This window comes from Parasphingomonas halimpatiens (assembly GCF_036663795.1).
Classification (GTDB): Bacteria; Pseudomonadota; Alphaproteobacteria; order Sphingomonadales; family Sphingomonadaceae; genus Sphingomonas.
Window position 1 is genome coordinate 1 of sequence record NZ_JAXOJP010000002.1, and the last position, 57,671, is coordinate 57,671.

Sequence of the window (57,671 nt, forward strand, 5' to 3'; positions counted from 1 at the left end):
GACTGGGAACGATCCATCGAAAGCTCGACCGCATGGGCAACCATCGCCAGCATCCGCATGATCACCCGCAGAATCGCAAGAGTCTCAATCAGTTGAGAAACTTTTGAATCAGGCTCTAAGCGCGATCGACGGCGCAGCGCTTGCCGCCCTCGTCCGTGGGGTGCCGAAGTAAGCAGGATCATGTTCTCGATGGCAAAGGAGCTATCCACATCGACATAATCGGGTGGGGCGTTTCAAAACTAGAGGACTCACACATCCCGCGCGCAATGTCTGCTTGATATTCCGCCGTCGCACACCCGCGCCGGCGCTCGTCATCACAACAGCGGGGTCAATGTTGGGCTCTGACGCAGTTTTGATGATCGCCGTCATGTCGCTCCGATCAGCCGAGCCTGAAGAAGGTCTAGTTTTCCGCGGCCGATTTCATCAAAATTGAGTCAGAGCTGCGCTATCTCAGTCCGCAAGTCACCTAAGGTGTCGGTTGGTGCTTCTTGGCGTTAAAGCTGATCCCTGACGGCAACATCATATCGCTGGCGGCGGAGGAGCGAGTTCGCACCGGGTGCCAGCAGCGTTGCAGTCGGGCAAAAAAAGGCCACCCACCGGGGCTACGCTGGCTTAGCAAACCGCCATCGAGAGGACGATGTGCCTCAGTCGCCGGCGAAAATCCGCTCGCGCAATTTGTCGCTTGGTCGGAAGGTCAGCACCCGGCGTGGCGAAATGGGTACTTCCACGCCGGTCTTCGGATTTCGACCGATACGCCCAACCTTGTCGCGGAGCAAAAAGGTACCGGATCCTGGAAATCTTTACGTTCTCGCCTTTGGCCAGGGCTTCGCGGATTCGGTCGAGTATCTGTCCGACCAATTTTGCGCTCTCTGCATTTGACAGCCCGATTTGGCGATTCAGCGCCGTCGCAAGGTCGGCTCTCGTCAATGTTTGCTCGTCCACCAGCGATTCCCCCCAATTCCCGGAGGTAACCTCATAAAAGCGGATGAGCTATACGGCCAGCGTCACTCGAGCGGCGCTGAAGCGACGCACGTTGCGTCGCGATCATCTCGGGGCGGGCGGTGATCCATGTCCGCGTTCAAGACACCATTCGCTGGTCGTAGCTCACGCTCGCAAGAATCAGCGTCAATGACGAAGTAGCGCTTTCCGTTGAGTAGCAGCGGCGTATGTTCACGCCACCATGCAGCGGCATCCGGGCGATGATCGGCCAGATGGTCGACGGCCGTTTTCGCGTTTACCAGATAGCCCTCAATCTTTGACGCCTTGACCGGATCCCAGAGTTGAGAAAGCCAGTGGCGCGGGCCGCTCAACACGCCAACGCCCCTCCAGCGACGCTTCCGTTTGACGGCCAGAGGCAATGATAATCCGATCCATGCGTCCCTGACCCAGTCAGGTGCGTCGCCGACAGGCCGCCGCACGATCTTGATATCCATCACGCGATACTGACGGGAGAATCAGCCGGCTGCAACCAAACAGAGCTCATCTGATCACGAACGACCGGAATCCGTTCGGCTCCTGTGCGGCAGCATTTAATCCCCGTCTAGCCCAGACGCTTTCAGGCGACTCGAGCGCTTCGCTCGCCCGCACTGGAGGGGTTCGACCATATCGCGGCGCCGGGCCTGGAGCAGGTTGCCGGTACCGTCGGGCGCCGCGCTACTTCATGCACCAACCATGGCTGACAATGATCGATTGCCCGGTCAGCGCGTTTGACGGGAACGCCGCAAGGAAAACCGCGGTCTCGGCGACGTCCTGCACGGTCGTGAATTCGCCGTCGACGGTTTCCTTGAGCATGACGTTCTTGATGACGTCCGCCTCGGAAATGCCGAGCGCTTTGGCCTGTTCGGGAATCTGCTTGTCGACCAGCGGCGTGCGGACAAAGCCGGGGCAAATGACATTGGCGCGGATGCCGTGCTCGGCGCCTTCCTTGGCCACCACCTTGGCCAGTCCGATCAGGCCGTGTTTGGCGGTCACGTACGGCGCCTTCAACGGCGACGCCTCGTGACTGTGCACCGATCCCATATAGAGGATGACGCCGCCGCGCTTGCCGGCGATCATCGCGCGCATCGCCGCGCGGGTCGTGAGAAAGGCGCCATCGGCATGGATTGCCATGAGCTTCTGCCAGTCGGCATAGGGGAAATCGACGATCGGATGGACGATCTGTATGCCGGCGTTGCTGATCAGGATATCGAGTCCGCCATAGGCGGCGACCGCGTCGGCGACGCCTTGATCGACTTGTGCCTCATCGGTGACGTTCATCGCGACGGCCATCGCCGTACCACCAGCGGCGGCAATCTCGTCGGCCGCGGCAGTTGCTGCCTCCAGATTGAGGTCAGCGATGACGATCCTCGCGCCCTGCCGTGCATATTCGATCGCGATTTCCTTGCCGATCCCGCTCGCAGCACCCGTAATCAGTGCAACCTTGCCTAGTAATGCCATCGGTCTGTCCTCGTTCAGGAGAGATAGTCATGCGCGACGTGGCCGAGCGGCAACGTCAGGTCGGCAATGATATGTACGGTCGAGAGCACTTCGAGCACGGGCAGGTCGAAAACCGGTGCGAGCGCGTGATCGACCAGGGTGAGCGCGCCGGGGCCGGTCCACGCGCCCTTCAGCGTGATTTCCGTCATGCTGTACCGCACCAGCTCGCAGATCCGCGGCGTCCCGTCGACATGGGGGATGATCTTGAGCAGGTAGTTGGGGCCGGCGAGTGATGCGATGACCGGGTCGGGAGCGAGCGGCTTGTGCTTGAAGCCCATCGTGCCCGTGGCAACGCGCACGGTGCCATAATCCAGCGTGCCGACCAGTGTATCCTTGTCGACCTGCAGGCGAGGGTTGCCGAGCTTCTTGGGAAATCCCCACAGTTCTCGCCCGCCGGCGATCGGCGGATGATCGTCGAGATACATCGAGTGGACATAGCTGCCGGGCTCGCCCTCGAACGTCACTGGAATGACCTGGCCGGACTCGCAATAATGTCCGAAACCCGTCGAATCGGGCATGTTGATGAATTCGTATTTGACCACCGGCTCGGCCATCCTGAGCGGCGCCGGGATGACCCGTTCCAGCATCGCCGGATCCGTGCGGTAGGTGATGATGAGATATTCGCGGTCCACGAAGCGATAGGGGCCCGGCGGATAGGCCGGGTTGTAGATCGGCATGGCGAAGGCATCCCGGCGAATCTCTTCTTCGTTCATCAGGCGTTCCTAACGCTGTTCAAGCTCATGGATGACAAGGCCCGCATGGGGCGGGACGGGTTTGAGCCAGGCCTTGTGCCGCAAGGCTCGGGCGATGTCGGCCTTGCCTGCGGCCCAGCGGGCATCGACCGTCGTGCGCGTAAAGTCGACGTCGCGGAATTGATCGTCGCCCTCGATCGCCTCCATGATCAGGCGCACGACGTTCACGGTGCGGTCGGTTCCCTTGGCGGCAAGCTGCGCGATCTGCGGGTCGTCGCGCTGTGCGGCCGGCAATGCCTCGGACAGCAGGCGAATGGCCTTTTGCAGGTCCTCGATTCGCTTCCTGACCTGGATCTGCGCCGTCGTGCGGCCGGTATACTGGATCGACTTCATGCGATCCATTACGCCCGACATCGAACTGGGCAGCAATTCGGTCGGATCCCAGAGATCGACCATGAACACCAGCGCGTCGCGATTGCGCTCCTCGTTGAGCAGCACCTCGAGCGGTGTGTTCGAATAGATTCCGCCGTCCCAATAAGCGCGGCCATCGATCAGGATCGGCGGGAACGCGGGCGGCAGGGCGCCGCTGGCCATGATATGCTCAGGGCCAATCGGACCATGCGCCTTGTCCGCCGTATCGAACACCCGGAATTCGGCGGTCTCGATGTCGACAGCACAGACGCTGAGCCGTACCGGACCATCATTGAGATAGTCGAAATCGACATGATCGAGCAGCGTGCGACGCAGCGGTGCGGTATCGTAGAAGCCGGCCTGTTCGAGCGGCACGCGTGCTGCGGGATCGAAGCTCGCGCTCGGCCGGGGTTGGAAAAAGCCGTCGATTCCCTGGGTCATCGCCGAGATGATCGCCTGGTTTTTCGAGATCGACGCAAGCATCGGCGCGAAGGGATTGAGCATTCCTGCCCAGCCCTGCGGACCCCACGCGTCGAGCAAGGACGGCGCGGGCGCCATCGATTGCCAGAAAGCCATCAGTCGTTCGACGCGACGCTCCGGAATATTGCCGGCGACGATCGCACCGTTGATCGCGCCGATCGACGTTCCGATGATCCAGTCAGGAACGATGCCGTGCGTCGCAAGGTTTTCGAACACGCCGGCCTGGTAGGCCCCCAGCGCCCCGCCGCCCTGCAAGATGATCGCGATCAGCTGGTCGGTCATGGCTGGCCTTTTGGGCAGTACCCGCGCGGCGGGTGGCGCAGGAATTGCGGTATCACGCATTGTATCAGCTATTTGCTGCACCGCAACAAGCGACGACCCACCGGCCCTCCGCACATGACAGCGCCGCGACGGGCTGGGTGATTGGCGAAGGACCTGCGAGACAGGCATTGCTTTGCGCCCACGACCTGGCCTGGCCTGGCGCACCGGTGCCGGGGATTCGGCGCCCGTAACAATGCAATTTGCCGACGACCATATTGGTCGGCACGCTGCGGGCGGGCGGGGTAAAAGCCATCTGACCATCTCCCCGTCATGGACCTGATGCGGGGCAATAGGCTTGCTGCGATGAAGAGCATCCTTTTCGGCTTATTGATGCTCGGCGCCAACGCTGCGCGTTGGCCTTCCCCGCCTACGGGCGACGAGGGCGCGAGCGACGGTGCCGACGGCGATGGGGAGAGAGGCGGTGCAACAGCCACACGAGCGACGCCCACGCAATGCCGATCGCCACGAAGAACAGTGGCACGGTCATTCGGGGTCCTCGAGACTGAACTGGTCGCTGTCCTCGTCATAGGCGAAGATCTCCGAATAACGTCCCCAGAGCGTCACCGTGCGCAGCGTCTCCTCGGCATAGTCTGGCGACATTTGGTCCTCAAGCTCGTCGCGGAACCGGCGAGCGGGTGCGGTGTGGCTGGCACGCTCGTCGAGGATGCGGCGTATGTGCTGGACGAGCGGAACATGTGCGACAAGCGCCTGGGCGAACAGCGCCTTGCGCTGGTCGACATCGGCCTGCGCATAATGGCGCGCGGCGGCAGTGAGCACCAGATCGGCACCCTGTAAGTCGGCAAAGTGCAGGAGCTGCAAGGTCTCGGCGACCGGAAAAAGGTCGTCGATCTCAAGCTGGAGCGAATCCGCCAGCTCCGCCATGCTCGCGCGTCCGTCGAACGGTGTACCGTCCACCTCCTCGATCAGCCCGGCAAGGGTGTTGGTCGAGACGCGAGGCAGCACCATCGAGATGCCGATGCCCGGGAAGTGCCCGTCGCGCGTTGGCGTGACGGGTGCGCGCGCCGTCATCCGCGCATAGATATCGTCGACGAGTGCGCGGAACGGCGGGTCGAGCCGGTCGCGGGGCTGCGGGAGATCGACCTTGATCTCGGCCGCGACGCGTCCGGGATTGGACGAGAAGACGAGGATGCGATCGCACATCAGCACCGCCTCCTCGATATTGTGAGTGACGATCAGGATCGACTTGATCGGCATCCGTCCTTCAGACCAGAGGTCGAGCAGGTCGGTGCGCAAGGTCTCGGCAGTCAGCACATCGAGCGCTGAGAAGGGTTCGTCCATGAGCAGCAACGAGGGATTGACGACCAACGCCCGCGCCAGACCGACACGCTGACGCATACCGCCGGAGAGCTCTTTGGGATAGGCGTTCTCGAATCCGTCGAGGCCGATCAGGTCGATCGCAGCCAGCGCACGGGTGCGGCGCTCGTCGGCAGGCACTCGCTGGGCCTCGAGCCCCAGCTCGACATTCTGGAGGACGGTGAGCCAAGGAAACAGCGCGAAGGTCTGGAAGACCATGCTGACGGTGGGTGCGCGGCCCTCTTCGTCAGGCTGGAACCGCACCACGCCCTCGCGCGGACGGATAAGCCCTGCGATCGAGCGCAGCAGCGTCGACTTGCCCGAGCCCGAACGGCCGAGCAGGCCGACGATCTCGTTCTCGACCAGCGTCAGGTTGACGTCGTCGAGTACCAAATGGCCGCCTGGCGCAGCGCCATAATAGTGGCAGAGCGCATCGACCTCGACAAGCGGACGGGGGGAAACGATGGTGGCCATTGTCAGGCACTCCTGTACGTGGATGGTTCAGGCGAGGCGCAGGCGACGTTCGGCGAAAGCGTACATCGGCCGCCACACCAGCCGGTTGAAACTGAGCACGAAAAGCGACATCACCGCGATGCCGAGCGCGACGCGCGGATAGTCCCCAGCTGCGGTGGCCTTGGCGATGTAGGTGCCAAGGCCGTGTGCCTCGAGATGCCGGCTTCCCCACGAGACCGCCTCGGCAACGATCGACGCGTTCCACGAACCTCCGCTCGCGGTGAGCGCGCCGGTGACGTAAAAGGGGAAGATCCCGGGCAAGGCAACCTGACGCCACCATTGCCAGCCCCGCACCCCGAACATGCCCGCCGCTTCGCGCAAATCATTGGGAATCGCACTCGCGCCGGCGATGACGTTGAACAATATGTACCACTGCGTGCCGAGGATCATCAGCGGCGACAGCCAGATGTCCGGGCTCAGATTCCAGCGAACGATCACGATCACGGCGAACGGGAACAGGACATTGGCTGGAAAGGCCGCCAGGAATTGCGCCACCGGCTGGAGCCGCTCGGCCCAGACAGGATTGAGTCCGATCCACACGCCGATCGGCACCCACACCAGGCTGGCGAGCGCAATCAGCACGATCACGCGCAGCATCGTCAGGCAGGCCAGCCCGAAGGCCTCACCGATATCCCTTATGCCGAGCGTGGCGAGAACATAATGCGCCGACCACCAGAAGGCCGCGCCGACCGCCAGCAATATGACGACCTGCCATAGCCGCTCGACGAGCGCGTTCGGCTGCCGCTCGCAGGTGGGCAGCGTGGCCGTCCGCCCCGGATCTAGAGCAAGCAGCAGCCGGCCGATCGCGGCGATCGGCGCCAACACCAGCGGCAGGAGCCGGGTGCGGCGCAGCAGGTCATAGACCCAGGAACCGGGACGCTCGTTGCTCGCGGTCTGCTCGAAACGGAAACGGTCGGCCCAGGCCACGATAGGTCGAAAGAAGAGCTGGTCGTAAAGCAGGATGATCAATCCCATCATCGCGACGGCCTCGCCGATCGCCCGGAAATCCTGCCGCTCGATCGCGAGTGCCAGCCACGAACCGATGCCGGGCAGCGTCACCGTGGTATTGCCCACCGTGATCGCTTCCGACGCCACCACGAAGAACCAGCCGCCCGACATCGACATCATCGCATTCCACACCAAAGCGGGAGTTGCGAAGGGCAGATCGAGCCGAAGGAAGCGGCGGATCGGCGACAGTGCGAAACCCTGACTAACCTCCTCCAGGTCGGTCGGGACCGAGCGCAGCGACTGATAGAAGCTGAACGCCATGTTCCACGCTTGGCTGGTGAAGATCGCGAACACTGCCGCCAGCTCGACCCCGAGGATGTTGCCGGGAAACAGGCCCATGAAGAAGGTGACGGTGAAGGTCAGGAACCCCAGAATTGGTACCGATTGGAGGATGTCGAGCGCGGGTACGATGATCTGTCCCGCCCGACGGCTGCGGGCAGCCAGCGTCGCGACCACCAGAGTGAAGACGGTCGAGGCGGCGAGCGCCGCGAACATCCGGATCACGGTGCGCAGCGCATAATAAGGCAAAAAGACGGGATCGAGCGTCACCGGTTCGAGATGGAGTTTCGCCAGCGGCTCCACCGCACCCTCCGCCCCGCGGAACACCAGCAATGCCAGGGCGGCGAGCATGACGAACGCGATTGCGTCGGCCCGATTGGGCTGCGTCAACCGCAGCATCCGCGAGAAGGGCGGCAAGGCACGCAGGGGCTGCTTCTCGGGGCTCATGTCTCACCTCGGTGGCATTGGCTGCTGGCCATGGCATAGCTTCGTGACGGTCCGGACATCGGTGCTGCGCTTGGTTCGTGGCGGTGACGATCCACGTCGCGCCGTTCACCCCCCGATGACGGGCAAGGTGATCGGGGATCGCGTCGAGGGGCGCGGGGCTCATACTGGTTGGCGCAAGCACCGCGGCCAAACCGACCAAGCTCTCGCCGTCCGATAGCGTTTGCCGTTGCCGTCATCGCCATTTGCCTCCCCAAAAGCGCCACGAACGGAAGCCGGCGCGCGAGAGCCGCGACAACAACCGCACGGCATCGAATGTTACCGCCGGCCATCGAAGTCCGGTCCGAAGCCAAAGTCTGGTGGAGCCCCGCGCGCTGCGGGCGGCGAGCAGCCAGAGGCTCGCGGGTAGGAGCCTCCGACCAGACCGCGCGTCGACGCCGAACCATCAGCCAGCCATCTCAAAGGGACCCATGAAGCCGCAGCGCCAGCACATTGGCGGGGCCGCGGTCGCGATTGTAGGCGGGATTGGCGATGAACTGATAATCGAGTGTTAGGTCGATACCGCGCGCCGGCTGCCAGTCGTAATAAGCCTCAGCGATTATTTCCGCGCCGGGATGCGGGAGTTGGCCGTCGCCCACCAGCACGCCGATGCCACCGGCGTTCAGATAGCGCTCATGGGCCGTTGAGATCGTGTCGACCACCGCGGCGAAACCCACCGTATCTTCAGCGCGGCCCCAGCTCTTGCCCTTGAGCGCCCCGCCGACCGCCGCGGTACGGTCGATGTCGGTGAAGTCATAGGGTTCAATCGCGCCATCGGTGAGGCCGGCGCGCGCGAACAGGCCGAAGGTCTCTGTCACCTCCTGCTCGATATTGATGTCGCCACCCAGCCGGGACATCCGGCGCCGGGTAAGGCTGGGGTCGACCGGCACTCCGGTCGCCTGCGCCACCGCCACCGCATCGTCGAACCGGCTGAAATTGCCCCGGTTGCGAAACAGCGTCACGCGCACCGCACCCGGATGGCCGGCGATGCTGTGGCGATGCTCGATCTCGCCGGCGAGTTGGGACTGGCTGAAATCGCTTTCCAGGGTCTCGCCATTGGGCACCTTGGAGAGGTTGAACGCGCCGAGCCGAAGCGTCCACGGCCCCTGATACCATTCCGCCGCGACCCCATAGCTGTAGCCCCAGGCATCGGCGGCATAGTCGAAGCTGCCGGCATCGACGACCGACCAGTTGAGGAAGTCACCGCGCGGATCATGCGCGTAGCGATTGGTGTCGAACACATCGCCGACGCCGAGCTTCCCCACGGTCAGCACAAGCCGGTTGGCGGTCTGCGTGCCGGCGAGTTGATTGGCGGCACCCCCGACCGCCTTAGCCTCGCCGCCCAGGTCGATCGTCTGGCGGAAGAACAGCCGCTGCAGGCGAACATAGGGGCTCGATTTGCCGACCTTATAGGCTTCGGCACTCGGGAATCCCGCCACGCCCAGCGTATTCGACAGACCGAATCCCTGGTCGATTTCCGGGTTGATCCACAGCTCCGCGCCACTCCACGGGCGCACGCCGGCATAGAGCGTTGCGTCGAACGTCTCCTTGACCTGGCGTGGAGCCAGGCTGTTTGGCCCGTCATAAGGGGAGCGAAAGCCAAGCACGCCCTGCGTGACGATAGTCGACTGAACGTGCAGCGCCCAATCCTGCGTCTCGGTCCTCTGCTGTGCGGCATCCTGCGCCGTCGCCCGTGCAGGATAGAAATTCCCCAGCATCAGACAGAGTGCCATCGCGCCCGAATATGTCCGAACGGTCATCAGTCGGTCCCCCATGGCACCCACCTAGCGGCACTCTGCGGCGATCGATGTGACGAGGCGCGCCAGCGCGCCAGCGCCCGCGGGAGACGGGGATCTGCAACCTGTTGGCAAACGACAGGCAGGATCAGGGTCATGGCAGTTTCCTTTTTTGGGGACGCGCTGTGCCGAGTCGCGAAAAAGGCGCCGCCCCGGTCGTCAGCCCTTGGGCAGACCCTCGAACAACGGCCTTTTCCGGATCCTGTCGTAATCAGCAATGGCAAGCGTCGAGATATGGCCTCGACTTTCGCCATCGCCGGGCGGAGAACTGGATCGGTTGTTCATTGCCTTCCTGTATTCGCGTTGCGGCGTCGCTCGATGCGGCCCCACGGGCCGGCGCCTCGACATGGGGCTTGCTATACCCTAGGGGGGTATATTATCAAGGGGGTCGGAAAGCCGAACGATGGGTCACGTCGCGAAGGAGAAACAAAAGCTGCTCAACCGGCTGAAACGGTTGCGCGGCCAGCTCGAAGCGATCGAACGCGCGGTGGAGGCCGATACCGAATGCGCGCGTGTCCTTCAGCAGGCGACCGCCTGCCGCGGTGCGCTCGACGGGTTCATCGCCGAGGTGATCGAAGACCATATCCGCGAACACATGGTCGATCCGGATGCGTCGCGCGACGATCCCCGCAGCCAGGCGGCCGAGGAATTGGTCTCGATCGTCCACGCCTATCTGACCTGAACGACCCCCGTTCCTTCCTCAACAGGCGCTACTGACTTTGGCCGTGCCGAACCTGAACTTTCCCGGCGAGGCCAATCTTTCCGGCTAAGACGTCCGTTCATCGAGGGAACGCGATCGTCTCTGACCGTCGGCCGGCAGGCGTACGGGCAAAATCCCAGGTCCGAACCTTGTCCGCCGGGCGGGACGATGCCGCGCCATGAACTGAAGACGCGCCGGCGCGTTGGAGATCGGCTGCGAGTTCTGCGGCAAGGAGAATAACGATGCGTCGGATCATAGTTGTAATGGCGGCTGGAGCACTGGCAATGACGGCCTCTCCGGTGTTGGCCAAGGGCTGCCTGAAGGGTGCTGCAGTGGGCGGCGTTGGCGGACATTTTGTCGGCAAGGGTCATGCCAAGATGGGCGCCGCGATCGGCTGTGCCGTCGGGCATCATCGCGCCCATAAGGCGGCGAAAAAGCATTGACCTTCAATCCGGGCGGCGCGGGAGCGCTGCCCGGTGGCGAGTGGCCGCAGAACCGGTACCGTCATGAAAGTGGTGACAACGCGGAATGCTTATCCGCCCTTTGCCGTGCTGGTGATAAACTCGAAAAAGAAATGTGGCCCGCGACGGGGTTGTTCTTCGGCGCGAGGCGACGATCGCGTGATGGGGGTGGTGTTTTTCCTGCCGCGAAAGACATCCGGCCTCGACCGGTCCCGCCTGCCATTCTAAGCACGATCATAGGCTATGATGGTTTCGTTGGGGAAAGATATGGGGGTTCGCGCGTACCTCTACGATGCGGGGGGCCACGACCGAGAAATCGGGTTAGAAGATATCGACATTCATGCCGTAAGTAACGACGCCCTGCTCTGGATCGATCTGGAAGGCGATGAGGCTGGTGCAAAAGCTCGGGTCGCCGGCGCGCTGTCGCTTCAGAGTCCGGTGGCGGTGTGGGATGGAGACAGGGAGAGGACACCGGTCGCCAATCATGGCGACTTTCTTTGCTTTCGCATTGTCCTACCCGCTTACAATGAGCCGGGCGCCGCAAGCGTCGCCGGTGGCCTGGCGTCGGCGGACATTCTCTTTGCCATCGGCAAGAACTGGGTACTGACTAGCCATAGCGGACCTGCCACTCTTCTCAAAGAATTCCAAGAGAATGATGACGCCGAAACACTTATCGGAGCGCTTAGTACAGCGTCTTTCGTCGCCGCGCTCGTCGACCGTCATCTCGGCCTTTACTTCGAGGCTGCCTCCCGGATCTCGGAAGAGGTGGAGGCGCTTGATGAACGCGTCCTCCGTGACAAGGCGAACAAGACGCTTCTCGGCAGGATCGTAATGCTTCGGCGAAAGTGCGCCCGGCTCCGCGCCCTGCTGGTCGCCAATCGATCAGCTTTGTATGCGCTTGCCCGACCGGATTGCATGCTCATCATCGACAGCGGTGCGGGGGAGCAGTATTTCAGTCTGACCACGCGATTTGAGCGGGCGCTTGACGAAATTGAGCGCGCCCGTGATCTGGTCAACGGCAGCTTCGACTTGTTTGCTTCACGTTCCGGACTCCAGACCAATAACCTTGTCAAAGCCCTCACGATCGTCACAGCGGTCTTTGGCTATTTCGGCGCTGTGGCCGGCCTGTTGGGAATGAACTTGAGATCGACAATATTCAATGGTGGCGACGGTACGTTTGCGCTTGTTGTTGGAACGCTTACGATTACCAGTGCCATTGCTATTTTCGTTGCGCGGGTGCGCAAGTGGATCTGATGGTGGAACGTACGCTTCAACGTCAATTAACGCGTGTTTGTGCCGCGTCGGACCGCACGCCGCAGCCGCCTGCATCACCGTCAGCTCGGTTTGGAAATTGTCATTGAGCCATATGCACGCGTCCTGAGCCTCGCCACGCGCCATCACGACTGGGTCCCGCAAAGCTCCTCGATCACGTAGGATAGCCATCACTTGTGGCTGGGGCCCTCCGCAAACTTGGCCCAGGCGGGCATCAATCTTGCCCGCCTCACGATCAAGCGCCGCCATGTGTCGATGATCCATTGCCACGCCCGTTTTTGCGAACAGGAACGCCGCCGACCTCACGGCGCGCTTCACGTTGCCAGCCTCCACGGCGCGATTGATACGATGGGGACGGCACGAGGCGGACGGCGCGACCGATGATATCCCCCGGTCAGGCCATCCTCCTGACGGGGCAAAAGATTGTACCCGTGACTGAAACCCGGACTAAGTTCGCCCCAACGCAACGCGTGGGGTCGGGCTGCCCGAGTCGATGTGATCGGAGTGGATGGAATGAAACACACCCGCCCGGGAAATCAGCGACAGGCCAACGCTGGACTCGATGGCTTGGCGACCGCCAATGAGGAGGAGCTTTTCCGGCAACTGGACACGTCGCCTGCCGGTCTGGAAGAGACGGTAGCCCAAGCCAGGCTGCTTTCGCACGGGCCGAACCGGATAGCCGAGGAAAAGCGCCTATCAGTTGTGCGGGAAATTTGGCGTCGTTTCCGGACGCCGCTGAACGGCCTGCTTCTGGCCCTGGCCATTACCTCGTGGATTCTGTCCGACTTCCGCTCCGCGATCGTAATTGCAGTCATGGTCGTGCTCAGCGTCAGCCTCGGGTTTGTCCAGGAGCACCGGTCTAGCCTGGCAGCCGCCCGTCTGAAACGCATGGTACAGGTACATGCCTCCGTGAAGCGGCGAGGAAGGGCCAGCGGAGACCCAGACGATTTTGTAGAAGTCCCGCTTGAAGAGGTCGTGCCCGGCGACATTGTCCGGCTTGCGGCCGGTGACCTCATTCCCGCCGACTTGCGGCTGCTCGCCGCCAAAGATCTCCACGTCAACCAGTCCTCGCTGACCGGGGAGGCAATGCCGGTCGAAAAGCAGGCCGAGGTGAAGCCGGATGCGGACGATCCTTTCGAAATGCCCAACCTGTGCTTCATGGGTTCCAGCGTGATCAGCGGCTTTGCCACCGGCATCGTTCTGCAGACCGGCCGCGCAACCTTCTTTGGTGAAATTGCCGAGGAGATAGTCGATACCCAGACCACGACGAGTTTTGAAAAGGGCCTGAACCGGTTCGTCTGGCTGATGCTGCGGTTCATGTTCGTGCTTGTTCCACTTGTCTTCATCATCAACGGTCTTACCAAACATAATTGGCTTGAAGCGCTATTCTTCGCGGTGGCGGTCGCCGTGGGGCTAGCACCCGAAATGCTGCCAATGGTGGTCACGATGAATCTGGCGCGCGGGGCGATCGCGATGTCCCGCAAGAGCGCGATCGTAAAGCGGCTGAACGCCATCCAGAACTTCGGCGCCATGGATGTGCTCTGCACCGACAAGACGGGCACGCTGACGCAGGACCGGGTAATCCTGAAGCTGCATCTCGATGTTGAAGGCAACGATTACGACCAGGTGCTGGCCTATGCCTATCTCAACAGCCACTTCGAGAGTGGTCTGAAGAATGTGATGGATAAGGCGATCCAGCAGCACGCGGAGGAGACCATCCCGCCGATCGCAGCGGGCGATTTTGTCAAACTTGACGAAATGCCCTTCGACTTCACCCGGCGTCGGGTATCGGTGGTTGTACGCAAAGTTGCGGAAAATCCCCTGCTGATCTGCAAGGGCGCTGTTGAGGAAGTGTTCGGCGCCTGCACCAAATTCCGGTCGGGGAATGAAGTGCTGCCTTTGGAGGCGAAGCGGGCCGCCGCCATCCATGGCGTGGCCGAACGGCTGAACCGAGGCGGATTCCGGGTACTCGCCATCGCTTACCGGGAATTTTCAGAGGATCGCACGAGCTTCTCCACCGGCGATGAAGCTGAACTGGTCTTGCTGGGCTTCGCTGCTTTCCTCGATCCAACTAAGGAAACCGCAGGTCCGGCAATCAGCAACCTCCAGCAATCAGGCATAGCTGTAAAGATCCTGACGGGCGACAACGATCTCGTCACGCTCAAGATTTGTCGTGACGTCGGGTTACAGGTCGATCAACTGCTGCTCGGTCGTCAGATCGACGACATGGATGATCGCGAACTGGCAGCGCAGGCCGAAAAGACGCAGGTCTTCGCCAAGGTTTCTCCAGCCCAGAAGGCCCGCGTGATCATGGCGCTGCAGGGCAGCGGTCATGTCGTGGGCTTCCTCGGCGACGGGATTAATGACGGTCCGGCGCTCAAGGCGGCGGATGTCGGCATTTCAGTGGACACCGCTGTCGATATCGCCAAGGAATCCGCCGACATCATCCTGCTGGAAAAGAGCCTGAGCGTGCTCGGCGATGGCGTAATCGAAGGCCGCAAGGTCTTCGCGAACATCGTCAAGTATATCCGCATGGGTGCCAGCTCGAATTTCGGCAATATGTTCAGCGTACTCGGCGCCTCGATCATCTTGCCGTTCCTGCCGATGGCGCCGCTGCAGGTGCTCGCGAACAATCTGCTCTACGATTTCTCCCAAACCACGATACCGACGGACAACGTCGATCCAGAATATCTGCTTGCGCCGCGCAAATGGGAGATCGGTAACATCGCACGGTTCATGCTGTTCATCGGACCGATGAGTTCAATCTTCGACTATGCGACCTATTTTACCATGCTGTATGTCTTCCACGCCTGGCACAATCAAGCGTTGTTCCAGACTGGCTGGTTCGTCGAATCCCTCCTCACTCAAACGCTGATCATCCACATTATCCGCACGGCGCGAATCCCTTTCATTCAGAGCCGGGCAAGCACTCCACTCATTGCCACCACGGTAATAATTTGCGCCATCGGGGCCGCGCTGCCCTTCACGCCAATAGGAGCGGCGTTGGGTTTCACTCCACTACCGACGCTCTATTGGCCGATCATCCTGGCCTTCTTGCTCAGCTATGGTGTCCTTACCCACTTCGTGAAAGTTTGGTTCTTCCGGCGGTGGGGGAGTTGAACGGGCCAGGCCCATCGAGCAACGCCCTGTCGCAGCTAACCTGACCTGTGAATCGGAGCCCAAAGCGGGGCCCAAGCCGACTTGGCGGTAAGCGTCGGAAAATTTGACGAAAATGCTAGCGGCTGGGATCCCACGCGGCGTTGATTTTCACGAGAGCGCGCGTTCGCAAATCGAACTGCATCAAGGGCTTGGCGAAATTTGATCGAGTGCTTTGGGCGCGGATTTACAGCCAAGCCGCCGCTCATTCGAAAACCAGAAGAAATCCGCCGTCACAACGCTTCCTCGACAGGAGACGTTGAGTCATAATCCGAACCGCGCGGGAATCCCGTTGTTGGTCCGGACCCTATAGCAGCGGATGATCCGGGGAAATGCGTGGAGCAACGAATGGCAGCGAGAGCAGCTATTATCGTTACGGCAGGCGCCGCGATTGGGGCCGTGGTCGGAGCGGCGTTGCGCAGTCCGACAATCGGGATTCTGCTAGGCGCGATCGACGGCGCAGCGCTTGCCGCCCTCGTCCGCAGGGTGCCGAAGTAAGCAGGACTATGTCCTCGATGGCAAAGGAGCTATCCACATCGACCTAATCGGGTTGTGGGCCAGTTTCAAAACTAGCGGATCTCACAAATCCCGTGCGCAATGTCTGCTTGATATTCCGCTGTCGTATGGCCGGGGCGTTGCACGTTGCACGCGCAAAGGGTCAATGACCTGCGCGCATACCCCAGGTCGCCCATTGAGCCGGATTCCAGAGCCTGACCCATCTGGGCGCGGGGCCGCAAAAGCGACGACGGTTCGTACGCCGTAAGGCCGGTGTAAGCTGACGCGGGTAGCGAGCGGCAACCGTTAGAAAGGAAGTTGTGCTACCCGCAGCCACCGTGCGATCGAAGCGATCGGTGCCAATCGCGGCGCTCGCGGCGCTGAGCCTCGGCAGTTGCGCACCCGTTGGCGCGGTTGATCAAAGGATCGGTAAACCGCCAACGGCAATTCTCTTTTCCTGGCATCGGCAGGGTCCGCGGAGTGGAGCGATCAGCACGGTCTTCGCAGATGGCCGGCGGTACGACGGATCCTTCTATCAGATCACCAGCAAGACACGTCTCAGCGAAATTCGCCCCTTGCGCCTGTTCTGGGGAATTGGGTCCGTAAAAAACTTCGGGGGGCTGGGAGACTGGAACGACGGGGTAGAATTGCTGACGCGCTTCGCGGGTCGCATGCTGGCGATCCTTCGTGGCCCGGACGGACTGATGCGCTGCAGCTTCAGCTATAGCAATCCATCGCTCGGCATGGCCGGGGGAGGAACTGGCTGGTGCCAGTTATCGCGCGGCGGCGGCATCGAAGCAGCCTTTCCGCCCGGCCCCAGCGATCCCGGCCCTTAGCCACCAGCCATCGTAGAGGTACGGAATATTCGCCGATTGCACGGTGAGACCGGCCTTGTCGTACGCGGCATGCTTATTTTGCCTCTGTTCGAAGCTGAACTTCCCGATGGGGTGAGATCAAGCGGACGACATGCGGCGCTCGCTACCCCTCGGCAAATTGCCAACCTCAGCGCCGGCTAGGCTAGGTTCGTCCGCGCTGGTCCGGCGACGGCGTGATCACGCCGGAGACACAAACCCGGCCGATGTATCGGGAAGACGACAGGGAGCCGCATTCTGACCATCCAGCCTTGCAGCGAAGTGACGGCAGCACCTTACAGCCACGCGACGGATGCCAGAGCTATGCCCAACGCCGCCGCGATGCCGGCCGCGCCGAAGAGCCAGCGTCGCCGCGTTAGCGCGGTGATCGATGCCAATGCGATGGCTATCTGCAGCAGCGTCATCGCGACGGCGAGCTTGAGGTGCGGCTTCATGGCGTGGCGCGACTCTTCGTCTGCCGCTTCCGACTGTCGGTCGAGACCCTCCGCCTTTGATCGCAGCTGTTTGCTCTTGGCCGCATAATCCGAGATGCGCTTGGACAGAGCCGCCGTCGGGCTGTCGCCAGCCGATACCTCGTACAAGTGACGCTTGATCTCTTCGGCCTGGTAGTAGGACCAGCTATCCGACGCCCGTGCCTTCATCAGCACAGCCTCGTTCTTGTAGTAGAGCGCGTCATTCTCCGTGTGGCCTCCAAGCAGACTGACCACCGCCCCCAACGTCGCCAGGATCGCCGAAAACAGCGCAATGCGCTGCGCGAGCGGCTCTCGGTGTTCGGCGTGATGTTCTACCGCTGCTTCATGTGCGCCGCGCACTTCAAATTCTTCAGACATGGTACTTTCCCATCACATTCATTCCTGCGAGCAACGCCGCCAAAAGCCTGCGGTGTCAGGCACCTTCGGGGCAGACAGCCGCATCAGACGTCGACCCAGATTCGGTCATGCGCAAGATCGAGGATCACGCGCCTGCCGGCGAATACGCCGAGACCGACCCTCGACCTGCCCGCACCCGCTTGGCGGATGGCGACGCCCGGAAGTCGCGCCTGGCCAAGCGTCACCGCGGCTGTCGAAGAGGACACGGCACCGCCGGCATCGGCACCGAGAATGATCGCATCCGGGCTGGTCAAGTCGAGCAAGGCGTCGATGGCGGCCCCGCCTGGGAAAGTAAGTTCGACGCGCCATTGCCCAGGGCCTTCGCGCGTCAATGTCACGGCATGGTCGCGGCGTGTCCGCGCGCTGAACTCACCCGGGAGCAAGGAGGCAAGTTCGTGCCTGCGAAAGTCGAGCTCGATCGGATGATCGGCGAGAAGGTCCTGGCCGATGACGATATCTGCCTTTGGCGGCGTTTCATCGTCCGCCGCCGCGATCGGCGCATAGAAATATTCGCCGCGAATGCCAATCTTCACCGGCAGGTCCGGCAGGCCATGGCGGTGCACCTGGCGAGCGAGCCGCGCGCTGAGTTTCGATACGGGCGCGCCGGGCACGATCGCGGCCGATACCGGGTCACCATCGACACGTGCGTGAAACAGCAGCATCGCTGCCACCATGACGAATTTCCCGCTCGTCGCGCCTACCATGATGCTCATGCCATTCTCCTATTCGATCCCGCCACCGACCGCCTGAAACAGCGCCACGGAGTCGGTGAGCCGGGCGGCGCGTGCCTGCACGGCCTGGGCATGAGCCTGGGCATCGGCGGCGGTCGCGTTGAGAAGGGTCAGCGTGCCGACATCGCCGAGCGCGAGCTGCCGGCGAACGAAGCCGAGCGCGCGATCGGCAGCGGTTTCGGCGCGGGTTGCCGCATCAAGCGCGTCGGCGTCACTGTGCAGACCCGTCAGCGCATCGGACACGTCGACGAACGCTTGCAGCGCGGCTGCGCGATATTGCGCCTTGGCACCGTCGAGCGCGGCCTCGGCCGCATGCTGCTGATGACGCAGTGCCCCGGCATGGAAGATTGGCTGCGTGACACCGCCGATCACCGCCCAGAACGGGTTGCCCTGGGCGAACATCTGCGCGAAATTCTGCGCGGTACCGCCGAGATTGGCGGTAAGCTGCAGCTGCGGCAGCCGCGCGGCGATCGCGGTGCCGACATCGGCGGCGGCGCCGCGCAGTTGCGCTCCGGCCGCCAGAATATCCGGGCGGCGTCGCACCAGATCCGCCGGCAGGGCGAGTGGCAGCGTTGCCGGGAGGGTAAGATCGGACAGCCCGGGCAGACGGGGGAGCGGGATGCCGGGAGCGCGGCCGAGCAACACCGCGATGACGGCGCGCTGATGCGCCTCGGCGCGGACCAGCGGCGGCAAGGTGCCTTCGGCTGCCGCAAGCGCGGTCTGCTGGGTGGCGACGTCTGCGGCGCCTACTGCGCCGATCGCCTGGCGGCGCTGCAGCAGCTCGAGGATGTCACGGTTGACCGCGATCGCATGGCGTGCCGCCGCGATCTGGTCGGCGAGCGAGGCCCGCTGGATCACCGCGTTGACGAGGTTGGCGACGACGGTCTGGCGCGCAGCCAGCAGGCGGCAGCGCTGCACCTCGGCGGCGGCGTGCGCCGAGGCGACATGCGACCGCACCGCACCGAACAGATCGATCGGATAGGTCACGGTAAGCTGCGCGGTACTGAGCGAATAGAGCAGCTGGTTGGCGTCGGTCACCGGCGGTGCGAGACTCGCCGAGGTTTGCGCCCGTTGTGCCTGGAACGACGCGTCGACCTGCGGAAGCCGCGCTGCGCCCGCGGCCGCAGCGCTCGCGCGGGCCTGGCGCAAGGCTGCGTCGGCGACGCGGATATCCTCGTTCGCCGTCAGTGCGGCGACAACCAGCGCGTCGAGATCCGCGCTGGCGAATTCGTGCCACCAGTCGGACGGTGCGGCGACACCGAGCGCGAACTGCTGCGGCTGGCCGGTTGCCGGGACGATCGCGTCGGCCGAACCGGCGGCGGCGGGTGTCGGCGGCTGGCTTGGATGCACGTCGCCGATGTCGGGTGCAAAGGTGCAACCGCTGGCGAGCAGCAGCAAGGCGAGCGGCAACAGGCGCTTCATAGGGACTGTCCGTGATGGCCGACGTCGCGGCCGTGGGCGCCCCGGTCCTCGCGCGAGACGTGACGCGAGAAGCGGTCGATCAGCGCCGGCAGCACCAGCAGCATGAGCAGCGGCGCGAGCGTCATGCCGCCGACCACCACCAGCGCCAGCGGCTTCTGCACCTGGCTCCCGATGCCGCTCGAGATCGCCGACGGCAAGAGGCCGATCGCCGCCACGAGGCAGGTCATCAGGACGGGGCGGAAGCTGTAGCGTACGGTCTGGGCGAGCGCCGCGCGCCGGCTCAGATGTTCGTCCACCGCCTGGTTGAAGGTGGTGACGATCAGGATGCCGTCCATCACGGCGATGCCGAACAGCGCGATGAAGCCGATCGCCGCCGAGATGCTGAACGCGGTGCCGGTAACCGCCAGCGCCAGCACGCCGCCGACCACTGCCATCGGGATCGCGGCAACCGCCAGCAAGCTGTCGCGTACCGAACTGAAATTGGCATAGAGCAGGATCAGGATCAGCAGCAGGCTTATCGGCACCACGATTTCGAGCCGCGCGACGGCATTATTCAGACTGTCGAGTTCACCCGCCCATTCGAGATGATAGCCCGAGGGCAAGTGAACGTTGCGCGCGATGCGCGCGCGCGCCTCATCAACTGCGCTACCGAGATCACGCTCGCGCACGCTGAACTTGATCGGCACGTAGCGCTCCTGATGTTCGCGATAGATGAAGGAAGCGCCCGAGGTCAGCTGAACGTTGGCGACCTCCGATAGGGGGACCTGGATCAGCCCGGTCCCGGACGGTGCAACCGCGCCGATCGTGATGCGCCGGATTGCCTCGACCGTGTCACGCTGTTCGGCGCGCAGCCGAACGACGATCGGAAAATGCCGGTCGGTGCCGCGTTCGAAGAGCTGGACCGGCGCTTGGCCGCCGATCGCTGCGGCGACGGTCTGGTTGATGTCGTCAGGGGTCAGTCCGTAGCGCGAGGCGCGCGCGCGATCGACGTCGATCCGCACGGTCGGCTGGCCGAGCGACTGGAACACGCCGAGATCGGTGATCCCGCGCACCTTCGACATCTCGCCCTTGACCTGGTCAGCGAGCCGTTCGAGCGTCGCCAGATCGGGGCCGAAGAGTTTGATCGAATTGGCGCCTTTGACGCCCGAGGCGGCCTCCTCGACATTGTCTTCGATATATTGCGAGAAGGAGAAATCGACGCCCGGGTAGCGGGCCTGGAGCCGTTGCGAAAGCTCCGCCGTCAGGCTTTCCTTGGTGACGCCGGCGGGCCAGTCGCTCGTCGGCCGCAGCGGCACGAAATATTCGGCGTTGAAGAAGCCGGTCGAATCCGTGCCGTCGTCAGGCCGGCCGTGTGCGGACAACACGGCCTCGACCTCCGGATAGGCCATGATCGTGCGTCGCACGCTATTGACCACCGGCTGCCCCTCCTCGAGGCTGATCGAGGGTGGCAGCGAGGCGCGAATATAGAGATTGCCTTCTTCGAGATGCGGCAGGAACTCGGTGCCGAGCGTGCGCGCGCCGATGCCGGCGACGAGGACGAGCAGCAGCGCCCCCCCGAAGGTCAGCACGCGATTGGCCAGCGCGAACGCGACGGCTGGCTCATAGAGCCGGCGCAGGCGGGCGACGACCCGCGTCTCGACCTCCGACAGCTTGTCGGGCAGCAGCAGCGCGGACAGCACCGGGGCGACGGTGAAGGTCGCGATGAGCCCGCCGGTGATGGCATAGGCATAGGTCTTCGCCATTGGCCCGAAGATGTGGCCCTCGACGCCCGTCAGGGTGAAGAGCGGCACAAAGCTGGCGATGATGATCGCTGCAGCGAAGAAGATCCCGCGATTGACCTCGAAGCTGGCATGCAGGATCGCCGACAGCCGATTGGCGCGGTAATAGTGCCCGTGGCCGCGCTCCACCCCGGTCGAGCGCTCGACCATGTGGCGGAAGATGTTCTCGACCATGATGACGCTCGCATCGACGACGAGACCGAAATCGAGTGCGCCGACCGACAGCAGATTGGCGCTCTCCCCTTGGGCCACGAGCAGCAGGACGGCGAACGCCAGCGCGAACGGGATGGTGGCGGCGACGATCAGCGCACTGCGCAGGTTGCCGAGGAACAGCCATTGCAGCACGAAGATCAACAGGATGCCGGCAACGAGATTTTCCAGCACGGTATGGGTGGTCAACTGGATCAGGTCGGAGCGATCGTAGATGCGTTCGAGCTGCACGCCCGGCGGCAGGACTCCCGAGGCGTTGATGTCGGCAACTTCCTTCTGCACCGCGGCGATGGTCGGCATCGACTTGGCGCCGCGCTGCATCAGCACGATGCCCTGGACGATATCGTCTTCGCCGTCATAGCCGGCGATACCGAGACGCGGCGCATTGCCGATCTCGACATGGGCGACGTCCTTCAGCAACACCGGTTGGCCGCCGGTCGTCCCTACCAGGACATTCTCGATGCCCGAGACCGACTGGATCAGCCCGACGCCGCGCACGATCGCTGATTGCGCACCGAAATTGATCGTCTGGCCGCCGACATTGGCATCGCTCCTGCCGAGCGCCGCGATGACCTGGGGGATCGTAACGCCGTGCGCGGCGAGCCGGTCGTCGTCGATCACCGCGTCATAGGTCCGCAGCTTGCCGCCCCAGCCGGTGACGTCGACCACGCCGGGGATGCGCTTGAAGCGGCGTTGCAGCACCCAGTCCTGCAGCGTCTTGAGATCCATCACCGAATAGCCCGACGGGGCGACGATGCGGTAGCGATAGATCTCACCGATCGGGCTGGTCGGCGAGATCGAAGGCTGCGCGCCGCCGGCAAGCGGCGGCAACTGCGACAGGCGGTTGATGACCTGCTGCTGCGCCTGTTCGAAGCCGAGGTCGTAGCTGAACTGAACCTTCACGTCCGACAGGCCGAACAGCGATATCGCGCGAACCGCGGAGATATGCGGAATCCCGGCCATCTGCACTTCGATCGGGATGGTGACGTTGCGCTCCATCTCCTCGGCCGACAGGCCCTGAGACTGGGTGACGATCTCGACCATCGGGGGCACCGGGTCGGGATAGGCCTCGATATTGAGCGCAATGAATCCTGCGACGCCGGCGACCAGCATCGCGACGAAGATGGCCAAGACCAGCAGACGCTGGCGCAGCGCGAACTCGACGATACGGTTCACTCGCCGAGGCCCGCCTCATTCACGAATAAGGCGCCTGACGTGACGATGCGCTCGCCCACCGCCAGGCCCGACAGGATGCGCACCTGTCCCCCATCTTCCTCGCCGACGCGGACCGTACGCGCAACGAGCAGCCCCTCGGCGCTCAGCACCCAGACGCGGGCGGCATCGCCCTCATGGATCACCGCAGCGGCGGGGACGTGAATGACCGCACCCTGGCGGGGCCTCGTGATCGCGAAGCTGGCGAACATCTGCGGTTTCAGCGCTCCATCGGGATTGGCGATCGCCGCACGCACCGGCAGGCGGTGCGTCGCCGGATCCAGCCCCGCACCGACGGTATCGATCACGGCCCTGAACACCTGCCCGGGAAAGGCCGGGGTCGTCACGTCGACAGCGTCGCCGACGTGCACGGCGGCCGCATCGCTTTCCGCCACCTGCGCGATGAGCCAGACCCGCCCCGGATCGGTGATCGTCATCACCGGCTTGTCCCCGCCGGCGCCGACATATTGCCCTGGCGACACGTTGCGTTCGGCGACAAGTCCGCTGATCGGCGCGTGCAGCGTGGTTTCGGCATGGATACCGGCCACCTCGCCGGCATTCTCGAGCCGGGCGATTTCTGCGGGCGACTTGCCGAGGATCGCGAGCTTGTCACGGGCAGCACCGAGTGCAGCCTCCGCGGTACGGGCGGCCGACTGCGCGGCGACCAGATCGGCGCCGGCCTGTTGGTAATCCTTGAGCGCGCCGCCTGCGCTTTCGTAGATCTGGCGCTGGCGCTCCGCGTTGCGTTGCGCACTCGCCAACTGTGCGCGCGCCGTCAATAGGGTCGAACGCGCCGTAAACAGCGTGTTGCGCGCATCCACAAAGTCGCCGGTCCTGACGAGCAACAGCGGCTGCCCGCGCACGACATGCTGCCCTGCATCGACAAGCACCCGGACAACCTGACCTGCGAAAGGCAGCAGCACCGGCGTGCTATGATCACCGTCCGCGCTGATCGTCCCGGTGGCACTTGTCCGACTGTCGAGATCGCCCCGCCCTACCACCTGCACGGTCAGCGCGGCGCGTTGCTCGGCGGTGGGCCGAAAGGATCCCGGCGGATCGCGCGGCTCGGGGACCGGCCCCAAGGCCGCGATCCAGTGGGCGATCAGCACCAGAAGCAGGACGCCGAGCAGTCCAGCGCCGGCGATAGCGAGCGCGCGAAGCTGGCTGCGCCTGCTCATGGCCGTGACGGAGGGCAGATCGCCAATCGGGGCGAAGTCGTGCATCGGGCGCCTTTGCAAAATGAATGGCCGCGCTAGACACGCACCCTTACGTGAGGCTTACGGGGTGGTCAGGAACGGTGGTTCGATGCGCGTGCTGATTGTCGAGGATGATCGCGCACTGGCAGCGGCACTGGCCGACGCGTTGCGCGGCCGCGCCGTCGCTGCCGATCTCGTCCATGACGCCGCCTCGGCGGAGGATAGCCTCGCCGTGGCTGACTATACCGCCATCCTGCTCGATCTCGGCCTGCCCGACGAGGACGGCCTGGCATTGTTGCGACGGATCCGGGCGCGCGGCGATCATCGCGCGGTCATCGTCCTGACCGCGCGGGGCGAGATTCGCGCGCGGATCGCGGGGCTCGATGCCGGCGCTGACGACTATCTGACCAAGCCGTTCGATGTCGACGAGCTCCACGCGCGGCTCACGGCAGTGCTGCGGCGGCAGGGCGGCTATCTCGGACGCGAGCTTGCGTGCGCCAATCTGCGCGTCGATGCCGGCAGCCACGCGGCCTTCGTCGGCGACGAGCCGCTCGTCCTGTCGCAGCGCGAGATGGAATTGCTCGAGCTGTTGCTGCGACGCAGCGGCCGGGTCATCACGCGGCGACTTGCCGAAGACCAGCTGTTCGGGCTGGACGGCGGCGTCGAGTCCAACGCGGTCGAGGTCTATGTCCACCGCCTGCGGCGACGCTTGGAAAAGGCGAACGCGAGGGTCGCGATCCAGACAATTCGCGGGGTCGGCTACATGCTGGTGGCAATGCCATGAGACTGCGCTTGCCACGCTCGCTGCTCGGCCAGGTCATGCTCCTGCACGTCGCAATCGCGGCGGTCGCCGCTGTCATCCTTCCCTTCGCCGTGTCGGTCATGCTGCACCGAACGGCAGCGCATTATGAGGACGGGATCCTGGCGGGGACCGCCGCCGCGATCGGCGATCTGCTCCTGCCATCGGGAAGGACGACCGCATGTGGCGCGGGGTTGCCGGACGCATCTAGCGAGATCCGGGGCAAGGATGGCGTCGCCTATGCGGTCGTCACCGCCACCGGCCACGTCATCCAGCAGGGGGGGAAAATGCGCGGCGAACTGATAGCAACTGCACCGCGCGCCTCGGCACCGCGCTTCTTTCAGCGCGGGGCGGTGGAGGCGCTGAGCATGCCGCTCGGAAGCGGGGACTGCGCATGGCTCGTCGTCACGCAGGATACCCGCGCGCCGCAATTCGTCTCGGACGATATCGTTCGCACCTTTCTCGAACAGTTCGCGCTGCTGGTCGTGCCGTTGATCCTGCTCGTGCCGGCGATCGGCGCGATACTGATGTGGCGGATGACCCGGCGCCTCAAGGCGGTTTCCGCGACCGCCGCCGCGATCGGCCCTCGCTCCCCCGACATACGCCTGCCGGTCGCCGGGTTGCCGCGTGAAGTCGAGCCGCTCGCGCTTGCCACCAACCACGCGCTCGACCGGCTCGCGGCGGGCTTGCGCGCACAGGGCGAATTTGCCGCCAATGTCGCGCACGAACTGCGCACGCCGCTCGCCGCGTTGCGTCTGCGCATCCAGTCCTTGCCGGCGGCGGCAGAGCGCGACGCACTGCTCGCCGCCGTCGACCGGGCGACACGCGTCGTCACGCAGTTGATGGCACTGGTCGATCTGGAACGACCGCTCGACGGCGGCGCCGACTTCATCGCGCGAGCGATCCTCGAAGGCGTTGTGATCGAGCGGGCGCCGGGCGTCTTTGCCGGTGGTCGGACTATCGCCCTTGCAGAGGGCGGCACGCAGGTCGCGCGGCATGGCCATCCAAGCCTGCTCGCGCTGGCGATCGACAATCTGATCGACAATGCGGTGCGCCACACGCCAACGGGTACCAATATCACGGTCGGAGTCGACGAGCGCGGCAGCGTGTGGGTCGAAGACGACGGTCCGGGCATTCCCGTCGGAGACATCCGACTGCTGACGCAACGCCGCTGGCGCGCCGACAGCAATCGGGGCGATGGAGCGGGCATCGGCCTGTCGATCGTGGCCCGCATCGCCGACGCCAGCGGATTGAGGCTGGATATTGCGTCGGGAACAGACGGCCGCGGTGTCCGCTTCACACTGACTCCCGAAGATGCAGCGCCGATCAGGATGGCGGCGGCAATATATCCCCCGCCTGTGGACCGCAAAGCCCCGACCTGTTGAGGAGTTCGGCCAGCTCGCGCACCGCTTTCGTCAGGTACAGCACCTCGGTCTCGCGAAGCTTGTCGAGTTTCTGATGGAGCAGCTCGATCTCTAGCTCGGCCTTGATGTTGATCTGATGGTCGGTTTCTGCGGCGACGCGATCGATATCCTGCTGGCGGTTCTGACTCATCATGATGAAGGGAGCAGCGTAGGCCGCCTGAAACGACAGCGCGAGATTGAGCAAAATGAAGGGATAGGGATCCCATTGCTTTATATAGGCGGTCACGTTCAGCACGATCCACAGTAGCAGGATCGTCGACTGGATGATGATGAAGCGCCACGACCCCATCGTTGCGGCGACTGCATCGGCAATGCGTTGGCCCGGGGTCAGGACTGGCGACGGCAGCGCGGATGCATCGGGGTCGGTCCGAGCGATCTTGCGCAACCGACGGAGTTCGGCGAGCAAGGCTTCCTCTGCCTCATGGATCTGCGTACCCAATCCTCTGCTGTCCATCGCGCCTGCCCCTGTCTGACGCGCCCCTGAGGTGTGACTAGGGACGAAGCGATGGCAGGTCGTCTGAATTAAAGTTCATCTCCCGAGCAGCGCGCGACTTCCGGGCACCGCATCTGTACCTCGTGCTCGAAGCGCCGGCCGCTGGCCGAGCTGCCGACGGCCTAACACATGATGGCCGCCACGCCGCATCTCCCGCAAAAGCTCACCGTCAGGTGCAGCCACTTCGGTGAGCGTGGTGATCGGGCAATCCATGTCGCCGATGCGCCAGCGGTGACCCAACATCGCCACCGGTGAGAATGACGCCCAGGCCGTGGCCCGGGCGCTCCCTGCTCAACGACCGATGAGACTCAGCACTTCTTGAAGCGTCCTTTCGCGTCGCGACACCGCGCGGTCGGCGCCGGCTTGGCAGCTGCGGCCGGTGGGCACTTCATAAATTTGCCTTTGGCATCCTTGCAACGCGCAGCCGCCGCATGCGTGGGCTTCGGGCTTGGCGCGACCCTCGTTGCCGGCGCGGGCTTCGCAGAAGCCGGCGGGCACTTCACGAACTTGCCGTGCGCATCCTTGCACGGCGTCGCGGCTAGCGCCGGCGTGGCAAAAAAGATTGCGACCCCGGCCGCGAGCAACAGTTTCCGGTTCATCGTGCATCCCCTCGTGCCGGCTAATCGGCGGGTCGGATGCTATTCTCTGGCGCTCGCCCGTACCAATGACAAAATATTCAGATGCTCCCGCGCGAGCAGGGGCCGAACGATCGCGTGTTGAGGTCGCGATCGCCAGCCCCTGCTCCCGCAACGATGTCTCGATAGGGACGATCATGGCGGCGTCGCGCTGGTAGGAGCCAGCGCGAACGTCGAACCTTAGGAGATTGATTTGCAGTGCCAAGTCGTTTTCGGTTCGAGCCGCAGGTGTCGCCGCGCGCGATTGCCTGGGGAGACGACTGGGCATCTTTGAGAAGGCACGGCCAGTCTGTCATGCACCGCAACGGCGAGAGGATATGCCGACTCGCCGCGCGCGCATGCGGCGTTCAGGCGAGTCGGTGATATTGGCATAAGCCCACTGCGCGCGAACCGGCTGACCGAAACGTCATGGTCGCGTCAGCGGCCTGCCACCCCGCACGTCATAGAGTACGACCGTCGGCCCCGATCGGCCTCCCGGCGTTCGGGGTCGGCAATACATGATGGTTCACAACGACCCGTCCTTACCTTGAATTACGAGCCAGCAAACCAGGGCAGGAATATCTGGCGCTGGCATACGCGTCGACATGCAAGGCCCCGGCGCGTGCGCGCGGCCGGCCTCGCGCTGTGCCCAGGACACGCGCGCGATGCTATGGCTACGTAGCTTTGCGGATTGGGAAATTTCACTGCGACGCGCAGCGTCGATCCGCCGCCTCGCGCTCAGGCAGGCTTTGCTCGAAAGGTCGCGACATGCTCGATCAGGCACGGCATTTCGACCCGGTTCCGACGTCAGGCAAAGGAGATCGCGGCCTGCGCGCCTATATGGCGCCGGTCTATCTGCGCATGGCGGGCGGGATGGCGATGTCGGCGGCAACTTCCTGGCACGTTGCCCATGACGCGTCGCTCGCTGGTGCGCTGTTCACGCCCGATGGACTGACCACGACCGGCTGGATCGTGACCCTCGCGCCGCTCGGCCTTGTCTTCCTGCTCAGTGCCCGCATTGACCACCTCGGGGCGGCAGCCGGGGCGATCTTCCTTCTCTATGCCGCGCTCGTCGGCCTGTCGCTCGGCGGGCTCCTGTTCGCCTATACCGGTGTGAGCCTCGTCGCGACATTTGTCGCCACCGCCGGCGGGTTTGCGGCACTGGCCTGGTTTGGCAGCATGAGCCGGCGGGATCTTTCAGCTGCGGGAACCTTTCTCTCCATCGGGCTGGCCGGTCTTATCGTGGCCTTGCTCCTCAACATGTTCACGCGCTCGGCGGGTTTCGACCTGGTCTTGTCAGCGATCGGCCTGATGCTGTTCGCCGGGCTCGCCGCCGTCGACGCTCAGCGGCTCAAGCGGCTCTATCGGCAGGCGGCGGGCGAAGGGCGAGAGCAACTGGCGATCCTCGGCGCCCTGACGCTGTATCTGGATTTCCTGAACCTCTTCGTCTTCCTGCTGCGCTTTACGGGGAGACGCCGCGACTAGAACCGTGCGCGATGTAGGGCGCCAGTTCGCCCGATGAATCCTGCCAGCCACGAGACCGGAAATGATGCGGCAGATAACGGCAGCAGCGAAGCACACCATCGATCAGCGCCCTCCCTCCGGCTTGATCGGCGATACGTTCGAGCGAAGCGACTGATCCAAAGCGGACGGACAGCAATTCACCCGCTTTCCTCAAGCAAGCCCCGCTCCAAGCCGGGAGGACAATGATCGGGCTCGTCCTGCCCCAATTGCATTACTGGCAGCAGCTGCGGGCATAGCCGCCTGCGTAATTGCCGTTTGGACGGACCCGGCCCGTTCGTTGATCGCCGAGACGAGCTTTGCTCGGTCGTTGGTGAAGATCGTCGCCGTCTCCCTGGCGCGCGAAATCCCGACATAGAAGGATTTCTGATCGACCAGATTGGTGGCGCGGCTGTCAGCATGAATGATGACGTGATCGCCCGTGCGGCCCTGGGCGGCAAAGGCTGTCTCGACATAGGCATGGGCAATGTGCTGGTCGCGGGCGGAATCGAGCCTCAGAATCTGGGTCTGGCCCCGCAAATCGCGGACGGTGGCCGTCCGGGCGTGCGCGTCAATCGCGGTTACCTCGCCACGCGCGCCGTTGATGCGGCCCGTCTCGCGGTCATTGCGAGTAAACCTGATGCTGTCGCCGGCCTTGAGCTCCAGCGGTTGCGGCGTGAACGTCTGCACGTGGCCCGCGCCCCATTGCCGCAGGCGCCAATCGACCGCACGCCCGTCTTCTGATTTCAGGGCAATGGCGGATTTGGCGGGGTCGATGCTTTCAACGCGGTAGGCTTCGCCGCGCGCCACACCCTTGTCGGCATAGTCGCGAGTGAACCGCACCACATCGCCCCTGTCATAGCTCAGCGGATCGCGCGCTTCGGCGCGGGTCAGCCCCTTGTTGGCAAGGCTCTGCAGGGTGACGGCGGCACCAGTGAGCGCGCCCGATTGGGCGAGCGCCTGGCGGATATCGGCGGTGAGCGCATCGCGCCCCTCGCGCGATGGCTCGACCACTAGGGTGCGGGCACGGCCGCCCTTGTCGAGGCCGGCATATTGTTCGGCAATGGCGGCGAAGCGTTCCGCGCGGTCGGCATGCTCGACGATCCGGCCCCCGCCGCGATCCAGAGCCGCGAGCGCCTTTTTGGCATCGCCCTCGATCGACGCCAGCACGGCATCCCTGGTGGCGGCATTGGTCTGGCGAACAATTTCGCCCAGCTTCGCGGTCTCCATGCCCGCCCCTTGCAGCTGGGCGAAGGCCGCGCCCGCCTCGACCGATCCGAGCTGCTTCACGTCGCCGACCAGGATGACGCGGGCATTGTGCGTTTCGGCCAGGTCGAACAGGCGAGCGGTATCACGCGCGGACAGGAGCGAAGCCTCGTCCACGATCCAAGCGGCCGTCTGGCCCGGCGGGGCGCGCTCGGGCGACAGCAGATGCCGCGCGACGGTATCGCCGCGCGTGCCCAGCGCTGCGCCGAGCACCATGGCCGCCGATGCAGTAGGCGCAAGCGCCACGACCGGCACGCCCCGCGCCTCGGCCTCACGGGCGAACGTCGCCAGCACGGTCGTGGTCTTGGCGGTGCCGGCATAGCCCTGCACGGCGGTTATCCTGTTGCGGCTAGCCAGCAGTTGTTCGGTGGCAGCGCGCTGATCGCCGTTCCAGGCGAACCCGGCGCGCTCCGCTTTCATCGACGCGCTGGCGACGGCCTTGGCTGCGGCGAGCGGCGAGGCGATCGGCGACAGTGAACCCCGCCCGTCCGCTTCGATCCGCATCATCCTGGCCTCGGTCTCGACATTCTGGCGGGTTGTGACCCCGGCAAACGCGGCGCCGCGCCGATCGAGAAAGGTCCGGTCGATCAGGTCGCCCTGTCTGGTCGCCGCGTCGATAGCAGCCCGGATCCCGCCATAGCTGACCTTGCCAAGGCCAATGCGCCCTGCCTCCTCCTGCAAGGCGGAAGTCGAGAAGACCGACTGCCGTTCGCTCAGCTTGCCGGCGGCACGCGCGACGGCGACATCCGCCATCGACGACTGCGCGCCCATATCGGCGCGGTGGGATGCGCTGGTCGCCGTGACCTCGGCGTCCCTGACCATCGCCATCCGCGCATCCGCATCGAACCCGGCCCGGCTGGCCGTCTCGCGCCAGTCTGCAACAAGCGACGCATGATCGGTAGCAACCTTCGCCTGTCGGGTATCGAGCGCGGCGATCTGCTTCTCGGCGGCGCTGGCCGCATCGCGCGATGTACCGCGCTCGCCCAGCGCCGCTTCGATCTCGGCGCTCCGGGTGCTGAACGCGGCGATGACCTCGTCGGGCACGCCCCTGATCTCGAACATCGAGGCCTTGGCGGGTTCGATCTCATAACCCAGCTCGCGCACCTTCAGCGCGAGCTCCTGCCGGTAGATCGCGCCGATCTGTTTTTGCAGCTGATAGAGGGCGCGCGGCTCCAGACTGCGCCATGTCCCGTCTTCACCCTGCGTCGCGTTCATGATGACATCATGGGTGTGAAGCTGCGGGTCCTGGGCGCGGCTGGTGCCGTGCTGGAAGCTGGCGATGATCAGATTACCGGTCGCCTCGCGCGTGACGCTGCCGCCCTCTCGGACGCGGGTCGCCGCCATATGCTGCTCGACATGGGCGAGCGCCGTTTTGACCGCCTCGCCATGCGCCACAAGCAGGCGCCGGTCGCCTGCCACCTCGGCCATGATCGACACCGACTTGGGTGCGCTCAAGGTCACGTCCCAGCCTGGGCGATGCTCGAGCTGGCCATCGCGAAAAGTACCAAGCTGCTGTTCGCCGATCCTGCCGTCGAGCAATTCGCGGAACTGGTCGCGGTCGACCTCGCCGGACAGGCCAAGCTCCTCCGCACCCTGGCCGTGCCATTCGGAAGGCGAGAGCCCGCCTTCCGCATAATAGTCGTCGGCCTCATAATAGCTGCTGGCCTGCGCGGAACTTGTCAGCGCGCAAACCGACGCGACCATCAGACCGGCCCCTTGCTCATCGGAGGCGCTGGTGAAGGCGGCGGTGGTGGTGAAGGTGGCGGCGGCGCGGCGGGTGCGGCCTCCGCTGCCTGCTCCCACAAGCTTTCCTTTGGATCGCCCGCGACAAAACCCGGCTGGCGAGCCTCGCCGCGTCGCGCGACGTGATCGGCGGTGAGCGCGATCCTCGCGACCGGCAAGCCGTCCGGGAACAGCAGATAGCCTTCGAACTTGGGCAGGCGCAGTTCGCTCTCGAGCACTGCGGGGCGGAACCTGCGCATGATACTCAAGGTCGTCACGGGCTTCTCGTCCCCGTGCGCCACGGCATCGCTCATCGTTGGGATTTCGACCTCGCATTCGCCGATCGTCTGGCTCGCCCATTGCCGCGTTTCGCTGTCGATGGTCTGGAGAAACAGCTTGGTGTTGCAGCAGCCGAGCATGGATCCGGCAAGCTCGGGCCCGTAACGATGCCGCATCTGGCCGAGCGCCTGAAAGGTCAGCACGACCGCTGCGCCAAATTTGCGTCCCTCGGGGAGCAGCCGCGCAAGATTGTCGACCCGTGGAAGATCGGCCAGTTCGTCCAGCACGAACCAGACGCGCCGGCCGGCGGACGGCGAAAGCCCGAGCACGGCGCTCGCCGCACATTCGAGCCAGCAGGCGAGCAGCGGCTTCGATGCCTCGAAATAGTCCTCCTTGCGCGGCACGAAAATCCACGGCTTTGGGGCCCTGTGCTCGTCCAGTCCGTGAATGAAGTCGCGGAACGCGAACGGGGCATCCGGACCAACCTCCGCCCGCAGGAACTGGATCAGGTTCGCGGCCTTGGCCAGCATGAACAACACGCTGCCCGTCGCCCGGTCGGCGTCTTCGGCAAAGGTGCGCGCCGATGAACTATCGCCCAGCCACTCCTTGAGTTCGTCTTTCGTGCGGACCTGGAGCGCGTTGAGCAGATCGGCCAGCGTGCCATTGCCTTCGCGCCACAAGGCCCGGATCATGTTGGCGACAAGGATGCGGCTTGTTTCCAGCCAGACGTCACGGTCGTGCTGGCCGGTCTCGGTGATGAGCTGGTTGGCGATGCGATCGGCGTCGGCGGGGTGGGCGATCTCGGCAAAGGGCGACCAGAAGGCACAGCGGGCGTCGAACGGATTGAGAATGATGTCGCCGCGCTCGGGCCGGTAATAATGCGCGATGAATTCGCCGCTGGTGTCATAGACCAGCGCCGCTTCGCCCCTCGCCTCGATCCCGTCGAGCAACTGACGCAGCGCGGTGGTCTTGCCGCTGCCGGTCGTGCCTATCATGGCCATGTGCCGGGTTTCGAGCCGGCCTGGAATCGGAACCGTGCCGATCGTCAAAGCGCGTCGATTGCATTCCGGGCTCATCAGTCTGGAAAGTTGGCGCTCGGTCGTGACGTGCGTTCCCGCGATTACGCGATCACGCAACAGGCGCTCGCGGCGTCGCGCCATTGCACCGCGAACCAACAGCAAACCGGAAAGCGATCCGGCAAAGCCCAGCCAGCCCCCGCGCGCCATCAGCAACAACGTGGCCCAGGCGGCCTGCCGATAATAAGGATGGGCGGCGACCGCTTGTGCCGAGACATCATAGTTCGCCCCGGCGTAGCTGATCGTGATCGCGGGGTCGGCGCCCGTGCCGCTCGCGAACCATGTCTTGATCTTGGCCTGACAGTAGGTGCCGACAGCCTGCAACGTCTGCCGATCGAGGATCATCGTGGGCGCGGCGAGCCCGCACAGCGCAACGGACGCCAGCAGAAACGCCGCTTGTCGTTTGAAGCGCCGTGCCTGGCCGGACCGGTAATGCCGCCGCAACGCGTCGGCATGTATCCGGCGATCGTGCGGCTGCGTCACGACCGACCCTCCTGCGCGAACCCGCGCTGTCGATCATAGGCCTCGTTGGTTTCAGCGGTGATATCGTCGTCGGTCTTGCCGCCGCCGAGCGCCGCGCTGCGTGCATAGCAATAGGACGCGCAGGCGGTGAACAACGCCCGGTCCAGCATCCGCTCCACATCGACCACGCGGGTGCTGACGGCAGCCAGTTCGGTGACGATTTCGCGATCGGCTGCGCCGCGCTCTGGCGGATGTGTCTGTGCTAGGAGCCCGGCTTTCACGGCTCGCTGGAGCATGGCGTAAACGGTAACGCCCTGCTGCTCGGCAAGCGCGCGAAGCTGCTTGTCGAGCGCGATGGGCAGGCGGACGGAGTGTTGCACGGGCCTCATGACGGGGTCACCGCGAGGGTGCGCGGCGCACCCTCGAAATCCTGCGCTTTTCCGCCAGTGCGGGATTGCGCAAATCCCGCGCACGCTGAGCGCACCCGCGAAAAATGGCGGAAAAGCTCGATGCACCCGTGCGTGAGGTGTGTATCTGAAATGCTGGCTCGATGCGTAGCATCGCAGCCCCACGACGCTGCAATTTGTGCGGACGGCTCAAGCATGATCCGGCTCGCTCAAGCTGCCGCGATCGAGTGCGGTTTCCTGCTCGCCAAAATGCTCCGCCACCCATCGGGCGATGACCGCGCGCGACTTCTGATCTGCCTCGGAGCGGTCGATCTCGCGGCTTGAACGCGGCTGGAAGTAGAGGCCGTGCTCTTCGATCCAGTCGCGAATCGTCCGCTCGACCGCGGCCTGCACCCGCCTGTCCAGCCGGTCGGCTTCGACGGGATCAAGGTGCGCAGTCACGCCAGGAGATTCGATCAGACCTCCCAGCGGCAGACAGGTCGTGCCCGCGTTCTGCAACGGACCATCGATCCGCAAGCTCGACACCTCGCCCCGGTGGACATGGAGCGGCGGGCGCTCATTGAGCGTCCATTGGGCGATGGAACAGCGATAGGTTTCACCATCGTCGTCATCGGCGATCAAGCGCCTGATGAGCGGCAAGGTGAAGCAGGCGATGCGATCGTCAGCGATAAACCGCATCGTGACCTTGCGGTCGGTCGAAAGGAAATCGGCGATCCGTTCGAAGGCGCGATGGAAATTGGGCATGGGGCATCCTTTCGTAAAAACACGTTGGCGGAATTGTTCGGCGTTCGGGGAAGACGCGGGCGCGAGCCAGCCGACCTTCAATCAGGCTGGGACCGGGGAGCGCCTGCGTTTCAGGTTACGTGGCGGGATTGCGCCAGGCGCTTGATGGACTCGGTCGTCAGCAGGGTTCGCCTGCCTATCTTGATCGCATCGAGCCTGCCGGATTTGAGCAAGGCGTAAACTGACGACCGCCCGACGCCGAGCGCCTTGGCGGTTTCGTTGATAGAGATAGCCAGTATTTCCATGTGCATCTCCTTGGTTGCCGATTCGCGGCGGGAGATGAGCCAGGTTGCACAGGGTTGCTGGTGCGTCGTCCAGGAATGGAATGGCCGCGGAAATCTGCCTTTGATCGGGAAATCCCGAAATGCGCGGCGCTCTTCGAAAATGCCGCCTGGGTGCCGAAAATCGAAGGCGCTGATCAGTGGCCCTTCAAGGCCGGCCGGCTTTTCAGATGATCGAAAATTTTCTCGGCATAGGGCGATAATTGATCGCCGCGCGGTACGTCGCCCGATGCATCGGCATTGGCCTCGAACCACTCCGCGAGCCAATTCCTTACGGCACGGACCGACGCCGCGCGGTCCTCCAGGTTCAGCGTTGCCAGCCGATTATCGGCGATCAAGGCGATAACCGCGTCGGCATAGCGGTATTTGGTATTGCGGCCAGGTCCGCCTTTGCGCCTCGGCTTGCTCATCGCGAGCATTTTTTCGACATCATCGCAGTGGAGGAAAATGTCGGCTGGCAGGGACAAGCCCGTCCGGAAACCCATGACGATAGCGCGATCCATGCTGTGTTCGGAGAACAGGAAATAGCGCAGCCTGCCAAAGAACTGCCTGCGATTTAGAAGGACCCGCCGCTTCCCAAAGCGCGAAACGTAGTAGGCGCGTGGGCCGGCGGCCTTCTGGAGATAGCCCAGCACTTCGTCGAAGGGCCGGTCGGCCGCGTGAGGCAATGCCAGCGGCGCATCCGGGGTCCTCAATCCGTATTGATAAATCTGACGCCAGAGGTGCGGCGCCGCGGTGGCCGCGAGCGTGGCCAGTACGAGTAATGTGAACAGGTCTGTCGCCCTTGAGGGCACCGAAATCAAAAGAGCGATCAGGAAAATGACGGCCAGAAACCCGAAGGCCAGGCTGACGACGAAGGCCAGATTATAGTATCGTGAGAAGGGCGGTTTCGCCTGATTGATGACAGCCGCGTTTGCCTTCAACCCTTCGTCCAGGTCGTTCGACGTGTATTGCGCCAAGGCCTTCCAGAGCGGAACGTTTTCAGAATCATCCCCGTCCGCGAAGATTTTCCATCCCTCGCCGGGGCTGCCCGTCATCTGCTTCCACCTTCCCGCAACTGGTCGAGGAAATCGCTCCACCATTGCGCCATTTCGACACGTTCGGCCCAATAAGCCGATTGATTGTATATGCGCCGCACCGCCCCCGCCACCATATGGGCCAGCGCACGTTCAATCGCGTCGGGGTTCCACCTTCCGGATTCGTTCAGGAGCGAGGACGCGGATGTGCGGAAACCGTGCGCAGTCATTTGGTCTTTGGAATAGCCCATACGCCGCAACGCCGCGTTGATCGTGTTGTCGCTGATCGGCCTTGCTCTGGTGCGTATCGACGGGAAAACATAGCGCCCGGACCCCGACAAGGAGCGCATGGCTTTCAGGATCGAAATGGCCTGCCGGGACAAGGGCACCGAATGAGGCTGGCGCATCTTCATCTTGGCCACCGGGATCGTCCAGACCGCCTTCTCGAAATCGACCTCCGCCCATTCCATCTGGCGAATTTCGCCGGGGCGCTGAAATACATGCGGCGTGAGCTTGAGCGCATACATGACGGCGGGGTCACCATGATAACCATCGATCGCCCGAAGTAGGCCGCCGAACTCTTTCGGGTCTGTGATCGCGGAAAAATGTTTGATCGTCGGAGCAGTCAGCGCGCCCATTAACATTTGTGCCGGGTCGCGTTCGGCGCGCGCGGTAGCGGCGGCATAGCGGAAAACCCTGCTTGCGAAGGAACGCAGTTGCTTGGCGGTTTCCAGCCGCCCCCGCCGTTCGTGCTTTCTGAGTTCGTGAAGCAATTCCTGAGGGGTGATGTCTGCGACCGGCCGCTTGCCAAAATCGGTGCCGAGCAGTTTGAGAAGCCAACGCAGCTTTTCCAACGTCGTTTGCGCAAGCCCTTCCTTGGCCTTCTTTTCGATCAGCTCTTCGGCCACGCTCGCGAAGCTGTTGCCTGCCCGAACGCTCGCTTCGATCCGCGCTTGCCGCTTCGCGACGTTGGGATCCACGGCATGCGCCAACTGCTTGCGGGCAACATCACGCGCCGTGCGTGCCTCGGCAAGAGTGATTTCAGGATAGGCCCCCAGCGCAAGCTTCCGCTCCGATCCGTTCATGCGGTATTTGACGCGCCAGAGCTTGCTGCCCCTTGGATTGATCAGAAGATAAAGCCCTTGGGAATCTGCGACCTTGTAGGGCTTGTCCTTGGGCTTGGCGTTTCGAATCGCGGTGTCGGTCAGCGCCATTGGGGGCCTCGATTCCCAGGGGGCCTCGCAAGGCCCCCAGATTAGGCCCCCATCTTCCGCAATTACAGGCAGACAAGGGCGGTCACTGACAACCAGTGATTGCCTTAAAAGTACCGGAAATGTGGGGTTTTTTCAACTGTCAGCAGCTATCGCCAAACAGGATTCTGGTGCGGGCGGTGGGAATCGAACCCACACTCCTTTCGGAACCGGATTTTGAGTGGGACGAGACAACCGTAAGTAGTTGATACCAAATTATATTTTTTCGAGCAAGTGAAAAATGTGTAAGACTTTGTGTAAGTGTGTAAGGCTTGTGTAAGACTTTCCGACAAAAAGTTGGGCGCGTCTAAGATTGCTTTATGGCCTTTCGCAGACCTCGATTCCCCTGTCCAGAAGCTGCCAATGATTGATCTACACCGAAAGCTAGCTCTCGGATGATCGTGATGGGCCAACTGGCCTCTTACTCTCCACCTGCGATCCCGTCCGCAGCATATACCCTGTCCGCAAACTCCCCGACTGTTTTGGCGCAAGTCGCAAGCCGACCCTGGGCAGCAGCAAACTCTGGGCCTGCAAAGAAATCACGCGCACTGATCTTGCCCAGCCAGACTTCGAGCTTTTTCAGATCGTCCTCCACCTCCTCCAACTCGGCAAAGGTGAACTTCTCGGCGGCGATCTCCTTCGCCACTTCGTCGAGCAAGCCTTGAGCGCGAGTTGCAAATTCCTGATACTCACGCTGCCGATCGCTGACGAACCGCGCGGTCATTTCCTTATCATCTGCCACAGCGGTTGCCTCGAACAGACTGGCGCTGCCGCCTTGCGCCTGCACGGTTTTGGCTAAGTCGCTCAACAGAGTTTGATGCGCTTCGGTCGCTGGCAACATCCACGCCCCATGTTCAACGCTGGTTGCGCCTGCCGCGCGCAATCGCCGCCAAAGAGCCACCCGCGCGCTCGACGCGGAGGCCGGTATCTGGGTCAGCAAGAGGAGCCATTTCAGCTTGGTCATTTTAGGGACATTTGTAATAGCTGTTGCATCGCGTATGAGGAAGCCTAGAAAGTAACAGCTATTACATTAGGACGCTTGCCGCCGATGACCAATCGCAAAATTCACCGCTGGCTGAGCGTTATCGGCATCATCTTTTTCCTCTCCGTCGCCGCGACGGGAATATGGCTGCAAATCGAAGCGATCTTTGGCGAGGACGAAGCCGCGAAGGAAGCGATGGCCGAAATCGTATCGCCTGCATCCCTGTCAGCTCCACTGCCGACAACCGCTGTAACGCTCGACAAGGCGCGCACCGTCATTCTCGCGCGCTATGGCAATCGGCCCGTCGCCTCGGTTGATTGGGTCATCAAGGCTCCCGTGCCAGCCTATGTGTTCCATCTCGATGGTGCGGAACCCGTCAAGGTGACGGTCAACGCGGCAACCGCCGCAATCATCAAGTCCGAACCGGATGGCGAGGATTGGGTGATGCGCCTGCATACCGGCGAGATATTAGGCGACGGCGGCAAGTTCCTCGGGCTGGCATGGGGCCTGGCGCTTGTGGCTATGAGCATCACCGGGATCATCCTCTATCTGAAAATGCTGCGCGCACGTCGCACCGGCTCTGCGGGCAAAGTGCGCGGATGGCGGCGGTATTTCTGGTGAGGGGTTCGCTTTCGGCTGTTGCTGGCGCGCTGCTTGCGGTCACGGCAACGCCCGCCTTGGCGCAATCGGCTCCATCTACTGACGCCCCTCCGGTTTTGTCATTCAACCCAGATGCGGGCGTTGTCGTCCAGTCGGGCGATTTCCGTTTCACCGCTTGGGGCTATGCAGAGCGGCTGATTGATCCTGACGGCAAGGATGGCTGGCGGCGTGTGCGCCAAGGTGCGGAGTTCGATCTTCCTCGCCTGTCGCCGCATTTGCGCGCTGCGGTGGTCTATGAGGTCGATCTGACCAACAGCGATTTCTTCCGCAATGGCCCGTTCCGCCGCAACTTTGAAAACCTGTTCGTGTCGCTCCAGGACGCCGATGATCCCGCCAAGTTCCGCCTGCTGTTTGGGCATAACACCCATATCCTCTCGCGCGACGATAACCTGTCTTCGGGCAATTTGCCGACGATCAACCGTTCGCTGGTTCTGGAAGAGCATGGCTCGGTCAACGCCTTCGGTGCGCAAATGGGATTTCAGGTGCAAAAAGCGCTGTCGCCTGTTGCGACTGTCCAGTTTTCAGTGGGCGACAATCGTGGTTCGCTCAATGCCACCGATGTGCGGAGCAGCATCGGCAGATCGGTTGCGGGCAAAGTCATGCTGACTCCCGTCAATGACGCCGAACATGGCCGCAAGCTGACGCTGGGCTTTGCCAGTGACTACACCGGCAACATCACCAATCGGACCTTCACGCTCGGCACGGCCATCGGACAAGCGCCGCTCGGCGGGGTTGCGGCCACGGGTGACAAGCTGACATTCGAGGCAGATGCCGCTTACACCCTCCCGATCGCCGGACATCCTGCAACGATAGAGGCGGAACTGATCCGCTCGCGCTTTTCAGGCAGTAACAGCGACGTTTTTGGTGGCTATGCGATGGGTCAAGTCTCGCTGTTCGACACCCGCACGGCAGGCGATCTCGACCTGTTCCTGCGCTATGATTTTGTCAGTCTCGGCCAAGATTCTATCGCCGGTCGTGCACGACAAAGCGCAATTCGCACGGGGTTCAACTATAATCTGCCCTACTCCGGCAAGCTGGCGAGCCTGCACGTCGAATATGCCCACAACAGCGTCAGCGGCCCCATTGCCATCATCACCCAGGCCAATCCCAGCGACGAGTTCCGAATTGGACTGAGGATCAGTCTGCAACGCTACACGCGGCACTGATGGCCAAAGTGCAATCCAACGGGCGTGCGGCGATCCCGCGCACCGTCTGGGCGCTTGGGTTCGTCAGCATGTTCATGGACATCTCTTCCGAGATTATCCACGCGCTGCTGCCATTGTTCCTGACAGCGACGCTAGGGGTCAGCGTTGCAATGGTCGGGCTGATCGACGGCGTAGCCGAAGCAACGGCTTCGATCACCAAAGTGTTCTCGGGCTATCTCTCTGATCGCATGGGCAAGCGCAAGCCGCTGATCCTCATCGGCTACGGCATCGGTGCGTTGTCCAAGCCGCTGTTTGCGCTCGCCGGAACCGCGTCGGTTATCATGGGCGCGCGCTTCGCCGACCGTACCGGCAAGGGCTTGCGCGGTGCACCACGCGATGCGCTGGTCGCCGATGTCACCCCGCCCGAAATTCGCGGGCGCGCGTTCGGGCTGCGCCAGTCGATTGATACACTCGGGGCATTTTTGGGGCCGCTGATTGCCATTGCGGCAATGGCCGCATTCGCCAACGACATGCGCGCAGTGTTCTGGATTGCAGTGATTCCGGCGGGGATCGCGGTTCTGCTCGTTCTTGTGGGGGTAGATGATGCCAAAAGTCCCGCGGCGGCGAGCGACCCTCGTATTCCTGTGCGGATTGCCGATCTGCGACTTCTTCCGCGCGCGTTCTGGTCGCTTGTCGCCATCGGGGCCGTGTTTACGCTCGCCCGTTTCAGTGAAGCGTTCCTGATTCTAAAGGCGAATGCCGAGGGACTGCCGCTTGCGCTCACTCCGCTCGTGCTCGTGGTTATGAACGCCGTGTATATGCTCGCGGCATACCCGCTGGGCGGTCTGTCGGATCGCGTCAGCGCAAGGACCATGCTGATCTGGGGCCTGATCGTCCTCGTCGCCGCCGATATGGCGCTCGCCATGCTACCGGGTATTGCGGGCGCGTTTGTGGGTATCGCGTTGTGGGGCCTCCACATGGCAACGACACAAGGCCTATTCGCCAAGCTCATCGCGGATCGCTCGCCAGTCGAATTGCGCGGATCGGCCTACGGGATATTCAACGTCATATCCGGCCTCTCGCTACTGGCCGCGAGCGTGGTTGCCGGGATCGTGTGGGATGCCGCAGGCGCTGCCGCGACGTTCCTTTTGGGAGCGGGCTGCGCGGGCCTGGCGCTGGCAGGAATGCTCCTCTCTCAGTCGGCAAAACGATAGCTGCGCGAGTGGAAGGACTAAGCAGGCATTTGCTCAGCTTCCGAAACGACGCAATCCAGGGCGGGAAGCTCTACAATTTGGGAAGGCGTCGGACGACCGTTGACGATAGAATAATGGCTGTGTCCGCCGATGCATATGGCTGGAAACGATCAATCACATTCTCAAGTTCAAGCACATTGCCCGCTACCACTTTTGCCAGAAAACAATCTTCGCCCGTGACGCGATCTGCTTCGACAACTTCGGGCGTGTCGATAAGCATCTGCGCCACTCTTTTCACCTCACCCGACATGACACGCAATCGGACGTGTGCCGCGACTCCAAGGCCGAAGACTTTAGGGTCGACCAAAACCGAATATCCTTGGATAGCGCCTGCATCTTCCAGCTTGTGCATCCGCTCGGTAACGCTGGGACTGGACAGACCAATATCGGCTGCAAGCTCCCGGACCGTCATGCGACCGTTCTCGGACAACGCGGCGATAATAGCTCGATCGGTCGCGTCGAGTGGCCGTGTTACATAGCGGCTTCGATTCATTTTCAGCCCCTAGCTGGTTGACACCGGCGAGGCCTTGAGATTGCGAAGGCGAATGTTCGATTTCGCCTTATTTGTCCTAAGTCGGACAGTGAATCGGGCTGACAACGAATCCAACCTGCGACGAACACACAGTCCACAGCATCAAGATTGAAGGTCAAAGGGCGTTACGGGTTTCGATAGACAAGTCGAAACAGGCGTTACGCCTTGCTGAATCTATAGCTGACCCGTTCGCCATCCAGCTACCATTCGCCGAACTGCCAAACAGGGCATTCTTGTTTGAGCATAGTAATTGGGAGGGCGATGCAAAGTGAACTACCGAGCGCAACGCCGATCAATTATCAGAATTTCGGGGAATGGCCTGTAATGGCCTATACTCCGGCTGTCATACTCGCACTGGCGTCGCAATGTGCGCCCAATGTAGCGCCGCAGACTGTCGCTGCAATCGTGCAAACCGAAAGCCACGGACGCCCCTACGCGCTTAACGTCAATGGTGGGCCACAACCTCCGGCGCAGGCCGATGCCGCCAGCGCCGCCGCGACCGCACAGCGTTACATCGCAGCGGGCTACTCGGTCGATCTTGGCCTCGGGCAAATTAACTCGCGGAATATGCGCTGGCTCGGCCTGACCTGGGACACGGTCTTTGACCCCTGCACCAATGTCGCGGCGCTGGGGCGAGTCATCACCCAGAATTACAACGCAGCCATTCCCGGACGCGATCCGCAAACCGCGCTTAGGGTCGCACTGTCGCTCTATAATACCGGAAGCTCATCGCGTGGATTTCGCAACGGGTATGTTGCGAAGGTTGTCGGGAATGCGGGCTTTGCCGACCCGGCAACTGCGCAAACGCCGACGATGCCACAGCCGCCCTTGGATGCGCTCGTGCAGCTTATCTCGGAAAACATTGCTCCGTCCATAACGCCCAGCGCTGGCCTCGTCGCCCCGCCTGCTTGGAACCTCTTCGAGCGCGCTGCCCATGCCCAGCAAACGGCCAACCGATCTGAAACGAGAGAAAGTATAAGCGTATGGCGGGACTGAGAAATCTTTTGCGCAGCACCGTCCGTGTTCGATCACGACTGACGTGCTGGTTCGATGCGATGCCGAAGTCGCGGCAGAACGCGCTCCTATGGAGCGTCGCACTCGCGCTGGTCGTCGTCGTGTCCGCGTTCAACCCTGATCCTGCCTATGCGCAGAATCTGGAGAGCTTTGCGACCAAGGTGCGCGGGCTGCTGTCTTCGACACTGCTCAGGACGCTCGCCGTGATCGCCGTCATCGTCACGGGCCTGCTCTGGTTCACGGGTCGCGCCTCAACGGCGATATTGGTCACGGTCATCATCGGCATCGCGATTGTCTTTTCGGCGGATTCCATCGTCGGCATCATTGCGGGCTGACGCGGGTGAGCGACGACACAGAAATCCTGACCAAGAACACGCTGTTCCTCGCGGTGACACGCCCGGCGCTGTGGGCGGGAATCCCGATAGAGGCAGCGGTGTTGCTGCTGATTTCCAGTGCCTCGGTGCTGATCGAAACCAACAGTCCCGTCTATGCCGCTCTGGTCGTAGCCTTTGGCTATTCGATCTCGCGGCTGATCGTGCGCCACGATGTCAACGCCTTCCGCCTGTTATTCCTTTGGGGGCGGACGAAGCTCGGCAACCGCAACCGCAATTTCTGGGGCGGCAGCAGCTATTCGCCGCTTCCGCTGGCAGGACTTCGCCGCAAAGGCTTCGGCCGGCATGGCTAGGTTGCTCGCCTCGACGAATGCGGTGCCGCTGAAAGTGGCGCAGCGCGAGGCCGACCCAGCCAAATTCCTGCCCTATGCGCGGCATTTGAACGAAGACATGGTGGCGCTCGATTCCGGCGACATCATGCTGACCTTCGAGCTGCAAGGCCGCGCTTTCGAGACCGCCGATGTGCGCGACCTCAACGACTGGCATACCAAGCTCAACGGCCTGCTCCGCAACTTGCACGATGAGCGGCTGTCGATCTGGACGCACCTGATCAGGATGCGGGTCGATCAATATCCCGGCGGCAAGTTCAAATCGGGGTTCGCGGCCGATCTCGACCGTTCCTATTTCGGGCGTATCAACCGGGAGCGGATGTTCATCAACCGCTTCTTTGTAACACTGGTAATCCGCCCTGGTGCCACCGGCAGCGACAAGATCATCCAGTTGTTCAAGCGCCGCGTGTCCAAAGCGATGCCGCAAGGTTCGCTGATCGACGAGGCGCTTGTCGAACTGCTCGATGACAAGGCGCGTGATTTCGAGAAATTGATGGCACGCTGCGAACCGCGCCGCTGCGCGATCTACGAACATCGCGGCCTGATGTTTTCAGAAACGATGGAAGTTGCCGATATGGTGATGACAGGCCGCCATGCCCGCGTCCCCGTCGTGCGCGGCCATCTCGGCGGCGCGCTTTACCGCGCGCGCACGATCTTTGGCGCGGAAACCATCGAGGTTCGCGATGCCGATGCGTCCGCCTTCGGCGGCATCTTCGGCATCCGCGAATATCCGGCACAGACGACACCGCGCCAGTTCGAGGCACTGCTGTCGGTCGATTTCGGGTTCGTGCTGACGCAGAGCTTCACTTTCCTCGGGCGGGCGGCGGCGACCGAGAAGTTCCGGCTCCGGATGACCCAGATGGAGAATGCTGGCGACCGCGCGGTCAGCCAGGCCGACGCGCTCATTGATGCAGGCGATGACCTGATGTCGAACCGCTTCGTGCTGGGCGATCATCACTTCACGCTCGCGGTCTATGCGAATTCGGTGAAAGCCCTGCGCGACCATATGTCGGTTGCGCGTGCGGCCCTTGCCGACACCGGCATGGTTGCGGCACGCGAAGGGGCCGCGCTTGAAGCCGCTTACTGGTCGCAGCTCGTCGGCAATTTCGCATGGCGCGCACGGCCTGCACCGATCACCTCGCTCAATTTCGCGGCCTTCTCGCCCTTCCATACCTTCCCTGCGGGACAAGCGCGCGGCAATCATTGGGGCGATGCAGTAGCATTGCTCAAAACCAATGCGCGCAGCCCCTATTTCTTCAATTTCCACAAGGGCGATCTTGGTCATACGCTAATTATCGGCCCATCCGGCGGCGGCAAAACGGTCCTGCTCAACTTCCTGATGGCACAGGCCGAAAAGACCGGCGCTCGGCAGATTTTCATCGACAAAGATCGCGGCGCGCAGATCTTCGTGCAAGCAAGCGGCGGCACCTATCTCGCCTTGCATAACGGCGTCCCCACCGGCTTCTCACCGCTCAAGGCGCTTGCCGATCGCGCCGAAGACAAGACCTTCCTGTCGCTCTTCATCCGTCAATTGGTCCGCGCCGACGGCAAGCCAATCTCGGTTCAAGAGGAACGATTGATCGAAGACGGCATCAATGCCGTGATGAAACTCCCTGTCGTCGATCGCTCGTTGAGCGCGCTCCGTTCCATGCTCGGCATGAAAGACGCCAGCGGCGTCGGCGCCCGGCTGGAGAAATGGACGTCTGAAGGATCGCTCGGCTGGGTGTTCGACAATCCGGCAGACTCAATGACGCTCGACGCCCGGTTCATCGGCTTCGACATGACCGATTTTCTCGACAATGCCGACATTCGCACGCCGGTCATGCTCTACCTCTTCCACCGGATCGACCAGCTTCTGACCGGCGAGCGGATGGTGATCTGCATCGACGAATTCTGGAAGGCGCTTGGCGACGAGGCGTTCCGCCGCTTCGCCCAGGACAGCCTCAAAACCTACCGCAAGCGCAACGCGGTGCTGGTCTTTGCCACCCAATCGCCTGCCGATGCGCTCAAGAGCGACATCAGCCATTCGATCCTCGAACAGGTCGCCACCAAGATCATGCTGCCAAATCCGTTCGGCGCGCGGCGCGATTATGTCGAGGGATTCGCGCTGTCCGAAGCCGAATTCAAACTGGTGCGTGAAGACCTGGCCCCCGAAAGCCATAAATTTCTGGTGAAGCAAGGCCATGACAGCGTTGTGGTCGAACTCGATCTGAGCGGTCTCGATGACGCGCTCGCGGTATTGTCGGGCCGCGCTGAAACCACCGCTGTTGCCGACGAAATCATTGCCGAGGTGGGGGCTGACCCCGCGCTCTGGCTACCCCTCTTCCATAAACGGAGGCGTCCAAGCTGAGCTGCAACGAAAGGAAAGACGATGAAGACAATGATCAAAGCACTGAGTGCCACACTGCTGTTCGCGGCCCCCTTGCCTGCATTCGCGCAAGGGATGCCCGTCCATGACAGCGCCAACCTGATCCAGCAAATCAACGCGGTGCGGCAGGCAATTCAAGTGGTTGCGCAAGGGAAACAGCAAATTGCCGAAGCGCAGAAACTCTATCAGGATTTGAACAAGCTCACCGACATTCCGGCGCTGGCACAGCAGCTCAAATCCGATGCCCTGCGCGAACTCGATACATCGGGCGGGTCACTGCAAGGCTTTGGCACGGGCAATCTTTATGTTGTTGGCGCGGGCCGCGCCAAGGCGGATGCGGTATATCGCGGGCTGCTCGACAAGCTTGGCCTGTCAGGATCGGACCAATCGCGTGCCGCCTTTGATTTGAACGCGCGCAACATCGGCATTCAGGCGGGACTCGCCGACAACATCGGCAATGCCGTTACCTCACGCACGCAGGGTCTGGATGAATTGCGCAGCCGTCTGACGACGGCAGGCACCGCCAAGGAAGTGGCCGATTTGACCGCGCGGCTTGGACTCGAATCCGCGGCGATGCAGAACGACCAGCTCCGCTTGCAGGCGATCACTTTGCAGCAACAGGCGCAGGAACGCGAGCGCGCGGCAGCTGGCAAAGCGGCGCTCGCGCAGCAGCTCGACGCGGCAAGCCGATACTACCGAGGGCAGTGAGGATGCGCGCCGCATCCCTCAGCATCGCCTTGCTGCTGGCAGGATGCGGCGCGTCAGATAGCGCTGGCGCGCCCCAGGCCGACATGCCGGCGCGGACGTGGAAATACTATGAAGCTCATCCGGCTGAAATCGAGCCGATGCAGAAAATCTGCCGCGAATGGTCGGCTTCCAATGCTCCGGCTGTCACCGAACCCGCCGTGGTCGCGGCGAACTGCCGCGCAGCGGCGTTCGCCCGGTCGCAGCTTCAAATGACGAGATGACACTGACCCACAAGGATTGATCGCCAGATATGGATTTCACCAATCATGTTTTCACCACGATGTTCGAGGCGCTGAACAACGCCTTGGCAGCCATCGTCGGTAAATATGCGGCGGTGATCGGCATCGTGGCTCCCGCGCTGCGTATCGGGATCGTGATCTATATTTCACTCCTGGGCTACGCGATCATGCGCGGCGCGGTGCAATATCCCTTCCGCGAATATGCCTATCGCGGCTGCCAGCTCGCCTTTCTCTATTTTGCCGTCACCTCGCTCTACGGAACCCAGATTGGCATGTTCGCGCTGGGCGGATTGCCGGGACAATTCGCCAGCGCGCTGGGCGGTGCCGACGTTGGCGGTCTGGGCGGATTCTACGACAAGCTCGCTGGCACCGGCTTCGAGACCGCCAACACAATGCGGAAGATCGCGGCGAACTATCAGGATACCCAGGGCACCCTCCCCGATATTGGCTATGCCGTCTTTTCGGGCTTCCTCGTGGTGATGGTGATCGTCGCCACGCTGCTGTGCGCCGCGATTGGCTTTGTAATCAGCGCCTTCGGGCTGTTTGCGCTTGCCCTGCTCTCGGTGGTCGGGCCGCTGTTTGTGGCGGCATTGCTGTTCGAGTCCACGCGCGGCTATTTCTTTGCCTGGCTGGGAGCCTGCATCAACTATCTGATGCTGATCGTCTTCGCGCTGGTGCTGACGCTGTTCCTCACACAAACCGGCGAAACCATCATCGCCACCATCTCCGAGAATGACGAAATCGGCATGGCCGCAATCAAGGTGCTGGCCTTCTACGCACTCGACTTCTTCTTTTTCCTGCAAATCCCGATGCTCGCCGCCTCGCTGGGCGGCGGCGGCCCTGCTCTTGCGAACCAGTTTGCGTCGGCAATTGCAGCCGCAGGCGGGTTCGTCGTCGGGCGCGGCGCAAGCGGTGCGCAGGCGACCAGCCGCGCCATCGAACGCGGCTTCGCGCGCGGCATCGCGCGGATGCGGACATCGGGTTCAGTTAGCCGTGGGGCAGTGTGAGGGGTAGCGTATGCGTAAGCAAGTCATGGGTCTGATAATGGTGTTGGCGATCGCCACGCCCACCAGCACGATCACCGCCGCGGCAAAGTCGCCCAAGCTGGCACGGTGCGATGGACACCATCGCCGCGCGGCCAATCCTTATGGCTCGATATTGCCGACGGTCGATCCGCAGACCGGCGCGTCAACGCCCGTAGGCCTGGAACAAGGCCAAGGACAGGGACGTGCAGGTGTGGACGTATTTCCCGGAAAATCCCCGGCACCGCCAAAGCCCCCAAAGCCCGCCGGATCGGGAGACAAGGCCGAACCCGTGGTGCCACCGATCAGTTCTGCGCAGCCACAACGCAACTATGAGAGTTGCTGAGCGATGGCTGGCGGCGTCACTGACAAGCAGGATCTTAAAGCCTATTTTGCCGAAGCCGCAAGCTGGGATCGCGACCGGTTGCTTGCAGCCAACCGCTCGAAGCGGTTGGCATGGATCGTTGCCGGTGTAGCGAGCGGGCTTGCCATAACCGGCGTGGCAGCGGTTGCGATGCTGACCCCCCTCAAGACCGTCGCGCCCTATGTCATCACGGTGGATAAGGCGACCGGCGCAAGCGAGATTACCGCATCCATGTCTGACAACAAGGCGATCACCTATAACGAGGCGGTCGCCAAATATTTTCTCGCCGATTACGTCCGGAACCGCGAGGGCTGGATTCCGCAAGCGCGCAAGGAGTTCTTCGAGGGCGTACTGGCGATGTCGTCGCGCGACGAACAGGCGCGATGGACAGCCTTCTACAGCAAGGACAATCCCAACTCGCCGCAGAGCATTTTCACCGATCTCGATACGGTGTTCATCGCGATCAAATCCGTGACGTTCGTTTCAAAGAACGTCGCGCAAATCCGCTTCACCAAGACACTCCAGCACGGCGCGGTCGTGACGGACACCCCGGCAATCGCAACCGTGACCTACGACACGACGGACACGCCGACAACCGAACAGCAACGGTTCAAAAACCCGCTGGGGCTGGAAGTGCAGACTTACCGCGCCGATCTGGAGGTGACGCAATGAAACCAGCACACCGCATTGCGGCTATCGCCATGATGATCGCCGCCAGCCCTGCGCTCGCAAACGAGACCCCGCACCCAACGGCACAAGACAGCCGTATCCGCGAAGTCATCTATAGCGAAGGCCAGGTGTTCCGCATCGTCGGCGTGTTCCGGTCGGCAACACAGATTGTCTTTTCAGCAGGCGAGCGCGTCGAGCATGTGGCGCTTGGCGATACCGTGTCATGGGAAGTCGCCCCGGCTGAAAATTCGCTATTCATCAAGCCGCGCGAACTCGCGGGATCGACCAACTTGATCGTGATGACCCGTTCAGGTGCGGGCGTTCGCACCTACACGTTCGAGCTCACTGCACGGCGCGGCGGGATTGGAGCGCGGAGCGCCGATACGTTTTTCAAGGTCGCCTTCCGCTATCCGCGCGAAGAGGCCGCCGCCGCACAGGCTGCCGCGACGCAAGCAGCCTATTCGCGAGCCGTCGCACTCCAGTCGGGCGCGATCCGCTCGGCGCTCGATCTGGGCGTTCTCGAAGGCAGGCGGAATCTCAAATATACTGTGCAAGGGTCATCGGCGATCCAGCCCTCCGAAATAACCGACAACGGCCAGTTCACCGCGTTGCGTTTTCCGAACCAGCGCGAGCTTCCGGCCTTCTTTGCCGTCAATCCCGATGGCAGCGAGAGCATCGTTCCGTTCGATGTCCGCGACGAATTCGTCGTGATCCACGGCGTGTTCGGCCAGCTCCGCTTGCGGCGCGGCAAAGAGGTGCTGTGCGTCTTCAACGAGGCACCAGATTTCTACGGTCGCGATCCCAAGACCGGCACGGCGTCAAGCATCGTCGAGCGCACGACGGGTCAAGCTAATGGGGAGACAAAATGATGGCCGACACCGCCAACCCGGACCGCGCCCCAAACCGCCCTACCGTCGATCAAACACCCGATCCCGACGAAATTGACCGCACCCCCGCCGCCGAACGCGGCAGCAAAATGCCGTCGATGCCTGGCACGACAATGGACCCGAAAAAGATGATCGGTTTTGCCGCTGCCGCAGGCGCAGTGATGTTCACGGTGCTGGCGCTGGGAACTGGCCTTACGGGCAACACGACCTTACCGCCCGTCAAACCCAAGCCCGCACTCGAACCCGCGCAATACGACCCGGCTACCGTCATCGCGCCAACGCTGGCGGGCGCGGCAACCGATCCCAATGCCCCCATTCCGTTGAACGGCCCGCAGGTTCCCGCCATCGGTCAGCAACCCTTGCCACCGCAACTCCCGCCAGCGGCCACGGGGCAACAGCGCCAACAATCCCCCGCAGAGGCGCTGCGCGAAGCCTCGCGCCGATCATCGCTGATTGCCTATGGCGGCGAGCGCGAAAGCGGCGTCGCCAGCACCCGCTATGGCGATGCGGGTGGCGCAATCAGTGCCGGAGACGCTTCGGCGCGGCAACCCACCAATCTCGACACGCTCCGGCGCGCGTCGGTTATCGGGCAGGCCCAGGCCCGCACGCTGCCCGACCGCAATTTTCTGATTACGGCCGGGAGCTTCATCCCGTGCGTGCTGCAAACCGCGATGGATTCAAGCCAGCCCGGCTATGTGACCTGCATCCTCCCGCGCAATGTCTATTCGGACAATGGCCGCGTGGTGCTGATGGAAAAAGGCACGAAGATATTCGGCGAATATCAGGGCGGCCTCAATCGCGGGCAATACCGCCTGTTCGTCTTGTGGACGCGCGCCGTCACGCCGCGCGGGATCGCGATTGATGTAGGGTCGCCCGCAACCGATGCGCTCGGACGCGGCGGCGTGGATGGGCGGGTCAATAATTTCTTCTGGCAGCGTTTTGGCACTGCCCTGCTCTTCAGCCTTGTCGAAGATGCGGCAACCGTCGGGGCGGAAGCCGTCGGCAATAGCGGCTCGAACACCACGCGTGTCCCCTCCGATGCGGCGTCAACGGTCTTGCAGCAGAATGCCGAGATCAAGCCGGTGCTGCGCAAGAATCAGGGCGAGGATGTCGGAATCACAGTGGCGCAGGATTTCGACTTCTCGACCGTTTACGGCCTCGCGCTTAAATAATGGCGGCACCGGGCAAAAACACCGCTGTCCTCGACAGCGTGACGGCACCTCTGCGCAAATATTTGGATGACGCGAGCGTCACCGAGCTGGTCATCAACCTGCCCGGTGAGGTCGGCATTGAACGGCGCGGGCGCTGGACATGGGAAAGCGAGCCGTCGCTCGATTTCAAGACACTGATGGCGCTGGCGACTGCCGCCGCCGCCTTTACCTCGCAGGACGTAACGCGCGAAAATCCCATTGTCTCGACCATCTTCCCGACTGGCGAGCGCGTGCAAATCGTCGTGCCGCCCGTCGTGCCTGACGAAACGGTCTCGATCACCGTGCGCAAACCATCAACCGTGACAATGACGCTTGCCGATTTCGAGGCGACGGGCTTGTTTAGGGACACGCGGATCGCCGAAAAGAAAGTCAGTCCGCAGGAATTGGAGTTGCTCGCGCTTCTGCAAACAGGCCGCCATGTGGAGTTCTTCGACCGCGCGGTGAAGGCCAGGCTTAATATCCTCATTTCAGGGGCGACGGGGTCGGGCAAGACCACGCTATCGAAGGGTTTGATCCAGTTGATTCCGCCCGAAGAGCGGTTGCTGACGATCGAGGACACGCGCGAATTGATCGTCGGTCAAAAGAACGTCGTCCATATGCTTTATGCCAAGGACGGCCAGGGCACCGCCAATGTCACGGCCAAGCATCTGCTCGAGAGCGCGCTCAGGATGCGCCCTGACCGCATATTGCTCCAGGAATTGCGCGACGGGACGGCCTTTTTCTATCTGCGCAACGTCAATTCCGGCCATCCCGGCTCGATCACCACCATCCATGCCGATTCCGCCGAACTGGCGTTCGAGCAACTGACTTTGCTGGTCAAGGAAAGTGAAGGCGGCTCCGATCTGGCGCGCGGCGATATTCGCGCGCTGCTCAAGATGCTGGTCGATGTCGTGGTGCAAACCAAAAAGACCGATGGCGAATTTCGGGTGACGGAGATCTACTATGACCCAGAAGGCAGGCACGCCGCCTGACGGCGGGGCAGCAAGATTGCTGATCGGCTTGCCCCTCGGGCTGCTCATCGCGCTCGCCATTGCCAGCATGATCGGCTGGATGATCCTCGGCCTTCCCGTCGCCGCCTATGACCCGCTCAAAATGCCGCAGTTCGTCTGGTATTATCGCGGCGACCCGCGCGTTGTCCGTGCGATGGCGGGAGGATTGATCGGCGGCGGCCTGCTCTTGGCGGGTCTGATCTATGCGCTTTGGGCTCGTGGCGCACCGCTTCACGGGGCCGCGCGCTTCGCCCGCGAAAGCGAAATCAAGCGCCACGGCTTTCGCGAGCGCACAGGGATTATCCTCGGCCGAAAAGGCGGGCGCTTTCTGACCTTTGGCGGCAGTGAGCATGTCATTGTCGAAGCCCCAACCCGATCGGGCAAAGGCACCGGCATCGTGATTCCGAACCTGCTGACATGGCAAGGCTCGGTCGTCGTCCTCGATGTGAAGCGCGAGAATTACGATGCGAGCGCGGGGTTTCGCGCCCACTACGGGCAGGCTGTCTATCTCTTCAATCCGACCAACCGCGAGGGCCGCACCGCCCGTTACAATCCGCTGGCCTATATCAACCGCCACGACGCGGATGATGTCATTATCGAATTGCAAAAGATCGCAACGATGCTGTTTGTTGCGCCCGACCACGGTGAAGCCTTTTGGGCCAATGGCGCGCGAACCGGATTTGCAGGCGTTGGTGCCTGGCTCGCCGAAACCAGCAACAAACCGCTGACGATGGGTGCCATTTATCGTCATTTGACCGATGGCGATGCGCGCATCTTTTTCAAAAAGGAACTCGCCAATCCCGAACTGAACCTGTCGGTCGGGTGCCGGACGGCGCTCGCCGATTTCGCCGGCGGCTCGGACAACAGCTTTGCCGACATTAAAAAGACGATCACCAACGTCCTCGGTCTGTGGCTCAACCCTCTGGTCGATGCCGCGACAGCGGCAAGCGACTTTGATCTGCGCCAGCTTCGCATACGCCCCATGTCGATCTATCTAGGCGTGTCGCCCGATGAACTCGACAGGATCGCGCCGCTCTACAATCTCCTGTTCCAGCAGCTCATCGACCTCAATGTGCGCGCGCTGCCCGACGAAAACTCAGCCGTGCCGGTTCTGGTCATTCTCGATGAATTTGCGCGGCTCGGCCGGGCATCGGTCATCGCCAGCGCCTTTTCCTATGTCGCGGGTTACGGGATCAGGCTCCTCCCCGTGATCCAGTCACGCTCGCAATTGCGCGGCGTTTACGGCGAGCATGTCGCCGATGAAATCGTCGCCAATTGCGGGGTCGAAGTCGCGTTCACGCCCAAGGAATTGCGCGTCGCCAACGACCTTTCCGAGAGGCTCGGCTATGTCGGACAGGATAGCGTCACCAAATCGCTCACGATCAATGGCTGGCTCGCCAACCGGTCAAAATCCATTTCCGAACAGCGCCGCGCCCTGCTGTTGCCGCAGGAACTCATGCAGTTTCCAACCGACAAGCTGATACTCCTGCGCGGCGGCATTCCGCCGATCATCGGCACGAAGATTGCCTATTTCAGCAACCGCTTCTTCAAAAGCCGGGCATTTCCTCCGCCCGAAGTGCCAGCCGCGCCAAAGCGAATAATCAGCACCGCGCCGCCCGCGCTGTTCCGCGACATGACCGACGAAGAGGCTGCCGGGCACGATACCCGGCCAATGTCACAGGATGATGTCCTCACTGAAGATTGCCCGAGCTTCTTCGCCGACATGCTGACGCTGGACCACAACGGCAATGTGTCCGGGCTCATTGAGGAAGGTGACGAAAATGGCCGATAAACTGGAAGGCGATGCCTCTTCGGGGCGTAGCCGCACGGCAACGCCAAAGCCGGATAGGCCCAAATCGGGGACGGCGAAGCCGAAGCGCAAAGCCGAGACACCTACCCTTACCGACGACCTCACCGGCAAATTCCTGCGCGTCGGCAACAGGCTCTATCGCACCTCGGATGACAAAAAGCCGATTGTCCGGCTCGAACCCGACCGGCTAAAGACCAGCAACATCGACGCCCTTCCCGACATCGTGCGGATCGCCAAGGCCAATGGCTGGACGTCTATCAGGATCAACGGCGGCGACGCGTTCAAGAAAGCTGCGTATCTTGCCGCTGCCGCACAAGGGCTGACGGTCGAGAATTACACGCCGTCGAAAGTCGTCCAGGCCGAAGCTGCCCGCCTGCAAACGCGGCTCGCCGAACGCGATAAGCGCCGCGAAGCTAAAAACTCAACGAGCAAATCACTCCGTCCGACCGAAGGGACAATCACGCCCAAAACCCTGTCGGAACGGTTCCTGAGCCAGACCCACGAGCAAAATGCTCGCGACCCAGAGTTGCGCCGCGCCCAAAGCCTTGTCGCCCAAACCATCTCGATCACGCGCGCGAAATACCCCGATGATCCGGTCAAGGCATCAAAGGAAGTCGAGACCAGACGGCAGGAGGTGGCGCGCCGCATCGCCAATGGCGACAAGATCGCGGCGATTCAGGTGCGAAACCAGCAGGCGCAGCGCGTCCGGGAGGTCACACAGGATCAGGCAGTGAGCAGGGAGGGGCGGACGCGGTAAAATAGGAAAAAGGGGCTCTAGCCTTATCGAGGTCCGAGGGGTTCCCAAGCATCGCACTTCGGCTAAGATTTCGGGATGCCAGATCAAGAACCACCAGTGGCGAACGAAGCCCCGTATATTCGCCTCCTGTCAATTCGACGGTTTCGGGGCATCGAGAAGCTGCTGTGGCGTCCGGGCAAGGGCGTGAATGTCCTGCTCGGCGGCGGTGATGTCGGCAAGACCACCATCCTTGAAGCAATCGTGCTACTGCTGAATCCGACCAATGCCAGCACCCTTTCCGATGCGGATTATTGGCAGCGCAAATATGAAGACGGTTTCGCGATCGAGGCCGTGATGGCGCTTCCGCTATCATGCGGCATCGCCGAGCAGCGCAAGAGCGTCTGGCCGTGGGAGTGGGACGGTACGACCGCCAAGGTGCCGGACATGGACGCCGAGGCCGCGCAGCCGAATGATCCTGTGTTCTGCCTGCGGGTATGCGGCACCCCCGACTTCGAGCTTCAACATGAAATCTGCCAGCCTGATGAAACCTTCGATCATTTTCCCGTGTCTGTCCGGCGCAACATCGGCCTGGTGCGGTTGAGCGGTGACGATCGCAACGACCGGGATCTTCGTCTTATCCAGGGGTCAGCCCTCGAACGTCTGCTGAGCGACAAGACATTGCGGTCCCGCTTGGGCAACGAAATCGCCAAGACCGACGTGAAAGGCGTTTTGCACGACGATGCGAAAACTGCGCTTGGCAACCTCGACGAGCGCTTCGGCAAGCGTGCGCTTCCAACTGATTTGAGCCTGGGGCTTGTCGGTGGGCCGGGCTTCTCATTGAACGCATTGATCGGCCTCACTGCGACAAAGGATGGAACAATGCTGCCGCTGTCTAGCTGGGGCGCTGGCACAAGACGACTGGCGGCGCTGGAAGTGGCAGCCGCCCATCAGGTCGAGCATCCGGTGATGGTCGTCGATGAAATCGAGCGCGGGCTGGAGTCCTACCGTCAGCGCGTATTGATGGAGGAGCTGATTGCCCGACCGTCCCAGGTCTTTGTGACGACGCACAGTGCCCCTGCGGTTAGTGCCGCTGTCGGCGCTAGCCTTTGGTATGTGGACACTGGCGGCACGGTCGGGGAATTGCACACCACAGTCGGGCCGCAACAGAAGCGTGACCCCGAAACCTTCCTGGCTCGCGTGGCTATCATAGCCGAGGGCGCAACCGAAGTCGGCTTTGTCACAACCCTTATCAATCGCTCCCTTGGCGAAGACATGCGGCGTTACGGGATTTGGGTCAGTGACGGAGGGAGCAATTCCGAAGCGCTGGCCGTCCTGCGCGGCATCGCGCACAGCGGACTCAAGGTCGCAGGCTTCGCCGATAACGAGGGCACTCAGATGGGCCTGTGGCAGCGGGTCAAGGATAAGCTGGGGCCGCTGCTCATGCGTTGGGACAATGGCTGCCTGGAAACCAATCTCATTCCGCACTTAGCCGACGACCAGCTTGAGGCATTCATCCGCGACCCAGACGGCGACGACGGGGAGCGCTTGCGCACCTTGGCGGATCGCGCGGGAAGCCAGGACAAGTCATTGGCTGCCATCCAGGCCGCGACCGACAACATCCGGCAACTCATGATCGAGGCGGCTTGCGGCAATGCCCCCGCAGAATTGGCGGAGAGTATAAGGAAGGCCTGGAAGAAACACGGGCAGCGGTGGTTCAAATCTACCGCCGGTGGCGTGGAGCTTGCTGAAAAAATGTTTGCGCTCGGCCTTTGGCCCCAGGTGCAGCCACAGCTTTTGCCGTTCGTGAATGCTGTTCGAGACGCTGTTGGTTTGCCACCGGTGCAGACGGTGGATTGATGAGCGACGCTTCCGTGGCCGAAGCACTCCGATCTTCCGCGCGGCTTGTCGTCGTGGAAGCGCCGGGCGGTTGCGGGAAAACATACCAGGGTGCGAGCTATGCCCGCGATATCGCGCCGTCACTTGGCGATGGTCGGCTCCTTATTCTGACCCACACCAATGCGGCATGCGACGTCTTTGCTGCTCGAACCCGTGGCCTTAATCGTCGCGTGGAAATCCGCACTATTGATGGTCTGATCACCGAGATTGCCAGTGCCTACCACAAGGCGCTCGGCTTGCCCGCCGACGTAGGGGCCTGGGCGAGGCGGGAAGGAGGCAACGGATACAGCACCGCCGCCCAAAAGGCGGCCAAGCTCCTCGCGTCTCACCCGATGATCGCTGCCACCGTGGCGCGCCGGTTTCCTATAATCATCTGCGACGAACACCAGGACGCGAGCGCCGACCAACATGCCATCATTATGAGCCTTCATTGCGCTGGCGCGCAGCTCCGCATCTTCGCCGATCCGATGCAGCAGGTATTCAGTGGTAGCCAAGCGCAAATGGCCGCCGCCGATCAAAGATGGATCGACCTAAAGAATGTTGCCGACCGATTTGAAGAGCTTGACCAACCCCACCGATGGGCAAACAGCCAACCTGCTTTGGGAGCTTGGATTCTTGCCGCTCGCGCGGCCCTTCGAGACGGTGGCCAGATCGACCTCACCGGAAACCTCCCGGCAGGCCTCACTGTCCACTATGCCGACAACACCGCACCGGTGCATGGCGGCTATAGTGTAGCGAACAATCTCCGCGCCCCGATCTATGCGTGGTCAAACGGCCAAGGGTCGCTCCTTGTGCTCACCGGCCAGAACGCGACCGTCACTTCGCTTCGTGCTTTCTTCGGTCGACGACTTCCAATCTGGGAAGGCCATGTCCGTGACGGCCTTGCGGGCCTCGTTTCCCTGGCCGCC

50 protein-coding genes and 2 pseudogenes (1 of these 52 running past the window's edge) are annotated in these 57,671 nt (G+C 62.7%); 28 read left to right on the plus strand and 24 right to left on the minus strand.

From position 1 onward, the window contains the following. Positions 1-96: pseudogene (locus U1839_RS02455) on the plus strand (IS5/IS1182 family transposase); the annotation flags it as partial. A gap of 548 nt (positions 97-644) precedes the next feature. Here U1839_RS02455 and U1839_RS02460 read toward each other — a convergent pair. The 8 genes and pseudogenes from U1839_RS02460 to U1839_RS02495 all read right to left on the minus strand — a co-directional run bounded on the left by U1839_RS02460 (position 645) and on the right by U1839_RS02495 (position 9,736). Further along, a pseudogene (locus tag U1839_RS02460) lies at positions 645-945 on the minus strand (integration host factor subunit alpha). Between the two features lie 59 nt (positions 946-1,004). Next, positions 1,005-1,433, minus strand: a complete 429-nt coding sequence (locus U1839_RS02465; RefSeq protein ID WP_332802092.1) for a hypothetical protein — start codon at positions 1,431-1,433, stop codon at positions 1,005-1,007. Positions 1,434-1,653: 220 nt separating this feature from the next. Then, positions 1,654-2,436, minus strand: a complete 783-nt coding sequence (locus U1839_RS02470; protein WP_332802093.1) for a 3-hydroxybutyrate dehydrogenase — start codon at positions 2,434-2,436, stop codon at positions 1,654-1,656. A gap of 14 nt (positions 2,437-2,450) precedes the next feature. Beyond that, positions 2,451-3,188 (minus strand): acetoacetate decarboxylase, encoded by a 738-nt coding sequence (locus U1839_RS02475; protein ID WP_332802094.1) that lies wholly within the window; start codon positions 3,186-3,188, stop codon positions 2,451-2,453. Positions 3,189-3,197: 9 nt separating this feature from the next. After that, positions 3,198-4,340 (minus strand): patatin-like phospholipase family protein, encoded by a 1,143-nt coding sequence (locus U1839_RS02480; RefSeq protein ID WP_332802095.1) that lies wholly within the window; start codon positions 4,338-4,340, stop codon positions 3,198-3,200. Between the two features lie 522 nt (positions 4,341-4,862). Further along, entirely contained in the window at positions 4,863-6,167 is a 1,305-nt protein-coding gene (locus U1839_RS02485) for an ABC transporter ATP-binding protein (RefSeq protein ID WP_332802096.1), read from the minus strand. Between the two features lie 27 nt (positions 6,168-6,194). Beyond that, positions 6,195-7,940, minus strand: coding sequence for an ABC transporter permease (locus tag U1839_RS02490; RefSeq protein ID WP_332802097.1), 1,746 nt, complete (start codon positions 7,938-7,940; stop codon positions 6,195-6,197). 455 nt (positions 7,941-8,395) lie between these two features. After that, complete coding sequence (locus tag U1839_RS02495; RefSeq protein ID WP_332802098.1) at positions 8,396-9,736, minus strand: carbohydrate porin; 1,341 nt, start codon at positions 9,734-9,736, stop codon at positions 8,396-8,398. Positions 9,737-10,175: 439 nt separating this feature from the next. On the opposite strand from U1839_RS02495, the gene U1839_RS02500 reads away from it, so the two are divergent. The 5 genes from U1839_RS02500 to U1839_RS02520 all read left to right on the plus strand — a co-directional run bounded on the left by U1839_RS02500 (position 10,176) and on the right by U1839_RS02520 (position 16,692). Beyond that, entirely contained in the window at positions 10,176-10,454 is a 279-nt protein-coding gene (locus tag U1839_RS02500) for a metal/formaldehyde-sensitive transcriptional repressor (RefSeq protein ID WP_332802099.1), read from the plus strand. A 302-nt stretch (positions 10,455-10,756) separates the two neighbouring features. Beyond that, a complete protein-coding gene (locus U1839_RS02505) occupies positions 10,757-10,915 on the plus strand; it encodes a hypothetical protein (RefSeq protein ID WP_332802100.1) in 159 nt (52 codons plus the stop codon). Positions 10,916-11,176: 261 nt separating this feature from the next. Beyond that, entirely contained in the window at positions 11,177-12,187 is a 1,011-nt protein-coding gene (locus tag U1839_RS02510) for a magnesium transporter CorA family protein (protein WP_332802101.1), read from the plus strand. 531 nt (positions 12,188-12,718) lie between these two features. Then, on the plus strand, positions 12,719-15,325 hold the full coding sequence (gene mgtA / locus U1839_RS02515) for a magnesium-translocating P-type ATPase (protein WP_332802102.1): 2,607 nt from the start codon (positions 12,719-12,721) through the stop codon (positions 15,323-15,325). 887 nt (positions 15,326-16,212) lie between these two features. Beyond that, positions 16,213-16,692, plus strand: a complete 480-nt coding sequence (locus U1839_RS02520) for a hypothetical protein (RefSeq protein WP_332802103.1) — start codon at positions 16,213-16,215, stop codon at positions 16,690-16,692. 311 nt (positions 16,693-17,003) lie between these two features. Here the strand turns inward: U1839_RS02520 and U1839_RS02525 are convergent, their stop codons facing one another. The 5 genes from U1839_RS02525 to U1839_RS02545 all read right to left on the minus strand — a co-directional run bounded on the left by U1839_RS02525 (position 17,004) and on the right by U1839_RS02545 (position 24,128). Further along, a complete protein-coding gene (locus tag U1839_RS02525; protein ID WP_332802104.1) occupies positions 17,004-17,558 on the minus strand; it encodes a DUF4337 domain-containing protein in 555 nt (184 codons plus the stop codon). Positions 17,559-17,641: 83 nt separating this feature from the next. Further along, complete coding sequence (locus U1839_RS02530) at positions 17,642-18,310, minus strand: hypothetical protein (RefSeq protein WP_332802105.1); 669 nt, start codon at positions 18,308-18,310, stop codon at positions 17,642-17,644. Positions 18,311-18,319: 9 nt separating this feature from the next. Next, positions 18,320-19,750, minus strand: coding sequence for an efflux transporter outer membrane subunit (locus U1839_RS02535; protein WP_332802106.1), 1,431 nt, complete (start codon positions 19,748-19,750; stop codon positions 18,320-18,322). Then, positions 19,747-22,914, minus strand: a complete 3,168-nt coding sequence (locus U1839_RS02540; protein ID WP_332802107.1) for an efflux RND transporter permease subunit — start codon at positions 22,912-22,914, stop codon at positions 19,747-19,749. The genes U1839_RS02535 and U1839_RS02540 overlap by 4 nt, the downstream gene beginning before the upstream one ends. Further along, positions 22,911-24,128, minus strand: coding sequence for an efflux RND transporter periplasmic adaptor subunit (locus U1839_RS02545; RefSeq protein WP_332802108.1), 1,218 nt, complete (start codon positions 24,126-24,128; stop codon positions 22,911-22,913). Before U1839_RS02545 ends, U1839_RS02540 begins: the two co-directional genes overlap by 4 nt. A 127-nt stretch (positions 24,129-24,255) precedes the next feature. On the opposite strand from U1839_RS02545, the gene U1839_RS02550 reads away from it, so the two are divergent. Both U1839_RS02550 and U1839_RS02555 read left to right on the plus strand, forming a co-directional pair. Then, entirely contained in the window at positions 24,256-24,930 is a 675-nt protein-coding gene (locus tag U1839_RS02550; protein WP_332802109.1) for a response regulator, read from the plus strand. Further along, the gene (locus U1839_RS02555; RefSeq protein WP_332802110.1) at positions 24,927-26,330 is read left to right on the plus strand and encodes an ATP-binding protein; all 1,404 of its coding nucleotides are present in this window, start codon (positions 24,927-24,929) and stop codon (positions 26,328-26,330) included. Before U1839_RS02550 ends, U1839_RS02555 begins: the two co-directional genes overlap by 4 nt. Here the strand turns inward: U1839_RS02555 and U1839_RS02560 are convergent. Both U1839_RS02560 and U1839_RS02565 read right to left on the minus strand, forming a co-directional pair. Next, the gene (locus U1839_RS02560) at positions 26,272-26,775 is read right to left on the minus strand and encodes a DUF1003 domain-containing protein (protein WP_332802111.1); all 504 of its coding nucleotides are present in this window, start codon (positions 26,773-26,775) and stop codon (positions 26,272-26,274) included. The two genes, U1839_RS02555 and U1839_RS02560, sit on opposite strands and share 59 nt — an antisense overlap. 378 nt (positions 26,776-27,153) lie before the next feature. Then, positions 27,154-27,702, minus strand: coding sequence for a hypothetical protein (locus U1839_RS02565; RefSeq protein ID WP_332802112.1), 549 nt, complete (start codon positions 27,700-27,702; stop codon positions 27,154-27,156). Between the two features lie 542 nt (positions 27,703-28,244). Between U1839_RS02565 and U1839_RS02570 the strand changes: the two genes are divergently transcribed. Then, the gene (locus U1839_RS02570; RefSeq protein ID WP_332802113.1) at positions 28,245-28,961 is read left to right on the plus strand and encodes a Bax inhibitor-1/YccA family protein; all 717 of its coding nucleotides are present in this window, start codon (positions 28,245-28,247) and stop codon (positions 28,959-28,961) included. Positions 28,962-29,150: 189 nt separating this feature from the next. Here the strand turns inward: U1839_RS02570 and mobF are convergent, their stop codons facing one another. The 8 genes from mobF to U1839_RS02610 form a co-directional block, all read right to left on the minus strand. Next, entirely contained in the window at positions 29,151-31,946 is a 2,796-nt protein-coding gene (gene mobF / locus U1839_RS02575; RefSeq protein WP_332802355.1) for a MobF family relaxase, read from the minus strand. Beyond that, a complete protein-coding gene (locus U1839_RS02580) occupies positions 31,946-33,802 on the minus strand; it encodes a type IV secretion system DNA-binding domain-containing protein (RefSeq protein WP_332802114.1) in 1,857 nt (618 codons plus the stop codon). Before U1839_RS02580 ends, mobF begins: the two co-directional genes overlap by 1 nt. Then, positions 33,799-34,170, minus strand: a complete 372-nt coding sequence (locus U1839_RS02585) for a hypothetical protein (RefSeq protein WP_332802115.1) — start codon at positions 34,168-34,170, stop codon at positions 33,799-33,801. Before U1839_RS02585 ends, U1839_RS02580 begins: the two co-directional genes overlap by 4 nt. A gap of 207 nt (positions 34,171-34,377) precedes the next feature. Then, positions 34,378-35,013, minus strand: coding sequence for a hypothetical protein (locus U1839_RS02590; protein ID WP_332802116.1), 636 nt, complete (start codon positions 35,011-35,013; stop codon positions 34,378-34,380). 29 nt (positions 35,014-35,042) lie between these two features. Next, the gene (locus tag U1839_RS02595; protein ID WP_332802117.1) at positions 35,043-35,216 is read right to left on the minus strand and encodes a helix-turn-helix domain-containing protein; all 174 of its coding nucleotides are present in this window, start codon (positions 35,214-35,216) and stop codon (positions 35,043-35,045) included. A gap of 173 nt (positions 35,217-35,389) precedes the next feature. Beyond that, the gene (locus tag U1839_RS02600; protein WP_332802118.1) at positions 35,390-36,289 is read right to left on the minus strand and encodes a hypothetical protein; all 900 of its coding nucleotides are present in this window, start codon (positions 36,287-36,289) and stop codon (positions 35,390-35,392) included. Continuing rightward, positions 36,286-37,482, minus strand: coding sequence for a tyrosine-type recombinase/integrase (locus tag U1839_RS02605; RefSeq protein WP_332802119.1), 1,197 nt, complete (start codon positions 37,480-37,482; stop codon positions 36,286-36,288). The genes U1839_RS02600 and U1839_RS02605 overlap by 4 nt, the downstream gene beginning before the upstream one ends. A gap of 457 nt (positions 37,483-37,939) precedes the next feature. Continuing rightward, entirely contained in the window at positions 37,940-38,482 is a 543-nt protein-coding gene (locus U1839_RS02610; protein WP_332802120.1) for a Chromate resistance protein ChrB, read from the minus strand. A gap of 84 nt (positions 38,483-38,566) precedes the next feature. On the opposite strand from U1839_RS02610, the gene U1839_RS02615 reads away from it, so the two are divergent. From U1839_RS02615 to U1839_RS02625, 3 genes are read left to right on the plus strand one after another with little or no spacing between them, the layout of a single operon-like run. Continuing rightward, positions 38,567-39,121 (plus strand): PepSY domain-containing protein, encoded by a 555-nt coding sequence (locus tag U1839_RS02615; protein ID WP_332802121.1) that lies wholly within the window; start codon positions 38,567-38,569, stop codon positions 39,119-39,121. Further along, the gene (locus U1839_RS02620) at positions 39,100-40,326 is read left to right on the plus strand and encodes a hypothetical protein (RefSeq protein WP_332802122.1); all 1,227 of its coding nucleotides are present in this window, start codon (positions 39,100-39,102) and stop codon (positions 40,324-40,326) included. The genes U1839_RS02615 and U1839_RS02620 overlap by 22 nt, the downstream gene beginning before the upstream one ends. After that, a complete protein-coding gene (locus U1839_RS02625; RefSeq protein WP_332802123.1) occupies positions 40,326-41,519 on the plus strand; it encodes an MFS transporter in 1,194 nt (397 codons plus the stop codon). Before U1839_RS02620 ends, U1839_RS02625 begins: the two co-directional genes overlap by 1 nt. Positions 41,520-41,589: 70 nt before the next feature. On the opposite strand, the gene U1839_RS02630 is transcribed toward U1839_RS02625, so the two are convergent. Further along, a complete protein-coding gene (locus U1839_RS02630) occupies positions 41,590-42,051 on the minus strand; it encodes an Lrp/AsnC family transcriptional regulator (RefSeq protein WP_332802124.1) in 462 nt (153 codons plus the stop codon). A gap of 300 nt (positions 42,052-42,351) precedes the next feature. On the opposite strand from U1839_RS02630, the gene U1839_RS02635 reads away from it, so the two are divergent. From U1839_RS02635 to U1839_RS02710, 16 genes are all read left to right on the plus strand, one after another. Beyond that, positions 42,352-43,086 carry a lytic transglycosylase domain-containing protein gene (locus tag U1839_RS02635; RefSeq protein ID WP_332802125.1) on the plus strand — a complete coding sequence of 245 codons (735 nt, stop codon included), beginning with the start codon at positions 42,352-42,354 and terminating at the stop codon, positions 43,084-43,086. 59 nt (positions 43,087-43,145) lie between these two features. After that, a complete protein-coding gene (locus U1839_RS02640; RefSeq protein ID WP_332802126.1) occupies positions 43,146-43,439 on the plus strand; it encodes a TrbC/VirB2 family protein in 294 nt (97 codons plus the stop codon). Continuing rightward, positions 43,436-43,789, plus strand: coding sequence for a VirB3 family type IV secretion system protein (locus U1839_RS02645; protein WP_443030562.1), 354 nt, complete (start codon positions 43,436-43,438; stop codon positions 43,787-43,789). The genes U1839_RS02640 and U1839_RS02645 overlap by 4 nt, the downstream gene beginning before the upstream one ends. Next, positions 43,782-46,175: a VirB4 family type IV secretion/conjugal transfer ATPase gene (locus U1839_RS02650; RefSeq protein ID WP_332802128.1), complete on the plus strand. Its 2,394-nt coding sequence runs from the start codon at positions 43,782-43,784 to the stop codon at positions 46,173-46,175. Before U1839_RS02645 ends, U1839_RS02650 begins: the two co-directional genes overlap by 8 nt. A gap of 21 nt (positions 46,176-46,196) precedes the next feature. Then, complete coding sequence (locus U1839_RS02655; protein WP_332802129.1) at positions 46,197-46,901, plus strand: type IV secretion system protein; 705 nt, start codon at positions 46,197-46,199, stop codon at positions 46,899-46,901. After that, positions 46,898-47,161: a hypothetical protein gene (locus tag U1839_RS02660; protein ID WP_332802130.1), complete on the plus strand. Its 264-nt coding sequence runs from the start codon at positions 46,898-46,900 to the stop codon at positions 47,159-47,161. Before U1839_RS02655 ends, U1839_RS02660 begins: the two co-directional genes overlap by 4 nt. Before the next feature lie 29 nt (positions 47,162-47,190). Continuing rightward, positions 47,191-48,186 carry a TrbL/VirB6 family protein gene (locus U1839_RS02665; RefSeq protein ID WP_332802131.1) on the plus strand — a complete coding sequence of 332 codons (996 nt, stop codon included), beginning with the start codon at positions 47,191-47,193 and terminating at the stop codon, positions 48,184-48,186. 10 nt (positions 48,187-48,196) lie between these two features. Beyond that, a complete protein-coding gene (locus tag U1839_RS02670) occupies positions 48,197-48,547 on the plus strand; it encodes a hypothetical protein (protein WP_332802132.1) in 351 nt (116 codons plus the stop codon). Between the two features lie 3 nt (positions 48,548-48,550). Further along, positions 48,551-49,237 (plus strand): VirB8 family type IV secretion system protein, encoded by a 687-nt coding sequence (locus U1839_RS02675; protein WP_332802133.1) that lies wholly within the window; start codon positions 48,551-48,553, stop codon positions 49,235-49,237. Next, the gene (gene virB9 / locus U1839_RS02680) at positions 49,234-50,103 is read left to right on the plus strand and encodes a P-type conjugative transfer protein VirB9 (protein WP_332802134.1); all 870 of its coding nucleotides are present in this window, start codon (positions 49,234-49,236) and stop codon (positions 50,101-50,103) included. Before U1839_RS02675 ends, virB9 begins: the two co-directional genes overlap by 4 nt. Continuing rightward, positions 50,100-51,293: a type IV secretion system protein VirB10 gene (gene virB10 / locus U1839_RS02685; RefSeq protein WP_332802135.1), complete on the plus strand. Its 1,194-nt coding sequence runs from the start codon at positions 50,100-50,102 to the stop codon at positions 51,291-51,293. Before virB9 ends, virB10 begins: the two co-directional genes overlap by 4 nt. Beyond that, positions 51,293-52,303 (plus strand): P-type DNA transfer ATPase VirB11, encoded by a 1,011-nt coding sequence (gene virB11 / locus U1839_RS02690; protein ID WP_332802136.1) that lies wholly within the window; start codon positions 51,293-51,295, stop codon positions 52,301-52,303. Before virB10 ends, virB11 begins: the two co-directional genes overlap by 1 nt. Then, positions 52,275-54,113, plus strand: coding sequence for a type IV secretory system conjugative DNA transfer family protein (locus U1839_RS02695; protein WP_332802137.1), 1,839 nt, complete (start codon positions 52,275-52,277; stop codon positions 54,111-54,113). The genes virB11 and U1839_RS02695 overlap by 29 nt, the downstream gene beginning before the upstream one ends. Then, the gene (locus U1839_RS02700) at positions 54,103-54,888 is read left to right on the plus strand and encodes an LPD7 domain-containing protein (protein WP_332802138.1); all 786 of its coding nucleotides are present in this window, start codon (positions 54,103-54,105) and stop codon (positions 54,886-54,888) included. The genes U1839_RS02695 and U1839_RS02700 overlap by 11 nt, the downstream gene beginning before the upstream one ends. Positions 54,889-54,984: 96 nt before the next feature. After that, entirely contained in the window at positions 54,985-56,724 is a 1,740-nt protein-coding gene (locus tag U1839_RS02705; RefSeq protein WP_332802139.1) for an ATP-dependent nuclease, read from the plus strand. After that, on the plus strand, positions 56,724-57,671 hold the 5' portion of the coding sequence (locus tag U1839_RS02710) for a UvrD-helicase domain-containing protein (RefSeq protein ID WP_332802140.1). It continues 576 nt past the right edge of the window; the window shows 948 of its 1,524 coding nt (coding positions 1-948); its start codon is at positions 56,724-56,726; the stop codon falls past the right edge of the window. The genes U1839_RS02705 and U1839_RS02710 overlap by 1 nt, the downstream gene beginning before the upstream one ends.

Coding starts and splice junctions, on each gene's coding strand:
- U1839_RS02465 (WP_332802092.1), bottom strand. CDS start 1,433: ATGGATATCAAGATCGTGCGGCGGCCTGTCGGCGACGCACCTGACTGG.
- U1839_RS02470 (WP_332802093.1), bottom strand. CDS start 2,436: ATGGCATTACTAGGCAAGGTTGCACTGATTACGGGTGCTGCGAGCGGG.
- U1839_RS02475 (WP_332802094.1), bottom strand. CDS start 3,188: ATGAACGAAGAAGAGATTCGCCGGGATGCCTTCGCCATGCCGATCTAC.
- U1839_RS02480 (WP_332802095.1), bottom strand. CDS start 4,340: ATGACCGACCAGCTGATCGCGATCATCTTGCAGGGCGGCGGGGCGCTG.
- U1839_RS02485 (WP_332802096.1), bottom strand. CDS start 6,167: ATGGCCACCATCGTTTCCCCCCGTCCGCTTGTCGAGGTCGATGCGCTC.
- U1839_RS02490 (WP_332802097.1), bottom strand. CDS start 7,940: ATGAGCCCCGAGAAGCAGCCCCTGCGTGCCTTGCCGCCCTTCTCGCGG.
- U1839_RS02495 (WP_332802098.1), bottom strand. CDS start 9,736: ATGACCGTTCGGACATATTCGGGCGCGATGGCACTCTGTCTGATGCTG.
- U1839_RS02500 (WP_332802099.1), top strand. CDS start 10,176: ATGGGTCACGTCGCGAAGGAGAAACAAAAGCTGCTCAACCGGCTGAAA.
- U1839_RS02505 (WP_332802100.1), top strand. CDS start 10,757: ATGACGGCCTCTCCGGTGTTGGCCAAGGGCTGCCTGAAGGGTGCTGCA.
- U1839_RS02510 (WP_332802101.1), top strand. CDS start 11,177: ATGATGGTTTCGTTGGGGAAAGATATGGGGGTTCGCGCGTACCTCTAC.
- mgtA (WP_332802102.1), top strand. CDS start 12,719: ATGAAACACACCCGCCCGGGAAATCAGCGACAGGCCAACGCTGGACTC.
- U1839_RS02525 (WP_332802104.1), bottom strand. CDS start 17,558: ATGTCTGAAGAATTTGAAGTGCGCGGCGCACATGAAGCAGCGGTAGAA.
- U1839_RS02530 (WP_332802105.1), bottom strand. CDS start 18,310: ATGAGCATCATGGTAGGCGCGACGAGCGGGAAATTCGTCATGGTGGCA.
- U1839_RS02535 (WP_332802106.1), bottom strand. CDS start 19,750: ATGAAGCGCCTGTTGCCGCTCGCCTTGCTGCTGCTCGCCAGCGGTTGC.
- U1839_RS02545 (WP_332802108.1), bottom strand. CDS start 24,128: ATGAGCAGGCGCAGCCAGCTTCGCGCGCTCGCTATCGCCGGCGCTGGA.
- U1839_RS02550 (WP_332802109.1), top strand. CDS start 24,256: ATGCGCGTGCTGATTGTCGAGGATGATCGCGCACTGGCAGCGGCACTG.
- U1839_RS02555 (WP_332802110.1), top strand. CDS start 24,927: ATGAGACTGCGCTTGCCACGCTCGCTGCTCGGCCAGGTCATGCTCCTG.
- U1839_RS02570 (WP_332802113.1), top strand. CDS start 28,245: ATGCTCGATCAGGCACGGCATTTCGACCCGGTTCCGACGTCAGGCAAA.
- mobF (WP_332802355.1), bottom strand. CDS start 31,946: ATGGTCGCGTCGGTTTGCGCGCTGACAAGTTCCGCGCAGGCCAGCAGC.
- U1839_RS02585 (WP_332802115.1), bottom strand. CDS start 34,170: ATGAGGCCCGTGCAACACTCCGTCCGCCTGCCCATCGCGCTCGACAAG.
- U1839_RS02595 (WP_332802117.1), bottom strand. CDS start 35,216: ATGGAAATACTGGCTATCTCTATCAACGAAACCGCCAAGGCGCTCGGC.
- U1839_RS02600 (WP_332802118.1), bottom strand. CDS start 36,289: ATGACGGGCAGCCCCGGCGAGGGATGGAAAATCTTCGCGGACGGGGAT.
- U1839_RS02605 (WP_332802119.1), bottom strand. CDS start 37,482: ATGGCGCTGACCGACACCGCGATTCGAAACGCCAAGCCCAAGGACAAG.
- U1839_RS02610 (WP_332802120.1), bottom strand. CDS start 38,482: ATGACCAAGCTGAAATGGCTCCTCTTGCTGACCCAGATACCGGCCTCC.
- U1839_RS02615 (WP_332802121.1), top strand. CDS start 38,567: ATGACCAATCGCAAAATTCACCGCTGGCTGAGCGTTATCGGCATCATC.
- U1839_RS02620 (WP_332802122.1), top strand. CDS start 39,100: ATGGCGGCGGTATTTCTGGTGAGGGGTTCGCTTTCGGCTGTTGCTGGC.
- U1839_RS02625 (WP_332802123.1), top strand. CDS start 40,326: ATGGCCAAAGTGCAATCCAACGGGCGTGCGGCGATCCCGCGCACCGTC.
- U1839_RS02630 (WP_332802124.1), bottom strand. CDS start 42,051: ATGAATCGAAGCCGCTATGTAACACGGCCACTCGACGCGACCGATCGA.
- U1839_RS02635 (WP_332802125.1), top strand. CDS start 42,352: ATGCAAAGTGAACTACCGAGCGCAACGCCGATCAATTATCAGAATTTC.
- U1839_RS02640 (WP_332802126.1), top strand. CDS start 43,146: ATGCCGAAGTCGCGGCAGAACGCGCTCCTATGGAGCGTCGCACTCGCG.
- U1839_RS02650 (WP_332802128.1), top strand. CDS start 43,782: ATGGCTAGGTTGCTCGCCTCGACGAATGCGGTGCCGCTGAAAGTGGCG.
- U1839_RS02655 (WP_332802129.1), top strand. CDS start 46,197: ATGAAGACAATGATCAAAGCACTGAGTGCCACACTGCTGTTCGCGGCC.
- U1839_RS02665 (WP_332802131.1), top strand. CDS start 47,191: ATGGATTTCACCAATCATGTTTTCACCACGATGTTCGAGGCGCTGAAC.
- U1839_RS02670 (WP_332802132.1), top strand. CDS start 48,197: ATGCGTAAGCAAGTCATGGGTCTGATAATGGTGTTGGCGATCGCCACG.
- U1839_RS02675 (WP_332802133.1), top strand. CDS start 48,551: ATGGCTGGCGGCGTCACTGACAAGCAGGATCTTAAAGCCTATTTTGCC.
- virB9 (WP_332802134.1), top strand. CDS start 49,234: ATGAAACCAGCACACCGCATTGCGGCTATCGCCATGATGATCGCCGCC.
- virB10 (WP_332802135.1), top strand. CDS start 50,100: ATGATGGCCGACACCGCCAACCCGGACCGCGCCCCAAACCGCCCTACC.
- virB11 (WP_332802136.1), top strand. CDS start 51,293: ATGGCGGCACCGGGCAAAAACACCGCTGTCCTCGACAGCGTGACGGCA.
- U1839_RS02695 (WP_332802137.1), top strand. CDS start 52,275: ATGACCCAGAAGGCAGGCACGCCGCCTGACGGCGGGGCAGCAAGATTG.
- U1839_RS02700 (WP_332802138.1), top strand. CDS start 54,103: ATGGCCGATAAACTGGAAGGCGATGCCTCTTCGGGGCGTAGCCGCACG.